Origin of the sequence: Methylosinus sp. RM1 (assembly GCF_011378635.1) — a bacterium.
Lineage (GTDB): Bacteria > Pseudomonadota > Alphaproteobacteria > Rhizobiales > Beijerinckiaceae > Methylosinus > Methylosinus sporium.
The window spans coordinates 108,371-160,965 of the sequence record NZ_WOVC01000007.1 but is presented as its reverse complement, the minus strand read 5'-3'; the positions used below and the strand labels follow the sequence as shown (position 1 = coordinate 160,965).

66 protein-coding genes (2 of these 66 running past the window's edge) are annotated in these 52,595 nt (G+C 65.2%); 18 read left to right on the top strand and 48 right to left on the bottom strand.

Annotation, left to right across the window (positions count from 1 at the left end; all coding sequences use genetic code 11):
• From nusB to nrdR, 5 genes are all read right to left on the bottom strand, one after another.
• A protein-coding gene (gene nusB, locus FMZ75_RS07205; RefSeq protein WP_108916774.1) for a transcription antitermination factor NusB crosses the window boundary here: on the bottom strand, window positions 1-173 show its 5' portion. The gene continues 286 nt to the left of window position 1, outside the view; only the first 173 of its 459 coding nucleotides appear in the window; it begins with the start codon at window positions 171-173; its stop codon lies off the left edge, out of view.
• A complete protein-coding gene (ribH, locus tag FMZ75_RS07200) occupies window positions 170-670 on the bottom strand; it encodes a 6,7-dimethyl-8-ribityllumazine synthase (RefSeq protein ID WP_108916775.1) in 501 nt (166 codons plus the stop codon). Before ribH ends, nusB begins: the two co-directional genes overlap by 4 nt.
• A gap of 235 nt (window positions 671-905) precedes the next feature.
• Window positions 906-1,511: a riboflavin synthase gene (locus tag FMZ75_RS07195; protein ID WP_108916776.1), complete on the bottom strand. Its 606-nt coding sequence runs from the start codon at window positions 1,509-1,511 to the stop codon at window positions 906-908.
• Window position 1,512: 1 nt separating this feature from the next.
• Window positions 1,513-2,652, bottom strand: coding sequence for a bifunctional diaminohydroxyphosphoribosylaminopyrimidine deaminase/5-amino-6-(5-phosphoribosylamino)uracil reductase RibD (ribD, locus tag FMZ75_RS07190; protein ID WP_108916777.1), 1,140 nt, complete (start codon window positions 2,650-2,652; stop codon window positions 1,513-1,515).
• Window positions 2,649-3,158, bottom strand: coding sequence for a transcriptional regulator NrdR (gene nrdR, locus FMZ75_RS07185; protein WP_108916778.1), 510 nt, complete (start codon window positions 3,156-3,158; stop codon window positions 2,649-2,651). The genes ribD and nrdR overlap by 4 nt, the downstream gene beginning before the upstream one ends.
• 174 nt (window positions 3,159-3,332) lie before the next feature.
• Here nrdR and FMZ75_RS07180 point away from each other — a divergent pair, with 174 nt between their 5' ends.
• Window positions 3,333-3,758 (top strand): helix-turn-helix domain-containing protein, encoded by a 426-nt coding sequence (locus tag FMZ75_RS07180; RefSeq protein WP_166141834.1) that lies wholly within the window; start codon window positions 3,333-3,335, stop codon window positions 3,756-3,758.
• A 75-nt stretch (window positions 3,759-3,833) separates the two neighbouring features.
• Here FMZ75_RS07180 and glyA read toward each other — a convergent pair whose 3' ends face one another.
• On the bottom strand, window positions 3,834-5,108 hold the full coding sequence (gene glyA / locus FMZ75_RS07175) for a serine hydroxymethyltransferase (protein WP_166141833.1): 1,275 nt from the start codon (window positions 5,106-5,108) through the stop codon (window positions 3,834-3,836).
• 403 nt (window positions 5,109-5,511) lie between these two features.
• Here glyA and FMZ75_RS07170 point away from each other — a divergent pair, with 403 nt between their 5' ends.
• Together FMZ75_RS07170 and FMZ75_RS07165 are read left to right on the top strand one after the other, a co-directional pair.
• Window positions 5,512-7,257 (top strand): alkaline phosphatase family protein, encoded by a 1,746-nt coding sequence (locus FMZ75_RS07170; RefSeq protein WP_166141832.1) that lies wholly within the window; start codon window positions 5,512-5,514, stop codon window positions 7,255-7,257.
• A gap of 112 nt (window positions 7,258-7,369) precedes the next feature.
• Window positions 7,370-7,750, top strand: a complete 381-nt coding sequence (locus tag FMZ75_RS07165; RefSeq protein ID WP_166141831.1) for a hypothetical protein — start codon at window positions 7,370-7,372, stop codon at window positions 7,748-7,750.
• A gap of 11 nt (window positions 7,751-7,761) precedes the next feature.
• Here the strand turns inward: FMZ75_RS07165 and FMZ75_RS07160 are convergent, their stop codons facing one another.
• The 8 genes from FMZ75_RS07160 to FMZ75_RS07125 all read right to left on the bottom strand — a co-directional run bounded on the left by FMZ75_RS07160 (window position 7,762) and on the right by FMZ75_RS07125 (window position 13,454).
• Window positions 7,762-8,145, bottom strand: coding sequence for a hypothetical protein (locus FMZ75_RS07160; protein ID WP_166141830.1), 384 nt, complete (start codon window positions 8,143-8,145; stop codon window positions 7,762-7,764).
• A gap of 80 nt (window positions 8,146-8,225) precedes the next feature.
• Window positions 8,226-8,585: a DUF5615 family PIN-like protein gene (locus tag FMZ75_RS07155; RefSeq protein ID WP_166141829.1), complete on the bottom strand. Its 360-nt coding sequence runs from the start codon at window positions 8,583-8,585 to the stop codon at window positions 8,226-8,228.
• Window positions 8,586-8,816, bottom strand: a complete 231-nt coding sequence (locus tag FMZ75_RS07150; RefSeq protein WP_166141828.1) for a DUF433 domain-containing protein — start codon at window positions 8,814-8,816, stop codon at window positions 8,586-8,588.
• A gap of 61 nt (window positions 8,817-8,877) precedes the next feature.
• Entirely contained in the window at window positions 8,878-10,476 is a 1,599-nt protein-coding gene (locus FMZ75_RS07145; RefSeq protein ID WP_166141827.1) for a peptide chain release factor 3, read from the bottom strand.
• An 81-nt stretch (window positions 10,477-10,557) separates the two neighbouring features.
• Entirely contained in the window at window positions 10,558-10,869 is a 312-nt protein-coding gene (locus tag FMZ75_RS07140; protein ID WP_370464682.1) for a helix-turn-helix domain-containing protein, read from the bottom strand.
• Window positions 10,866-11,456 carry a DUF3501 family protein gene (locus tag FMZ75_RS07135; RefSeq protein WP_166141826.1) on the bottom strand — a complete coding sequence of 197 codons (591 nt, stop codon included), beginning with the start codon at window positions 11,454-11,456 and terminating at the stop codon, window positions 10,866-10,868. Before FMZ75_RS07135 ends, FMZ75_RS07140 begins: the two co-directional genes overlap by 4 nt.
• Before the next feature lie 29 nt (window positions 11,457-11,485).
• A complete protein-coding gene (locus tag FMZ75_RS07130; RefSeq protein ID WP_166141870.1) occupies window positions 11,486-12,826 on the bottom strand; it encodes a heterodisulfide reductase-related iron-sulfur binding cluster in 1,341 nt (446 codons plus the stop codon).
• Window positions 12,827-13,034: 208 nt separating this feature from the next.
• Window positions 13,035-13,454, bottom strand: coding sequence for a rubrerythrin family protein (locus FMZ75_RS07125; protein ID WP_018264950.1), 420 nt, complete (start codon window positions 13,452-13,454; stop codon window positions 13,035-13,037).
• 255 nt (window positions 13,455-13,709) lie between these two features.
• Here FMZ75_RS07125 and FMZ75_RS07120 point away from each other — a divergent pair, with 255 nt between their 5' ends.
• Together FMZ75_RS07120 and FMZ75_RS07115 are read left to right on the top strand one after the other, a co-directional pair.
• On the top strand, window positions 13,710-14,189 hold the full coding sequence (locus FMZ75_RS07120; RefSeq protein ID WP_166141825.1) for a J domain-containing protein: 480 nt from the start codon (window positions 13,710-13,712) through the stop codon (window positions 14,187-14,189).
• 73 nt (window positions 14,190-14,262) lie between these two features.
• On the top strand, window positions 14,263-14,550 hold the full coding sequence (locus tag FMZ75_RS07115) for a hypothetical protein (protein ID WP_166141824.1): 288 nt from the start codon (window positions 14,263-14,265) through the stop codon (window positions 14,548-14,550).
• 1 nt (window position 14,551) lies between these two features.
• On the opposite strand, the gene der is transcribed toward FMZ75_RS07115, so the two are convergent.
• The 9 genes from der to FMZ75_RS07070 form a co-directional block, all read right to left on the bottom strand.
• Entirely contained in the window at window positions 14,552-15,949 is a 1,398-nt protein-coding gene (der, locus tag FMZ75_RS07110; RefSeq protein ID WP_142862282.1) for a ribosome biogenesis GTPase Der, read from the bottom strand.
• 50 nt (window positions 15,950-15,999) lie between these two features.
• Window positions 16,000-16,725: a tetratricopeptide repeat protein gene (locus tag FMZ75_RS07105; RefSeq protein ID WP_108916790.1), complete on the bottom strand. Its 726-nt coding sequence runs from the start codon at window positions 16,723-16,725 to the stop codon at window positions 16,000-16,002.
• Window positions 16,726-16,987: 262 nt separating this feature from the next.
• Entirely contained in the window at window positions 16,988-17,353 is a 366-nt protein-coding gene (locus tag FMZ75_RS07100) for a 2Fe-2S iron-sulfur cluster-binding protein (RefSeq protein WP_108916791.1), read from the bottom strand.
• Between the two features lie 59 nt (window positions 17,354-17,412).
• Window positions 17,413-18,567 carry a glutathionylspermidine synthase family protein gene (locus tag FMZ75_RS07095; protein WP_166141823.1) on the bottom strand — a complete coding sequence of 385 codons (1,155 nt, stop codon included), beginning with the start codon at window positions 18,565-18,567 and terminating at the stop codon, window positions 17,413-17,415.
• Window positions 18,564-19,010, bottom strand: coding sequence for a hypothetical protein (locus FMZ75_RS07090; RefSeq protein WP_166141822.1), 447 nt, complete (start codon window positions 19,008-19,010; stop codon window positions 18,564-18,566). The genes FMZ75_RS07095 and FMZ75_RS07090 overlap by 4 nt, the downstream gene beginning before the upstream one ends.
• 9 nt (window positions 19,011-19,019) lie before the next feature.
• Entirely contained in the window at window positions 19,020-19,427 is a 408-nt protein-coding gene (locus FMZ75_RS07085) for a DUF350 domain-containing protein (RefSeq protein ID WP_108916794.1), read from the bottom strand.
• A gap of 82 nt (window positions 19,428-19,509) precedes the next feature.
• Window positions 19,510-19,944: a hypothetical protein gene (locus FMZ75_RS07080; RefSeq protein WP_108916795.1), complete on the bottom strand. Its 435-nt coding sequence runs from the start codon at window positions 19,942-19,944 to the stop codon at window positions 19,510-19,512.
• Between the two features lie 171 nt (window positions 19,945-20,115).
• Window positions 20,116-20,577, bottom strand: a complete 462-nt coding sequence (locus FMZ75_RS07075; RefSeq protein WP_166141821.1) for a flavodoxin family protein — start codon at window positions 20,575-20,577, stop codon at window positions 20,116-20,118.
• Between the two features lie 271 nt (window positions 20,578-20,848).
• Window positions 20,849-21,106 carry a hypothetical protein gene (locus FMZ75_RS07070; RefSeq protein WP_142862278.1) on the bottom strand — a complete coding sequence of 86 codons (258 nt, stop codon included), beginning with the start codon at window positions 21,104-21,106 and terminating at the stop codon, window positions 20,849-20,851.
• A 169-nt stretch (window positions 21,107-21,275) separates the two neighbouring features.
• On the opposite strand from FMZ75_RS07070, the gene FMZ75_RS07065 reads away from it, so the two are divergent.
• Window positions 21,276-21,974: a phosphatidylserine decarboxylase gene (locus FMZ75_RS07065; protein ID WP_166141820.1), complete on the top strand. Its 699-nt coding sequence runs from the start codon at window positions 21,276-21,278 to the stop codon at window positions 21,972-21,974.
• A 26-nt stretch (window positions 21,975-22,000) separates the two neighbouring features.
• On the top strand, window positions 22,001-22,840 hold the full coding sequence (pssA, locus tag FMZ75_RS07060; RefSeq protein WP_166141819.1) for a CDP-diacylglycerol--serine O-phosphatidyltransferase: 840 nt from the start codon (window positions 22,001-22,003) through the stop codon (window positions 22,838-22,840).
• A gap of 5 nt (window positions 22,841-22,845) precedes the next feature.
• On the opposite strand, the gene FMZ75_RS07055 is transcribed toward pssA, so the two are convergent.
• Window positions 22,846-23,709 (bottom strand): DMT family transporter, encoded by an 864-nt coding sequence (locus FMZ75_RS07055; protein ID WP_166141818.1) that lies wholly within the window; start codon window positions 23,707-23,709, stop codon window positions 22,846-22,848.
• 174 nt (window positions 23,710-23,883) lie between these two features.
• Between FMZ75_RS07055 and FMZ75_RS07050 the strand changes: the two genes are divergently transcribed.
• The 4 genes from FMZ75_RS07050 to pqqE all read left to right on the top strand — a co-directional run bounded on the left by FMZ75_RS07050 (window position 23,884) and on the right by pqqE (window position 28,648).
• On the top strand, window positions 23,884-25,260 hold the full coding sequence (locus FMZ75_RS07050) for a PLP-dependent aminotransferase family protein (RefSeq protein WP_166141869.1): 1,377 nt from the start codon (window positions 23,884-23,886) through the stop codon (window positions 25,258-25,260).
• 222 nt (window positions 25,261-25,482) lie between these two features.
• Complete coding sequence (gene pqqB / locus FMZ75_RS07045) at window positions 25,483-26,412, top strand: pyrroloquinoline quinone biosynthesis protein PqqB (protein ID WP_166141817.1); 930 nt, start codon at window positions 25,483-25,485, stop codon at window positions 26,410-26,412.
• Window positions 26,409-27,170, top strand: a complete 762-nt coding sequence (gene pqqC / locus FMZ75_RS07040; protein WP_166141816.1) for a pyrroloquinoline-quinone synthase PqqC — start codon at window positions 26,409-26,411, stop codon at window positions 27,168-27,170. Before pqqB ends, pqqC begins: the two co-directional genes overlap by 4 nt.
• Window positions 27,171-27,181: 11 nt before the next feature.
• Window positions 27,182-28,648, top strand: a complete 1,467-nt coding sequence (pqqE, locus tag FMZ75_RS07035; protein ID WP_166141815.1) for a pyrroloquinoline quinone biosynthesis protein PqqE — start codon at window positions 27,182-27,184, stop codon at window positions 28,646-28,648.
• Window positions 28,649-28,654: 6 nt separating this feature from the next.
• On the opposite strand, the gene FMZ75_RS07030 is transcribed toward pqqE, so the two are convergent.
• Window positions 28,655-28,858 carry a hypothetical protein gene (locus FMZ75_RS07030; RefSeq protein ID WP_166141814.1) on the bottom strand — a complete coding sequence of 68 codons (204 nt, stop codon included), beginning with the start codon at window positions 28,856-28,858 and terminating at the stop codon, window positions 28,655-28,657.
• 53 nt (window positions 28,859-28,911) lie between these two features.
• Entirely contained in the window at window positions 28,912-29,406 is a 495-nt protein-coding gene (locus tag FMZ75_RS07025) for a cupin domain-containing protein (RefSeq protein ID WP_142862270.1), read from the bottom strand.
• A 232-nt stretch (window positions 29,407-29,638) separates the two neighbouring features.
• Between FMZ75_RS07025 and FMZ75_RS07020 the strand changes: the two genes are divergently transcribed.
• Window positions 29,639-30,013: a flagellar export protein FliJ gene (locus tag FMZ75_RS07020; RefSeq protein ID WP_108916803.1), complete on the top strand. Its 375-nt coding sequence runs from the start codon at window positions 29,639-29,641 to the stop codon at window positions 30,011-30,013.
• 198 nt (window positions 30,014-30,211) lie between these two features.
• The gene (locus FMZ75_RS07015; protein ID WP_108916804.1) at window positions 30,212-31,189 is read left to right on the top strand and encodes a lysylphosphatidylglycerol synthase domain-containing protein; all 978 of its coding nucleotides are present in this window, start codon (window positions 30,212-30,214) and stop codon (window positions 31,187-31,189) included.
• A gap of 108 nt (window positions 31,190-31,297) precedes the next feature.
• On the opposite strand, the gene FMZ75_RS07010 is transcribed toward FMZ75_RS07015, so the two are convergent.
• The 5 genes from FMZ75_RS07010 to FMZ75_RS06990 form a co-directional block, all read right to left on the bottom strand.
• On the bottom strand, window positions 31,298-31,573 hold the full coding sequence (locus FMZ75_RS07010; protein ID WP_018264629.1) for a DUF1153 domain-containing protein: 276 nt from the start codon (window positions 31,571-31,573) through the stop codon (window positions 31,298-31,300).
• A 250-nt stretch (window positions 31,574-31,823) separates the two neighbouring features.
• Complete coding sequence (locus FMZ75_RS07005) at window positions 31,824-32,207, bottom strand: septal ring lytic transglycosylase RlpA family protein (RefSeq protein ID WP_142862269.1); 384 nt, start codon at window positions 32,205-32,207, stop codon at window positions 31,824-31,826.
• A gap of 210 nt (window positions 32,208-32,417) precedes the next feature.
• Entirely contained in the window at window positions 32,418-32,609 is a 192-nt protein-coding gene (locus FMZ75_RS07000; RefSeq protein WP_142862268.1) for a hypothetical protein, read from the bottom strand.
• Window positions 32,610-32,762: 153 nt separating this feature from the next.
• Window positions 32,763-33,098, bottom strand: a complete 336-nt coding sequence (smbP, locus tag FMZ75_RS06995; protein ID WP_244594633.1) for a small metal-binding protein SmbP — start codon at window positions 33,096-33,098, stop codon at window positions 32,763-32,765.
• Between the two features lie 148 nt (window positions 33,099-33,246).
• Window positions 33,247-33,453 carry a hypothetical protein gene (locus FMZ75_RS06990; RefSeq protein ID WP_142862267.1) on the bottom strand — a complete coding sequence of 69 codons (207 nt, stop codon included), beginning with the start codon at window positions 33,451-33,453 and terminating at the stop codon, window positions 33,247-33,249.
• 315 nt (window positions 33,454-33,768) lie between these two features.
• Between FMZ75_RS06990 and FMZ75_RS06985 the strand changes: the two genes are divergently transcribed.
• Window positions 33,769-33,978, top strand: a complete 210-nt coding sequence (locus FMZ75_RS06985) for a hypothetical protein (RefSeq protein ID WP_108916809.1) — start codon at window positions 33,769-33,771, stop codon at window positions 33,976-33,978.
• Between the two features lie 9 nt (window positions 33,979-33,987).
• Here the strand turns inward: FMZ75_RS06985 and flgI are convergent, their stop codons facing one another.
• The 11 genes from flgI to motA form a co-directional block, all read right to left on the bottom strand.
• A complete protein-coding gene (gene flgI / locus FMZ75_RS06980) occupies window positions 33,988-35,085 on the bottom strand; it encodes a flagellar basal body P-ring protein FlgI (RefSeq protein WP_142862266.1) in 1,098 nt (365 codons plus the stop codon).
• Window positions 35,082-35,546 (bottom strand): flagellar basal body P-ring formation chaperone FlgA, encoded by a 465-nt coding sequence (gene flgA / locus FMZ75_RS06975; protein WP_108916811.1) that lies wholly within the window; start codon window positions 35,544-35,546, stop codon window positions 35,082-35,084. Before flgA ends, flgI begins: the two co-directional genes overlap by 4 nt.
• Complete coding sequence (gene flgG, locus FMZ75_RS06970; protein WP_108916812.1) at window positions 35,543-36,331, bottom strand: flagellar basal-body rod protein FlgG; 789 nt, start codon at window positions 36,329-36,331, stop codon at window positions 35,543-35,545. The genes flgA and flgG overlap by 4 nt, the downstream gene beginning before the upstream one ends.
• A gap of 17 nt (window positions 36,332-36,348) precedes the next feature.
• On the bottom strand, window positions 36,349-36,669 hold the full coding sequence (locus FMZ75_RS06965) for a flagellar hook-basal body complex protein FliE (protein WP_142862265.1): 321 nt from the start codon (window positions 36,667-36,669) through the stop codon (window positions 36,349-36,351).
• Entirely contained in the window at window positions 36,666-37,085 is a 420-nt protein-coding gene (gene flgC, locus FMZ75_RS06960) for a flagellar basal body rod protein FlgC (protein ID WP_142862264.1), read from the bottom strand. The genes FMZ75_RS06965 and flgC overlap by 4 nt, the downstream gene beginning before the upstream one ends.
• A 3-nt stretch (window positions 37,086-37,088) precedes the next feature.
• Window positions 37,089-37,472, bottom strand: a complete 384-nt coding sequence (flgB, locus tag FMZ75_RS06955) for a flagellar basal body rod protein FlgB (RefSeq protein ID WP_142862263.1) — start codon at window positions 37,470-37,472, stop codon at window positions 37,089-37,091.
• 72 nt (window positions 37,473-37,544) lie between these two features.
• Window positions 37,545-38,630 carry a flagellar biosynthesis protein FlhB gene (locus tag FMZ75_RS06950; protein ID WP_166141813.1) on the bottom strand — a complete coding sequence of 362 codons (1,086 nt, stop codon included), beginning with the start codon at window positions 38,628-38,630 and terminating at the stop codon, window positions 37,545-37,547.
• Window positions 38,631-38,643: 13 nt separating this feature from the next.
• The gene (locus FMZ75_RS06945; protein WP_108916817.1) at window positions 38,644-39,669 is read right to left on the bottom strand and encodes a flagellar motor switch protein FliG; all 1,026 of its coding nucleotides are present in this window, start codon (window positions 39,667-39,669) and stop codon (window positions 38,644-38,646) included.
• A gap of 18 nt (window positions 39,670-39,687) precedes the next feature.
• Window positions 39,688-39,990: a flagellar motor switch protein FliN gene (gene fliN / locus FMZ75_RS06940; protein WP_244594639.1), complete on the bottom strand. Its 303-nt coding sequence runs from the start codon at window positions 39,988-39,990 to the stop codon at window positions 39,688-39,690.
• Window positions 39,991-40,114: 124 nt separating this feature from the next.
• Entirely contained in the window at window positions 40,115-41,062 is a 948-nt protein-coding gene (locus tag FMZ75_RS06935) for a flagellar motor switch protein FliM (RefSeq protein WP_142862260.1), read from the bottom strand.
• Window positions 41,063-41,067: 5 nt separating this feature from the next.
• Complete coding sequence (gene motA, locus FMZ75_RS06930) at window positions 41,068-41,937, bottom strand: flagellar motor stator protein MotA (protein WP_108916820.1); 870 nt, start codon at window positions 41,935-41,937, stop codon at window positions 41,068-41,070.
• Window positions 41,938-42,094: 157 nt separating this feature from the next.
• Here motA and flgF point away from each other — a divergent pair, with 157 nt between their 5' ends.
• The 3 genes from flgF (at window position 42,095) to FMZ75_RS06915 (ending at window position 44,657) form a co-directional block, all read left to right on the top strand.
• Window positions 42,095-42,817 carry a flagellar basal-body rod protein FlgF gene (flgF, locus tag FMZ75_RS06925; protein ID WP_108916881.1) on the top strand — a complete coding sequence of 241 codons (723 nt, stop codon included), beginning with the start codon at window positions 42,095-42,097 and terminating at the stop codon, window positions 42,815-42,817.
• On the top strand, window positions 42,814-44,148 hold the full coding sequence (gene fliI / locus FMZ75_RS06920; protein WP_166141812.1) for a flagellar protein export ATPase FliI: 1,335 nt from the start codon (window positions 42,814-42,816) through the stop codon (window positions 44,146-44,148). The genes flgF and fliI overlap by 4 nt, the downstream gene beginning before the upstream one ends.
• An 83-nt stretch (window positions 44,149-44,231) precedes the next feature.
• Window positions 44,232-44,657: a hypothetical protein gene (locus tag FMZ75_RS06915; protein ID WP_142862258.1), complete on the top strand. Its 426-nt coding sequence runs from the start codon at window positions 44,232-44,234 to the stop codon at window positions 44,655-44,657.
• Here the strand turns inward: FMZ75_RS06915 and FMZ75_RS06910 are convergent, their stop codons facing one another.
• Entirely contained in the window at window positions 44,658-45,206 is a 549-nt protein-coding gene (locus FMZ75_RS06910) for a hypothetical protein (RefSeq protein WP_166141811.1), read from the bottom strand.
• A gap of 224 nt (window positions 45,207-45,430) precedes the next feature.
• Here FMZ75_RS06910 and FMZ75_RS06905 point away from each other — a divergent pair, with 224 nt between their 5' ends.
• The gene (locus FMZ75_RS06905; protein WP_244594640.1) at window positions 45,431-46,627 is read left to right on the top strand and encodes a hypothetical protein; all 1,197 of its coding nucleotides are present in this window, start codon (window positions 45,431-45,433) and stop codon (window positions 46,625-46,627) included.
• Between the two features lie 104 nt (window positions 46,628-46,731).
• Here the strand turns inward: FMZ75_RS06905 and FMZ75_RS06900 are convergent, their stop codons facing one another.
• The 5 genes from FMZ75_RS06900 to FMZ75_RS06880 all read right to left on the bottom strand — a co-directional run.
• Complete coding sequence (locus FMZ75_RS06900) at window positions 46,732-47,223, bottom strand: transglycosylase SLT domain-containing protein (protein WP_370464680.1); 492 nt, start codon at window positions 47,221-47,223, stop codon at window positions 46,732-46,734.
• Between the two features lie 46 nt (window positions 47,224-47,269).
• Entirely contained in the window at window positions 47,270-47,980 is a 711-nt protein-coding gene (locus FMZ75_RS21890; protein WP_166141809.1) for a flagellar hook-length control protein FliK, read from the bottom strand.
• A gap of 2,231 nt (window positions 47,981-50,211) precedes the next feature.
• A complete protein-coding gene (locus tag FMZ75_RS06890; RefSeq protein WP_166141808.1) occupies window positions 50,212-51,369 on the bottom strand; it encodes a hypothetical protein in 1,158 nt (385 codons plus the stop codon).
• Entirely contained in the window at window positions 51,366-52,475 is a 1,110-nt protein-coding gene (locus FMZ75_RS06885; RefSeq protein ID WP_166141807.1) for a flagellar motor protein MotB, read from the bottom strand. Before FMZ75_RS06885 ends, FMZ75_RS06890 begins: the two co-directional genes overlap by 4 nt.
• Window positions 52,472-52,595: the final stretch of a hypothetical protein gene (locus FMZ75_RS06880; protein ID WP_166141806.1), read on the bottom strand. It continues 533 nt past the right edge of the window; 124 of the gene's 657 nt are visible here — the last part of the coding sequence; its start codon lies beyond the right edge, outside the window — the gene reads right to left on this strand; the stop codon is at window positions 52,472-52,474. The genes FMZ75_RS06885 and FMZ75_RS06880 overlap by 4 nt, the downstream gene beginning before the upstream one ends.

Below are 52,595 nucleotides of genomic sequence, written 5' to 3'. Positions count from 1 at the left end.
TCGCGGAAGAACTGCAGCTCGGCCGGCTTATATTGGACGCCCTCGATCTCGCGGCCGATCCAATGGACCTCGAATTCGGCATAGATCTCGTTCAGCCCCTTGCCGGCGACCTCCATCTGATAGAGCGCCTGCACGATGGCGAGCCGCGCCGCCGATCTCTCCTCGACGCTCACGAGCGGCCCCCGAGCTTGCGCTTCAAGCGCACCAGGGCGAGCGCCGCCAACGCCGCGTCGCCGCCCTTGTCGGCCCCGCCCTGCTTGGGATCGGCGCGCAGCACGGCCTGCTCCTCATTGTCCACGGTCAGGACGCCATTGCCGAGCGGCAGGCGCCGCGAGACGGAGAGATCGGTGAGAGCGCGCGCGCTCTCATTGGCGACGATCTCGAAATGATACGTGTCGCCGCGAATGACGCAGCCGAGCGCCACCACGCCCTCATATGGCGCGCCGGCGGCCTCCGCCGCGTCCAGCGCGATGGCAGCGCCGGCCGCAAGCTCGAGCGCGCCGGGGACGGTGATGGTGGTGACGTCGCAGCCGAGCTCTTCCAGCGCATGGACCGCGCCCTCGTGCAGAAGCTCGACGATATCTTCGTTGAAATGCGATTCGACGACGAGAATGCGCGCGCCTTCGACAGGCGCGAGATCATCGTCATCGGCGCGGTAGGACCCTGCCATTCACGACTCCATGGGCGGAGGGGCGCACCCCTCCATCACCCTCGCCCGCTGCGGGAGAGGGATGCGGCGAGCGTCCCGCGAACTCTCTATGAAGCGCGCAACCTGCTCCCTCTCCCGCGAAGCGGGGAGGGCTAGGGTGGCGACGCGCGACGCTCTCTAGAAACGAAGCGGCGATGGATACACATTTTTTCGGGCAAAGCCTACAGCTCGTGAGAGGCGCTCGTCTGACGGCGCCCTACTTCCCCGCTTCCGTCAGCCGGGCGGCGTATCTCGCCATCAGATCGACCTCGAGGTTGAGGCGGTCCCCTGCCCTATAGCCGCCCCAGGTCGTCACCGCGAGCGTGTGCGGGATGATGAGAACGGAGAATCGGTCGCCCTCCACCGCATTCACGGTGAGCGAAGTTCCGTCCAGCGCCACAGAGCCCTTCTCGGCGATGAAGCGGGCATATTCATGCGGCGCCTCGATAGAGAAGCGCGACATGCCGTCGAAATCATCGCGGGAGACAATCGTCGCCACCCCGTCGACATGGCCGGTGACGATATGGCCGCCCAATTCATCGCCGATCTTCAGCGAGCGCTCGAGATTTATGCGGCGGCCGACGGCCCATTCGCCGGCCGTGGTGCGCGCCAAAGTCTCGGCGGCGGCGTCCACCTCGAAGACAGTGCGGGCGCCCTCGTGGCGCAGTCCGACCGCCGTCAGGCAAGGGCCGGAGCAGGCGATGGAGGCGCCGAGGGCGATGCTCTCCAGCGGATAGGCGCAGGCGATGGCGATGCGGCGCAATTCGCCGCGCGTCTCCACGGAGAGAATTTCGCCGACGTCGGTGACGAGGCCCGTGAACATTTCAGCCGATCCTCTCGTAGCGGGTCATGCGATCGACGCCGAGCATGGACGTATCGGCGAGGCGATAGCGGCTCTCATCCTCGAGAATGGCGCGCGCCGTCGCGGTGAGAGCGAGCCGGCCCTGACGGCCCAGCGGCCTCAGCCCGGTATGAAGGACGACATCATCGGCGAGCGAGGCGACGAGCAGGCTCTCGGCGACGCGCGGACCGCCCTCGCTGAAGACGCGCGTGATTCCGCGCCGCGCCAGCTCGCCCAGCGCCTCGCTCAGAGCGAGACGTCCGGCGGCGTCCACGCCGGCGCGCGCGACCTCCATTCCGGTGGCGGCGGCGAAATCCTGCGCCTCGGCCTCGGCGACGCCCTCCCCGACGATGACCAGGGTCGGCGTCTCGCGCGCCGTGGCGGCGAGGCGGGAGCTGCGCGACAGGCGCAGCCGCGCGTCCAGCACCACGCGCAGCGGCTTGAAGGCCTCGAGGCCGGGAAGGCGCACGGTGAGCAGCGGATCATCGACCGAGGCGGTGCCATAGCCGATCATGATCGCGCTGTGCAGCGAGCGCTCGATATGGGTGACGCTATCGGCGAGTGCGCCGGTGATGAAGAGGCGCGGGTCGTGCTCGGCCCCGGCGGCGTAGCCATCCGCCGTCTGAGCGAGCTTGAGAGTGACCATGGGCCGGCCCTGCGTCACCCGCAATATATGGCCGAGATGGTCGGCCCGGGCCTGCGCAGCGCGTACGCCGGTCGTCACTTCCACGCCGGCCTCGCGCAGCCGGGCGTGGCCGCGGCCGGCGACGCGATCGTCCGGGTCCTCGAGCGCGGAGACGACGCGGGCGATTCCAGCGGCGATGATCGTGTCCACGCAAGGCGGCGTCGCACCGTGATGGGAGCATGGCTCCAGAGTGGCGTAGAGCGTCGCGCCGCGCGCGGCCTCGCCGGCGGCGGCCACGGCGACCGCCTCGGCGTGCGGGCGCCCGCCGAGCGCCGTATAGCCGCGGGCGATGACGACGCCGTCCTTGACGATGATCGCGCCAACGGCGGGATTAGGCCCGGTGCGGCCGAGATTGCGCCGGCCGATCGCCAGCGCCGCCGCCATGAAGGCGTCGTCTACGACGGTCTGAGACTCGGATTGCGGCTTCGTCGCGGTCATCTCCCGCCCGGCGCGGTTTCGGGGTCCATCACCGTATCCGCGCGCTGCTCCCCCTCGCTATGCGATAATTCGTCGATCAGCGCGTGGAAATCGCCGACCTCGCGAAAATCGCGATAGACGGAGGCGAAACGCACATAGGCCACATCGTCGAGCGTTTTGAGGCCCTGAATCACCAATTCGCCGATCTGCGTGCTCTCGATCTCCGTGTCGCCGGAGCTCTCGAGCTGGCGCACGACGCCATTGACCATGCGCTCGACGCGCTCGGGATCGATGGGCCGCTTGCGCAGCGCGATTTCCAGCGAGCGCATCAGCTTGTCGCGATCGAAAGGTACGCGGCGGCCCGATTTCTTCACCACGATCAGCTCGCGCAGCTGCACGCGCTCGAAAGTGGTGAAACGGCCGCCGCAGCCGGGACAGACGCGCCGACGCCGGATCGAGGAGGAATCCTCGGCCGGACGGGAGTCTTTCACCTGCGTGTCGGGCGAGCCGCAATAGGGACAGCGCATTGGCCCTCTTTTGACGATGAGCCGTCTGCTTAGCCCGTTCCTCGGGACTGTCGCAAGCGTCGGGGATCGATTTTTGGGGAGCGCCGTTGCCGCGGCTCCCTTCTGCCCCGATATTATCGGTTGATACAACCGATATATCGGTCGACGCCGGAAGACCTATAAGAGGAACTAGCGATGAAGGCGCAGTTTATCACCACGCCGAACGGCGAAGAACTGGCGATCCTTCCACGCGCGGATTACGAGGCGCTCGTCGCGGCGGCCGCCGATGCGGAGGAGGACGCCGCCGACGCGGCCATATACGACGCCTGCAAGGCGGCAATGGCGAATGATCCGAATAGCGTTCTACCGGCGGAAGTATCCGCTTTCATGCAGCGCGGCGAACGCCTCGCGACCGCGATCCGCAAATGGCGCGGGCTGACGCAACAGGATGTGGCGGCGAAGCTCGGCATGGCGCAGGGCACGCTCAGCGACATAGAGAACGGCCGTCACCGCACGGCGGTCAACACCGTGCGCGCGCTCGCGAAGATTTACGATGTGCCGGAGGATTGGCTCATGGCGGTGATCGGTCCGCTCGAAGCGCAACCGGGAGCGCTCCACTAAAAGCGAAGCGACCCAGAGCCGGGAACGGCTCTGGGTCGCTCGGATTCGTTCGCTATGACGGGCGGAAAGCCCCGATCAATAGATCGGGAACTTCGCCGTCAGCGCGTGGACCTTCTCCTTCACCGCGGCTTCGGTCGCGGCGTTGTCCGCCTCGCCCTTGGCGGCGAGACCGTCCAGCACCTCGACGATATAGCCGCCGACGAGCTTGAACTCAGCCGTGCCGAAGCCGCGCGAGGTGGCGGCCGGCGAGCCGAGACGGATGCCGGAGGTGACGAAGGGCTTCTCCGGATCGAAGGGGATGCCGTTCTTGTTGCAGGTGATGTGCGAGCGGCCGAGCGCGGCTTCCGCGGCCTTGCCGGTCAGCTTCTTCGGACGCAGATCGACCAGCATCAGATGATTGTCGGTGCCGCCGGAGACGATGGCGAGGCCGGCGTCGACCAGCGTCTGCGCCAGCGTCTGGGCGTTGTCCTTGACCTGCTGCTGATAGGCCTTGAACTCGGGCTTCAGCGCCTCGCCGAAGGCGGCCGCCTTGCCGGCGATGACATGCATCAGCGGGCCGCCCTGCAGGCCCGGGAAGACCGCCGAATTGATCTTCTTGGCGATCTCTTCGTCATTGGTCAGCACCATGCCGCCGCGCGGGCCGCGCAGCGTCTTATGCGTGGTGGTGGTGACGACATGGGCGTGCGGGAAGGGCGACGGATGCAGGCCCGCAGCCACCAGACCGGCAAAATGCGCCATATCGACCATGAAATAGGCGCCGACGCTATCCGCGATCTTGCGGAAGGCCTCGAAGTCCCAAATGCGCGAATAGCCGGAGCCGCCCGCGATGATGATCTTCGGCTTGTGCTCGACGGCGAGCGCGGCGACCTGCTCCATATCGATGCGCTGATCGTCCTTGCGCACCGTATAGGGAACCGGCTTGAACCATTTGCCGGAGAGATTGACCGGCGAGCCATGGGTCAGATGGCCGCCCGCGGCGAGATCGAGGCCCATGAAGGTGTCGCCCGGCGTCGCCAGGGCGAGGAAGACCGACTGATTGGCCTGGCTGCCGGAATTGGGCTGCACATTGGCGAATCCGCAGCCGAACAGCTGCTTGGCGCGCTCGATCGCCAGATTCTCGGCGATGTCGACGAACTGGCAGCCGCCGTAATAGCGCTTGCCCGGATAGCCTTCGGCATATTTGTTGGTGAGGACGGAGCCCTGCGCTTCCAGAACCGCCTTGGACACGATGTTCTCGGAGGCGATGAGCTCGATCTCGTCGCGCTGCCGGCCGAGCTCGAGGCCGATGGCCTTGGCGAGATCAGGATCCGAATCGGCGAGCGAGGCAGTGAAGAAAGCGGATTGGCTCATTTAGCATCCTCTATCGAGACAAGGCGCGGCAAGTGACGGCGGCTCCCGGCTCGCCCGCGCCTTCGGGCGGAGCCGTTCGCGGGAAGCGAGGTTTCGCTCGGGGACGCCGGAAACGGCGATCCCGAAACGGCCTCGAGCTCCCGTTTTCAGCGCAAGATTCTCTCGGCCGATCGAAATCCGCCCGCAGAATGCGCGCTCGCGCATCGGTGTGAGGGTTCGCTTATCACGCTCTCGCAGGGACGAAAAGAGGCGCAACCGACGCGGGGACGGAGTTTGTCGCGGCGCCGGCCAATTCGCTCCCGTTTCCGGCGTGTCGCAGGCGATCGAAGCGTCGCCGCGACTGTCATCGACCGGATATGTTGCTTCGCTAGCGTCCGCCCCGCCAATATTAGGGGGCTACAAAATGTTCCTGAAGCATTCGATAGGCGGCCTCGCGGCCCTCGCCTGCGCGGCCGCCGCGACTCCCGCCAGCTCAGAATCTCTGCGCGAATTCAATCATATCGTCGTCATCTACCAGGAAAACCACAGCTTCGACAATCTGTTCGGCCTGTGGGGCGCGGTGAATGGCGAGCCGGTGCAGGGACTGCCCTTCGCCGACGCCGCGCACACCGAGCAGGTCCGCGCCGACGGGACCACCGCCTATTCCTGCCTGCTGCAGAACGATGTGAATCTCGCCTCGCCGTCGCCGCTGGCGACGAGCTGCACGGACGCGACCGGAGCGACCTCCTTCGTCAGCGCCTTCCAGAACAAGCCCTTCCAGATCGACGACTATATCGCCGCGACCGACAAGACCTGTCCGGCGCCGGGCGTCTCGGCCGTGAACGGCTTGCTGAAGAATGCCGCCGGCGCCCTCACGGGCGGCTGCACGCGCGATCTCGTGCATCGCTATTACAGCGAACAGTTCCAGATCAATGGCGGCAAGCAGAATCGCTATGTGACGGGCAGCGACGCCGCCGGCCTCTCCATGGGCTATTACGACACGACCAAGCTGCCGATCTATGCCGCGCTCCACGAGCATGGCGCGCCGCATTACGTCATCGCCGATCATTTCTTCCAATCGGCCTTCGGCGGCTCCTTCCTCAATCACCAATGGCTCGTCGCCGCGGCGACGCCGGTGTTCGCCAATGCGCTCAATGACGCGAGCGGAAACGACCTCCATTCCGTGGTCGACGCCAATGGCATGGCGGCGAGCACCGCGCTCTATACGAATCTGCTCGGCTCTTCCGCCAAGGACGCGCAGCTGACCGCCTCCTGCAATCCTCCCTCGGGACGTCCGGCGACGCCGGAGAATGTCGCCTGTGGCGATTTCGCGATCAATACGATCCAGCCTTATTATCAGCCCTACGCGCCCGGAACGGCGGATGCGAAGCGCCTGCCGCCGCTGGAAAATGCGACGATCGGCGATCGTCTCTCCGCGCGCGGGATCGACTGGGCCTGGTATTCGGGCGGCTGGTCCAACGCCAATGGCGACATCGGCGCGCCCGGCTGGACCAATGGAAACGGGATCGGCTGCGCCGATCCGAACGCGCTGGCGACGGCAACCTTTCCGAACTGCCCGGACAAGCTGTTCCAGTTCCACCATCAGCCCTTCAACTATTTCAAGGCCTATGCGCCCGGTACGACGGCGCGCCACGATCATCTGCGCGACGAGGCGGAGTTCGTCCAGCTCGCCAAGACCGGCCGGCTCAAGCCCGTCAGCTTCGTGAAGCCGATCGGCGCGGAGAACGAGCATCCCGGCTACGCCAGCGAGGCGGACGGCAGCTCGCATCTCGTCGATCTGATCGCCTCCATCGTCAACGGCCCGGACGGGCGCGAGACGCTCATCATCGTCACCTATGACGAGTTCGGCGGCTCCTGGGACCATGTGCCGCCGCCGCCCTATCAGAGCGAGCATGTGGCCGAAAGAGAGCATCATCACGGCCACGACCACCACGCCGGCGGCGGCGCGCATGATCGCTGGGGTCCCGGCACGCGCATTCCGGCGCTGCTGATCTCCAAGCGCTTCGATCGCTCCGGGGTGGATCATGCGAATTACGACACGACCTCGATCCTGAAACTGATCGAGGAGCGCTACCATCTCGCCCCGCTCGGCTCGCGCGACGCCGAAGTTCGCAGCCTAACGCGGGCGTTGGACGCCGCCGAGCGCTGAGCGCCGCGACCGACAAAGAAACGGCCCCGCGCGAGCGGGGCAGTTTTCGTTGCGGGCCTCGCATTCGGTTCCGAAACTCGCGCCGAACTTTTCACAGCGGCGCGATCATGCGATGAAGCCGGCGGCGCCGGCCCGTTCGCCCGCGCCGCAGAGGGGGCTCGCCAAGATGAATTCCTCCAGCTCCGGTCGGCGCGCGACGCTCGCCTGCGCCGGCTCGCTCTTCGTTCTCCTGTCGGGAGCGGCGGTCGCGCAGGACGCCGATTTCTCGCAATTGCCGATCTATCGGGAGTTTCGCGACCAGCTCGCCGCCCAAGGCTGGAGACCGGACGCCGGTTTCGGCCTCAAGCTCCCCTCCGGCAAGCCGCTCTATCGCTTCCCCGAAGTGCTGTGCGGGCCGAAAATCTGCCATGCGCGCTGGGTCCGCTCGGGAACGGAGAAGATCGTCACGCTGATCCGCGGCGACCTCACCGACGAATATCGCGTCTCGCCCTGAACGCGAGCGGCTCACTGCCGGGCCGGCGCGGCGGCCTGCGTCGCGAGAACGCCCGAGAAGCGCTCGACGAGATCGGCGGCGACCGCCGAGGGAAGCGCGAAGGCGAGGCGATTGCCGTCCGGCGAGACGAGGGTGAGCAGCAGATTGTCGCCGAGCATCTCGCGATGCAGCGCGATCGACTCCACCGGCGTCGCCAGCACGGCCTCGACCTCGCCGCTGGCCGGCTGCCGCTCGGCCAGGCCCTTCTCGCGCAGCGCCAAGGCGGAGCGGGTCAATTCGAGAATATCGGCGGCGGTGAGGACGATTCTAGCCGTCACGCCATCGTCGCCTTTCCGGCTGAGAATGAAATCCTCGCCGATCGGATCGAGATTGAGGCCGGACGACGCCTCGGACATGGGTCGGTGCTCCTTTGCTCTTGTGATCGGGCAGCATAGGCGAAGGCGAAAGAATTGTCTCGCTTCGCCGCGGCGCGTCGTCAGGCCGGGCGCAACGAGCGCATTCGCACGCGGCCGGTCTCGATGACCGAGAAATGGCCCGCCCAGTCGCTGCGTTCTTCGATGCGAGCGAGCAGCGCCTCCCCGATCGAGGCGGCGGGCGGCGTCGGCATTCGAAAGAGCATTATCCCGCAGGACGCCGGAAGCCCCGCGTTCCAGGCGAGTTCGCCGAAGTCCTTGTCGAAGGTCAGAAGAATACGCAGCTCCGTCTCCGCCATGACGAGCACGTCCACGTCCCGCGCGCCCGGCGATCTCTCGCTCACCGAGGAAACATCGTGACCCGCGGCTCGCAAGGCCGACACTGCGTCGCCCGGAAAATTCTCGTCGGCGAGAAATCGCATCTACGCGGCGCTGGGGAAAATTTTTTCCGACCGCAGCGCATCACGCGCATATCCGAGGCAGGCCACGATATCCTCCCGCTCGAGAACGGGATAGTTGCGTCGAATATCGGCTTCGCTCCAGCCGTCGGCCATCAGCCCGATGATGAATTCGACAGAAAGCCGCGTGCCGCGCACGACGGGCTTTCCTGCGAGCACGGCGGGATCGAGAACAATGCGCGCTTCATCGGCCATGGCGGCGCTCCTCGCTATAGAGAAATTATAGACCTTCCCGGGCAAATCGCCACAACGCTCGTCACCCCTTCCCCGCCCCACTCTTCTGATAGTCCTTCACATCCGAGAACACGATGGACGAATGCCGCTCCGCGTCATAGCGCAGCTGGAACTCGCTCGACGACATGAACACGGGCGCGCCGTCTATATCCTCCGCCATGGAGGAGCCGTGCGATTCGATGAAGCTCTTCAGCGCGACCGGGTCCTGAGAGGTGACCCAGCGGCATATGCCGAAGCGCGAGGTCTCGTATTTCGTCTCCAGCCCATATTCGGCCTCGAGCCGCGTCGCCAGCACGTCCAGCTGCAGCGCGCCGACGACGCCGACCAGCGCGCCGGAGCCGTCATTGGGCAGGAAGAGCTGCACCACTCCCTCCTCGGCGAGCTGGCGTAGCGCCTCGCGCAGCTTCTTGGCCTTCATCGCGTCGGAGATGACGATGCGGCGCAGAATTTCCGGCGCGAAGCTCGGCACGCCGCGGAAGGAAATCTCCTCGCCCTCGGTAAGCGTGTCGCCGATGCGCAAAATGCCGTGATTGGGAATGCCCACCACATCGCCCGCATAGGCTTCATCGGCGATGGAGCGGTCGCGCGCGAAGAAGAATTGCGGCGCATTGAGCGAGATGGTCTTGCCGGTGCGCACGATCTTCGCCTTCATGCCGCGCGAGAGCTTGCCCGAGCAGACGCGCATGAAGGCGATGCGGTCACGATGGTTCGGGTCCATATTCGCCTGAATCTTGAAGACGAAGCCGGCCATCTTCGGCTCCTTGGCCTCGACATGGCGCTTGTCGGCGTCCTGCCCGCGCGGCGAGGGCGCATATTCGGCCATTGCGTCGATGAGATCGCGCACGCCGAAATTGCGCAGCGCGCTGCCGAAGAAGACCGGCGTCAAATGCCCCTCGCGAAAGCCCGCGAGCTCGAATTTCTTGCAGCCCTCCTCCGCGAGCATGGCCTCCTCGAGCCAAGCGTCCGCCTCATGCGCCGGCAGCAGCGCGAGCAGCGCCGGGTCGTCGAGGCCGGAGACGGTCATCGGCTCCGTATCGGCGTCGATCTTGCGCACCGATTTCGTCGCGAAGCAGTAGGTGCCGGCGAAGCTGCGGCCCGAGCCGATCGGCCAGGTGACGGGCGCTGTGTCGAGCGCGAGCGTCTTCTCGATCTCGTCGAGGAGCGAAAAGGGATCGCGGCCATCACGGTCCAGCTTGTTGATGAAGGTGACGATCGGGATATCGCGCAGCCGGCACACTTCGAAGAGTTTTCGCGTGCGCGCTTCGATGCCCTTGGCGGCGTCGATCACCATTACCGCCGCGTCCACGGCGGAGAGCGTGCGATAGGTGTCTTCCGAAAAGTCCTCATGGCCCGGCGTGTCGAGCAGGTTGAAGACGCAATCGCCATATTCGAAGGTCATCACCGAGGTGACGACGGAAATGCCGCGCTCGCGCTCTATGCTCATCCAGTCGGAGCGCGTCTGCTGGGCGTTGCGCTTGGCCTTCACCGCGCCGGCGAGCTGAATCGCGCCGCCGAACAGCAGAAGCTTCTCGGTGAGCGTGGTCTTGCCCGCGTCCGGGTGGGAGATGATGGCGAAGGTGCGCCGCCGCGAGACGGGGTCGCTCGGCTGTGGACTGGTCAAGGCTGAGGCTCGCTGGAAAGTGGCGGGTTCGCCACGCCCTTTAAGGGCAATCGGCGGATAAGGCCAGCTTTCCGTGGCGGCTCACGCCGCCAGCTCGCGCAAGACCTCCGGCCGCCGCTCGGCGATCTTATAGAGCGTCACCGCAGCCGCGGAAGGCTTACGCCGGCCCTGCTCCCAATCCTGCAAGGTCCGCACGGACACGCCCAGCAGAGCGGCGAACGCCGCCTGCGACAGGCCGGACGCGAGCCTCGCGCTCGCGAATTGTGGGATTTCTGGATTGTGGACCCGCGCCATAGCGCCAGACTTCATTTCCAGCACCGATGCGAGCAACTCCGCGCCGATGTCGATCGCCTTCGCGCGCTTGGCGGATTTCGGGGAGCCGGAAGCGCTCACGCAAAATCCCCCGCGAGTTCCGCCCGCACCGCCTCCGGCATGACGGCGATATGGCCGTAATTCTGGTGCGTGAAGCCGATCAGCGCGCGTGCGCCGGGCTCCCGGAAGGCCGCGACCTGCGCGTCGGTGAAGGGAAAATGCACGAATTGCACGGCCGAGGCCTTGCCGTCGGCCCGGGTGCGGTCCTGATCGGCCTCGGCGACGCCGACGATGCGCTCGCCGTCCAATTCGATGAAGGCGGTCTCCTCTATCGCGCCCAGCGTATCCAGCACGCGCTTTCTGCGCAGCGGATCGTCGATCTCGATCATGAAAGTGGCCACCAATTCGCGGCCTTTGGGGATCAGCGGCTCATAGGCGGCGATCTCGCTCGGCGCCTGCTCGAGCGTCCCCTTCTCTATGTGGATCATCTCCTGGATCTGCAGCCAGATCGTCTCGAAATCCTCGAAATAAAAGGTCACGAAAGGCCCGACCTCGACGCGGCGATTGCGCTTGCGCGCGGCGATGCGGCGGCGGCTCTCGATGCGAATCTTGGCGTATTCGTCCGGCGGAAGAAGATCGGCGACGGTGATGTGGTGCTTTTGCGCCATTGATCGCTCCAGTTCTGGGGACGCCCGCGTCACTTCACCCCATAGGCAAGCGCGACAATCTCGATCGGATGGGCGAGAAGCTCGGGCTTTTTCGCCTCCGCGTCCAGCCGCTCCATGCCCTGCACGATATGCGGGCCGGAGAGCGGACATTCAGAGACGATATAGGCTTTGCCAGAGGATTGCGCCTGCCGCGCCACGGGCTTGCCGACCTTCAGCGCCGTCTCGAAATTCGCCGTCTTATAGCCCCAGGCGCCGCCATGGCCGGAACAGCGTTCGATGACCGCGACATCCGCCTGCGGGATGAGATTCAATAGCTCGGCGCCCTTCCGCCCAATATTTTGCGCGCGCGAATGGCAGGAGACATGAAAAGCGACGCCGCCCTCGATCGGCGACAGCCCTTGGGCCAGCCCCTCCTTGCGAGCGATTCCGACGACATATTCGCTGAGATCATAGGTGGAGGCGGCGAGGCGCTTCACTTTTGGATCATCGGTGACGATCAGCGGCCATTCGAATTTCAGCATCAGCGCGCAGGAGGGAACCAGCGCGATAATGTCATAGCCCTTGTCGATCCAGGGCTCGAAAGCGGTCGCCACTTGCTTCGCCGAGGCCGCGACCTCGCCGATGAGCCCCTGCTCCAGCAGCGGCATGCCGCAGCAATGCGGATGCAGAATCTCCGTCTCGACGCCATTTTTGGCGAGCACGGCGCGCGCCGCGAGTCCGACGCCGGGATCATTATATTCGCCGAAGCAGGTGGCGTAGATCACCGCCTTGCGGCCGAAGCCCGGCGCCTCTCTGTTCACCTCGACCGGCGTCTCCTTCGCGAGCGCCTCCAAGCTCTGCTTCGAATATTTCGGCAGCACAGCCTCGTGATGCAGGCCGGCGACCTTCTCCAGCGCATTGCGCGCGGCATGATGCGAGCAGTCGGTCGCCCAATTGGCGAGCGGCGCGAGCTTCGTCGCCACTGCGCCATTGCGGTCGGTCTCGGCGAGCTGGCGATCGGCGAAACCGACGCCATTCTTCTTCGCCTCGACAGCGCGATAGCGCAGCATCAGATGCGGAAAGTCGAGATCGAACTCATGCGGCGGCACATAGGGACATTTGGTCAGAAAGCACATGTCGCAGAGCGTGCAGGCGTCCACGATCTTTTTGAAATCCGCGCTGGCGACAGTCTCGATCTCGCCTTTCGCCGACTCGTCGACGAGATCGAACAGGCGTGGAAAGGAATCGCAGAGATTGAAGCAGCGCCGGCAGCCATGGCAAATATCCAGCACGCGGCGCATTTCGGCGTCGAGCTTCGCCTCGTCGTAGAAATCTGGATTTTCCCAATCCAATGGACGCCGGAAGGGCGCCTCGAGCCCGCCTTCTCTCATCGCTTCCATGCCCTGGTCGAATTATTCCGATCGGCTCATGCGTTTGCTCCTCGCTCCGCGCGTGGAGAGGGCCGGGGTGAGGGGCTCGGGGCGTGAGCCACAGATGGAAAACGCCCCGAGCCCCTCATCCGCACCTTCTCCCCGCAGGCGGGGAGAAGGAAGGCGGCGAAGGCCGCGCGAAGGATCGGCCGGAAATCGGGTCGCGCGCTTACTTCAGCTCGTCGAGCGCCTTCTGGAAACGGCCGGCGTGCGAGCGCTCGGCCTTGGCCAGCGTCTCGAACCAATCGGCGATCTCCTCGAAGCCCTCCTCGCGGGCCGATCGCGCGAATCCCGGATACATATCCGTATATTCATGCGTCTCGCCGGCGACGGCGGCCTTCAGATTGTCCTCGGTCTTGCCGATCGGCAGACCGGTCGCAGGGTCGCCCACCACCTCGAGAAATTCGAGATGGCCATGCGCATGGCCCGTCTCGCCCTCGGCGGTGGAGCGAAACACGGTCGCGACGTCATTATGGCCTTCGATATCGGCCTTTTGAGCGAAATAGAGATAACGGCGGTTCGCCTGAGACTCGCCGGCAAACGCATCCTTCAGATTTTGTTCGGTCTTGGTGCCCTTGAGCGTAGCCATGACTAAAGCTCCTCGGATGAACACTGATCGGGGCGCCGCCACTGTCCCGATGGCCAGTCGGAACGCCCTTGTTTAGAATAATTTGAAATTACCGATTGCCAAGCGCCAAAACCGTCTTTGACAGGGGACGAGGCGCCAAATCCATGCTGCAGCGCAAGATTGGCTTCGAAACTGCATAGAACGCGAGATTGTACGAACGCGGCGGGCACTTTCGCACAAAAGCGACGGAGCGCGCCCGACGCATGAGAGCGCGGAATGGCGGAGCAATTGGACTGGGTCGTCTGGAACGGCTCGCTCGGCGTTTCCGACGCGGTGGCGATCGGCCGCGTCGAGATCGTCGACGGCGTCCGCACCGCCTGTCTCGCGCCGCCCTATGATGTGGTGGGGCCGTTCAATCTGGACGAGCTGGAGACGCAGGGCCGCATCGCCTTCGGCGCCTGCTTCGTGATGTCGCGCCAACGCTGGAAGGAGGATCAGGTCGAATTGCGGATAGAAGGCCGCAAGCAGCGCGCCGCCTTCCAGAAGATGTTCAATTTCGACGAGGACGACAATCAGGAGCACCGCGAGACGCTGGAATTGCCTCTGGAAGGCGCGCTGGAGCCGGCCGAGATCAAATCCGCCTTCCGCCGCCTCGCCAAGACCGCCCATCCCGACGCCGGCGGCAGCGCGGAGGACTACCGCCGCATCGCCGAGGCGCGCGACGCGCTGCTGGCGCAGTTCGAAGGGGCGCGCTGAGAGCGCTTTCGCGAAATCGCAAAATCATTGTAGACTACGGAAATTGACAAGGCTTCGACGCAGCGAGCCGAATATGCAGTTCTTCCGACGACACACCCGCATCATTTCCGCCATTCTGCTGGACGAATTCGGCTTGCTGAAGCCCCTTTTTTTCGCTTGTCAGGCGTCCGATGAGCTCGATGGCCAAAACGCCGGCTCTGCCGATCGGATAGAGACCAGCGCCTACGACATGCGGCTGGGCGTCATGGCCCCGATCCCGAAAGCCGAGCAATTCATGAGAGATCAGGCGACAGAATTGATCGTAGAGATGCCGGCGAAGCTGTCGCTCACGCCGAAGAAATCCGACCTGACGCGAGAATGATCTATCTCTTCCCCTTGTCGAATGGATTTTCGCCCGAGCGCGTCGAGATGCGGATCGGCGTGCCCGGCAGATCGAAGGCGCGGCGCAATCCATTCACGAGAAAGCGCTGATAGCTCGCCGGCAATTCATCGAGCTGATTGCCGAACAGGATGAAATGCGGCGGCCGCGCCTTGGCCTGCGTCATATAGCGGATCTTGATGCGCCGGCCGGAGACCGCCGGCGGCGGAGTCTCGTCTATGGCGCTCTCGAGCCAGCGATTGAGCCGCGCCGTCGAGATGCGGCGGTTCCAGACCTCATGCGCCTCGAGAATGGCGTGCATAAGCTTGTCGAGCCCGTAGCCGGTCACGCCCGAGACGGCGACCACCGGCGCGCCCTTGATCTGCGGCAGCAGGCGCTCGGCCTCCTCGCGCAGCTTGGCGAGCCGCGTCCCCGGATCGTCGACCGCATCCCATTTGCCGAGCGCGATCACCACCGCCCTGCCCTCGCGCGCGGCGAGATCGGCGATGGTCAAATCCTGCTTCTCGAACGGAATGGCGGAGTCGAGCAGCAGCACGACGACCTCAGAGAAGCGCACGGCGCGCAGCGCGTCGGCGCCGGCGAGCTTCTCCAGCTTGTCGACGACCTTGGCGCGCTTGCGCAGGCCGGCGGTGTCGAAGAGCTTCATATCGCGGTCGCGCCAGCGGAAGGGCACGGAAATGCTGTCGCGGGTGATGCCCGCCTCCGGCCCGGTGAGCAGCCGGTCCTCGCCGAGCAGGCGATTGATCAGCGTCGATTTGCCGGCATTTGGCCGCCCGACGACGGCGATGCGCAGCGGCTTGGTCGGATCGACCTCGCTGCCGTCCTCATCGGCCGAGACGGCGATGTCGGTCGCCGCCTCTTCATCCTCCTCCCAATCCGCGGTCGCCTCCGGCAGCGCTTCGCGAAGCGCGTCGTAGAACTCGCCGAGGCCCTCGCCATGCTCGGCGGAGAGCGGCACCGGATCGCCGAGGCCGAGCTCATAGGCCTCGACCAGGCCTGCCTCGCCCTTGCGCCCTTCCGACTTATTGGCCGCGAGGATGACCGGCTTGCCGGCGCGGCGCACCAGATCGGCGAAATATTTGTCGTCCGGCGTCACCCCGACGCGCGCGTCGATCATGAAGAGAATGGCGTCGGCGGTCTCGATCGCCGCCTCCGTCTGCGCGCGCATCCGCCCTTCCAGCGTGGCGGAGGCGCCTTCCTCGAGGCCAGCCGTGTCGATGATGGTGAAGCGCAGATCGGCGAGGCGCGCCTCGCCTTCTCGGCGATCACGCGTCACGCCGGGCCGGTCGTCGACGAGCGCGAGCTTCTTGCCGACGAGCCGGTTGAATAAGGTCGACTTGCCGACATTCGGCCGGCCGATGATGGCGAGCGTGAAGGACATTGTGGCCCTTTGGTCCAACGTCGCGGCGACGCCGCCTCGAGAATGCGCGCCTATTTCCCGGCCGGCGCGGCGGGCGCAGGCGCGGCGTCTTGTCCGGCCGCGGGCGCGGCGGCCGGCGGCGGGGCGGCGCCGCGCGCAGCCTCCAGCAGCGCCTTATAGGCCCCGGCGCGCTGGCGCATGGCGTGAGGCGCCTCCTGATCATTGAGGATGAGCTTGAAGACGCGCTCGGCCTCGTTGAAATCGCTGTCCTGCAGCGCGTCGAGCCCCAAGAGCTCCTGCGCCGTAAAGCGGAACGGCCCATTGGCGGTGACGAGCTCGCCGAGGCGATCCGCCATTTTCTGCCGCTCGCCCTGCTCGAGCAGAATGAGGCCGGCGCGCAGCTTGGCCACCTGCTGCGTGAGCTTGTCGACGCCCTTGTCCTCGGAGATGGCGTCGAAGGCGGCGACCGCCTTGGCCTTGTCGCTCTGCGCCAGCTCCTGCGCCGCGCGCAGCCGCGCCAGAGTGGCGTAGCCCCTGGGTGAATCCTTGGCGAGCGCCTCGAAGGCGGCGACGGCCTCGGCGCCCTTGCCTTGCGTCGCGAGCGCGGCCGCCGCGCTGAAGCGGACATTGGCACCCTCGGCGGCCTTTATGCGATTGCTCTCGTAGAAACTATAGGCGCCCGTCGCCACCACGACCAGAAAAGCGCCGACAATCACCGGCGTCTGATAACGCTTCCAGAGGTTGGCCGCCTTGTCCCGGCGGATGTCTTCGTCGACCTCGTGGAAAATGTCGGACATGACCGCTCCTGTCGAGATTGGCGCCGGGGCGTTCCGGCGCGAAGGCCGCTGTTAGCATGGGCAGGCGCACAAGGCCAGTTCCCCCCGCGACGGCCGTTTCGGCGGCGGGCTCGGCCGCGGCCGTGCGGCGGCCCGCCCCGGCTGCTCCGACCAATATGACGCGCCTTCGCCAGAGCGACGAGGACAGGGGCGAGAGGCCAGGGACGAAATAGGCGCGCCATCCGGTCCGATCGGATCGGATGGCGCGCTCATGAGATGCGCGTCACGCGCCGCCGGGCTCTCCGGTGAATTTCACGAGAATATCTTGGTCTCGCACCACATATTGGCAGGCGAGCCGATATTTGGGCGGAATATCGTCGACCACCGCGCGCGCGATCTCCTCGGCCGTGATCTTGCCCATGGATTTCAGTTGCGCTTTCTCCTTCTCGGTGAGCGTCGCGCCCATGGTCTTGTCGTCGAGCGGCGTCACCTCGATGAGGCAGGAGCCGCATTCGCCGTCTTTGCAATCATGTGGAATGGGAATCTTATTCGCCTCGGCGACGGCGAGTATCGTGTGCGTGTCGCCGGCGACCGCATAGACCGTCACATTTTTATGGAGAAGAGGGGTGGAGAAGGTGACGTCGGGCATGGCCGTCCTCCCTTGTTTTTATTATGCGCAAAGAAGCGTAGGCCGCGACTCGGCGAGCGTCAATCGATGATCACATGCGGCAAAAAGCGCGAGCGATCCGTCGTCACCAGCGAAGCATCCTCGCGCACGCCCATGCCCGCCGGCGCGCCGCCGACGAGCCAGCAGCCGAGCACGGGATAACGGCCACCGAAATTCGGCAACAGACATAATTGCTGCCGCACGAAGCCTTCGGCGCCATAGGCCCCATCCGTATGCGCGAGACACGTCTCGCCGTCGAAGAGCGCCACATTGGCGCCCTCGCGCGAATAGAGCGGCTTGCGCGCATATCGCGTCAATGATGCGGCGCGCGCGTCGTCCTCGAAAAAGCAGGGCAGAAGATTGGGATGGCCGGGTGCCGCCTCCCACAGATAAGCGAGAAATCCCTTGCTCGAGGGAATGGCCTTCCACGGCGGCTCGACGAAACGCGTCGCCCCCATCGCCGCCGATTTGCCGAAAGCGTCGGCGAACATCCATTCCCAAGGATAGAGCTTGAACAATCGCTCGACGCGCCGCCCCGAGCGATCGACGAAAATCTCGCCGGAAAGGCCGATGTCGCGCATGTCGATGCGCGCCGTCCAGGAGCCCGCCTGCGCCGCGCAATCGGCGAGATAGACGACATTGCCGCGATCCTCGACGCTCTGCGTCATGCAGGCGAAATGCACGGGAGCGCCGCCCGCGATCTCGCGCCAGCGCGCGATCAGGCGGTCATGCAGCGAATTGAACTGATCCGCTCCTTTCGGCAAATGGCCGCGCGCGATCATCTGCTCGAGCCAGAACCATTGCACGACCGCGGATTCGAACAGGCTCGTCGGCGTGTCGGCGTTATATTCGAGCAGCTTCGGCGGCCCCTCTCCGTCATAGGAGAAATCGAAACGCCCATAGAGCGAGGCGTCGCGGCGCGCATGGCTCTCGGCGATGAGGCTCCATGCGTGACGCGGAACGCGCAAGCGCTCCAGCGCCTGCTCGTCTCTCACCAAGCGCGCGACGACATCCTCGCAGAGCGCGGAAAGATCGGCGGTCGCGGTTTCGATATCCTCCTCGATCTCGCGCATCGAAAAGACATAGCGCGCGCTCTCGTCCCAATAGGGCTCGCCATCCGCCTGCGCATATTGAAAGCCGATCTTTCTCGCCTCCTCGGCGAAGTCCGGCCGCGGCGGCGATGGCTCGCGTCTCACGATCCGCCGCCGCCATGGCCGGCGGCGCCGAAGCCGCCGAAGGAAACGGCATGGCCGGAAGACGCCGCGCCCGCATGTCCCGACGAGCTCTCGCCCGAAGAGGAAAGGCCGCCGGAGCCGCCATGGCTATGCGACTGGCGGCATTCCTCCTGCCGCTCCCAGTCGGCATCCTCGGCGCAGTCGCGTCCATGCGCATATTCGATCGCCGCATAAGTTCCAATCGACAGCGAGCCGGCGGCGATCAGCGCGACGGTGTGCGCATATTCGATCGCCGCATAGGTCCCGATCGACAACGAGCCGACGGCGATCGCCGCAATGGCGATCGTGCGCTTGCGGCTCCCGAAAGGCCCGCTCGGGCCGCCGGGGAGCCCCTCGGGCGCATGAGTGACGATGGGCGGCGCCAGCCCGCGGCGTCCGAATTCCTTGCGCGGCGGCTCGGCCATGGGGGCCTCTCAAGGGCTCATGCAGGCGGCGCTGAGCACGCCCGCCGAAATGGAGACGGCGCCGAGCCAGACCGCCGCGGCGATGGCGTTCTGCTCGATCGCCTGAGAGAGCCCCGGATGCGCGAGCCGCGCGAGAAGATAGGCGACGATCTGCGTGGCGAAGGCGACGAAGCCCCAGATGATGAATTCGAGCCCCGATTGCGTATTGTGCACGGCGCCGGCGAGCGCGATGGCGAAGCCGATGAGGCTGCCGCCGAAGGCGATGGCGGCGGAGGCGTTGTGCGCATTGACGATGAGGTCGAATTCGCAATGCGGCGTGAGCCGCGTGTAGACAACGCAGAAAGCCGCGCAATAAGCGATCGTCCCGAGAAAATAGGCGGCGAAGGACAGGAGGCCGGAGGCGAGGTCTGCTGGCAATGTAATCCTCTCGGAAATGTCTCGCCGCGAGGTTAGCAAAGCGAATGACCGAAAGATAGCCGCGCCGCGATGCGACGCTGCCTCACGAGCCGCCCGAATAGAAGCCGCCGCTCCCCCCGAATCCGCCGTAATGAGCGTGGAAGCCCGACCCGCCTGCACCGCTCCCGCCTCCGCCGCCACCTCCGCCGGCATCGCTGCCGCGCTCGCAATCGCGCCGCGGATCGGCAGAGCAGATTTGGCGATCGATGGTCTGCGCCAGCGTGAAAATTCCGATCGAGATCGCGCCGAGCGCGATCAGCGCGACGGCGAGTGGCCACGCCTGCTCCGACGCGAGATGCAGAGAATCGCCGACAGGCGTCTCCGGCCGCGGCGGCGGCGCCGGGCGCGGTCCGAGGCCGTGGCCATATTTCGCTATGCCTTCGCGTTCGATATGCAGCGATCGCTTGCGCGGGCTCTCCACGCGTCTCGGCCCCAGGCCGTGGCCGAAAGATTCGATGCTCGGCTCTTCCTCCGCCATGGCTCATCGACCGTGGGGGAAAGCGCCGCAAGGAAACGGCGCCGACGCAGCGACGCCGCCGATGACAACTCCCGAACGCAAAGTCGCGCCTTTCGAAAATAGATGCGCGAATATATCGGGAACCCGCGACGAAAGATAGCCGCGCGCCAGAATTGGCGACCACGGGCTCCTTCAAAACACCCCCGCCTCCAGCCCCGCGGCCATCGCCATTGCGAGCTCGCGGGCGGCGTCGACGAATTCCTCCCGCCATTCCCCGCGCAAGATGAGCGGCTCCTGCACGCTGCGCCAGCGCAAGCCGGTCGTGACGCTCTCGACGCTGCGGCGCGCGCCGGCGCCGTCATTGCCGGCGCGGATATAGAGCGCGTAAGGGCGGCCCTGCGTGCGCTCGAGGCAGGGATAATAGCTGCGGTCGAAAAAATCCTTCAGCGCCCCGCTCATATAGCCGAGGTTTTCGGTCGTCCCCAGAATGATGGCGTCCGCCGCCAGCGCATCCAGGGGCGTCGCTTCGAGCGGCGCCCGGACGATCGTCTCCACGCCATCGATCTCGCGCGCCCCGGCCAGCGCGGCGTCGCGCAGAAGCCGCGTATTGCGCGAAGGCGTATGGGCGAGAATCAGAAGGCGCTTGCGGGACATTGGGCGGCAACGCTCTCCCGCGGCCGATGCGGCATGTGCGCCGGCGCACGATGCGGCCGCGCGGGAAATGATAGCGCTTCCAGCCGAAGTCGACGCCGGTTCGGCATTGGAAACGCGTCAAAACAAAAAAGTCTAGCGCATCCTGCGGACGCTGACGCGAGAAAAGCGAGCCGAGGCTCGCTCTTTTGAAACCACGCCCGAGCAGCTGTCCAGCTCTCGCCGGCGCGGCACGCGCAGGTTGCGCGGGAGGGCGCCGCCCTCCCGGCTTCGATCAGTTCAGCGTACGACCGCCGGCGGCCTTGCAGGCGTCCTCGGATTCGACGAAGGACCAGCCCTTGCCTTTGCAGGCGTTCATGCCCTTGCAGGCGTTCTTGGGGCTGTGGCAGTCGCTCTTGCCCTTGCAGGCGTTGGCGCCGATGCATTGCACCTTGCCGGGCGTCGCCGCCATGGCCGTCGTCACGGCGCCGGCGAGCGCGAGAGAGACCGCCGCTATGGCGAGAGCCGTTCCGTTGCGAATATTGTCTTTCATGTTTCCTCCCCGAGGGGTGTCGGCCTCTTTGGGCTTCGACCGCGCCTATCTGTCGTGAATCCGCCGCAGGGGCAAGGGCGCAGACGGCTCGCCCGCGTGACTTTCGCGCCGCAAGATGGCAGAACTCGCCCCGCCTGCGGCGACGGGCCGCATTCGGAGCCTCTCATCCATGTCGATCCTCGAATCGGTCCGCAAATCGCTCGTCCCCATCCATCCGGAAGGCTATATTTTCATAGCGGCCTTCGCCATCGCAGCCCTGCTGCTGCATTGGATCTCCTCGACGCTCGGCTGGGTCGGCTTCATCGCCACCGGCTGGTGCGTCTATTTCTTCCGCGATCCGCAGCGGCTTACGCCTTTGCGCGAGGGGCTGGTGGTGTCGCCGGCCGATGGAATCGTCTGCTCCATCGGCTTCTTCCTGCCGCCGGCCGAGCTCGGCCTCGGCGCGGAGCCGATGCAGCGCGTCTCCATCTTCATGAGCGTCTTCGATGTGCATGTGAACCGCGCGCCCATCACCGGCCGCATCAGCAAAGTCGCCTATAAGCCCGGCATTTTCCTCAACGCCGATCTCGACAAGGCGAGCGAGGACAATGAGCGCAACGGCATCGTCATCGACGCGCCATCGGGCCGCTATGGCGTGGTGCAGATCGCCGGCCTGGTGGCGCGGCGCATCGTCTGCTTCGTGCAGGACGGTCAACCGATCGGCGTCGGCGACCGCTTCGGCCTCATCCGCTTCGGCTCGCGCGTCGACGTCTATATGCCGACGGGGGCCAAGCCCCGCATAGCGGTGGGCTCGCGCGCCATAGCGGGCGAGACCATTCTGGCGGATGTGAACTCCACCGCCGCCCCGCTGAGCTTCAAGGCTGGCTGAACCGTCGCCGCGAGAGAGTCCTTCCGATGAACGAACCTTTTTCCTTCGACGCCGGTCCCGAGGGCCGCGACGCGCAATTATCCGCCTCCGAACGGCGCCGCCTGCGCTTCCGCAACATTCCGATCCGCGTGGTGCTGCCCAATCTGGTCACGCTGCTGGCGCTGTCCATGGGTCTCACCGCCATACGCTACGCAACGGAAGGCAAGTTCGATACGGCCGTCACCGCGGTCATCGCCGCCGCTGTGCTGGACGGGCTCGACGGGCGCCTCGCCCGTGCGCTCAAAGGCACGTCGCGTTTCGGCGCGGAGCTCGACTCGCTCGCCGATTTCGTCGATTTCGGCGTCGCGCCGGCGCTGCTGCTCTACCTTTGGTCGCTGCATGAGATCAAAGGCCTCGGCTGGTTCGCGGCGCTCGTCTTCGCCATCGCCTGCGCGCTGCGCCTCGCCCGCTTCAACGTCACCGTGGACGAGCCGGGCCGGCCCGCCTGGCATTCGGACTTCTTCGTCGGCATGCCGGCGCCGGCCGGCGCGGTCGCGGTTCTGCTGCCGCTCTATCTCAATCTCTCGGTCGTCGACCTGCCCGGGTCCAAGGCGCTGGTGCCGCTGTTCATCGTCTATGTGCTGGGAATCGCCTTTCTGATGGCGAGCCGCATTCCGCATTTCTCCGGCAAGCGCATCGGCCGCATTCCGCGTGAATATGTCATTCTCGTGCTGTTCTGCGTCGGCGTGACGGCGCTGCTGCTCGCCATCTATCCGATGGAGACGCTGGTGCTGGCGAGCCTCGCCTATCTCGCCGCCATCCCCTTCGGCGTGAAGCGCTACAAGGAGCTGGAGCGGCAGGAGGCGGAGAAGGCGCAAGGCGCCTGACGCGGCTATTTTGCGAGGGCCTTCGCCCCCGCCACGGCGGCGACGACGCCGACAGTGACGAAAACGAGAGAGAGCTCCACGGTCTCGCCGAGGAACAGAGCGGCGAGACCGAGTCCGAGCAGCGGCTGGAGCAGCTGCAGCTGCCCGACGGCGGCGATGCCGCCCAGCGCCAGCCCGCGATACCAGAAGACGAAGCCGATCAACATGCTGAACAGCGCCACATAGGCGAGCGCGACCCAGGAGCGCGGCGGCGCGGCGAGCAGCCCCTCCGGCGCGCTGACAGCGGTCCAGACGAGCATCGCCGGCAGCGAGAGCGCCAGCGCCCAGCAGATCACCCGCCAGCCGCCGAGCCGGCGCGACAGCAGCCCTCCTTCGGCATAGCCGAAGCCCGCGACGAAGATCGCGCCGAGCATCAGAAGGTCGCCCGAGGAGATCGCGCCGTCGCCCCGCCTCCAGGCGAAGCCGGCGACGAGCGCGCCGCCGGCGAGCGCGCAGAGCCAAAAGCCCGGCCGCGGCCGCTCGCCGCCGCGCAGCACGCCGAAAGCCGCCGTCGCCAAGGGCAGCAACCCGACGAAGACGAGCGAATGGGCCGAGGTCATGCGCGTCAGCGCCAGCGCGCTGAGCAGCGGAAAGCCGACCACCACGCCCAAAGCCACGCCGACGAGCGAGAGAAGCTCGCTACGGCTCGGCCTGCTCTCGCGGAAGAGGGCCAGCAGGCAGAGCGCGATCAGCCCGGCGATCGACGCCCGCGCGCCCGTCAGAAACAAAGGATCGAAGCCCGCGACGGCGACGCGCGTCGCCGGCAGCGATCCGCTGAAAATCAACACCCCGAGCGCGCCGTTCAGCCAGCCCTCCGTCATCCTATCCATATCGAAACATCCCTTTCCTCATCGGCGAAGGATCGGACAGAACCCCTTGCTCGGCCAGAGACAGATGGATACAATTTTCGTAAACTGTTTCGACAGCATCCGTGAACTGTGCTGGGATGAAAGGCGATACGCTTGACCAAAACATCCTCGCCTCCCCGACGGATCGAGCTGGTGATGTCGACGATCCGCGAGCGGATCGCGGCGCGCCAGCTGACGCCCGGCGCGCGCCTCCCCTCGGTGCGGCAAGCGGCGCGGTCGATCGGCGTCTCCGTCTCCACAGTGGTCGAGGCCTATGAGCGGCTCGCCGCCGAGGGCGTCATAAAATCCCGCCCCGGCTCCGGCTTCTATGTTTCGGCGCCGCTGGCGCCGCTGGCGCTGGGCAAGATCGGCCCGCGCCTCGACCGCGAGGTCGATCCGCTCTGGATGTCGCGTCAATCGCTGGAGGCCGGCGAGGGAATGCTCCGCCCCGGCTGCGGCTGGTTGCCGGCCGAATGGATGCCCGAGGCGGCGCTGCGCCGGGCACTGAAAGCCGTCGCGCGGGGAAGCGCCGCCTCCCTCGCCGATTATTCCGAACCGCTCGGCCTCGCTCCGCTGCGCGGCTTCATCGCCCGCCGCCTCGGCGAGCGGGACATACCCGCCGCGCCCGATCAGATTCTGCTGACCGGCTCGGGAACGCAGGCGATCGACCTCGTCTGCCGTTTTCTGATCGAGCCCGGCGACACTGTGCTGATCGACGATCCCTGCTATTTCAATTTCCGCGCTCTGCTGCAGGCGCATCGCGCCGACATCGTCGGCGTGCCGATGACGCCGAACGGCCCCGATCTCGAGATTTTCGCGCAAAGCCTCGCGCAAAAGCGGCCACGCCTCTATCTCACCAATGCCGCCGTCCATAATCCGACCGGCGCCGCCATCTCCTCGACGACGGCGCATCGGCTGATGGCGCTCGCCGAGCCCGCCGGCCTCATCATCGTCGAGGACGATATTTTCGCCGATTTCGAAACCGCGCCGACCCCTCGCCTCGCCGCTTTCGACGGACTTCGCAACGTCATTCAGATCGGCAGCTTCTCCAAGACCCTCTCCGCCGCGGCGCGTTGCGGCTACATCGCCGCCTGCCCCGATTGGATCGAGCAGATCGCCGATATCGGCCTCGCCACGCAATTCGGCAGCCCGCGCCTCTCGGCCGAGATCGCGCTGGCGCTGCTGAAGGACGGCGGCTATCGCCGCCATCTCGAGGCGCTGCGCGCGCGTCTCGCCGGGGCGAGGACGGCGACGATCCGCCGTCTCGAAGCGCTCGGGATCACGCCCTTCGTCGAGCCCAAGGCCGGCATGTTCGTCTGGGCGCGCCTGCCGGACGAGGCCGACGCCTCGCAGATCGCGCGGCTCTGCCTCGCGGAGGGAATCGTGCTCGCACCCGGCAACGCCTTCAGCCTCGGCCAGACGGCGCGCGATTATCTGCGCTTCAACGTCTCGCAATCGGACGATCCGCGCATCTACGACTCCCTGGCGCGCGCGCTGCAGGCGAGCGCGCCGCCGATGCGGGCCGCCGGCTAGAGCAGGGCGTGCGACCATCTGGCGCTTGCCGTCCCGCCGCCGCCTGGACATAGTGGCGCGCGGCCGAAAATGCCGCCTTCCGACGCGCGAGCGTCGGGAAAAATAAACAAAGATCGGGAGGGGAGCGAAACAGCGCTTCGAACGGAGGCGATTTCGCTCTAGAACGTCGGCTCGAGAGGAGAGACTGCGCCTTTAAAAAACGGCGCTGTCGCGGTTCGCGTCATGTTCATCAAAATACTCGGATCGGGCGCCGGCGGCGGCTTCCCGCAATGGAACTGCAATTGCGCCAATTGCCGCGCCGTGCGCGAGGGCAAGCCCGGCTTTTCGGCGCGCACGCAATCCTCGCTCGCGGTCAGCGCCAATGGCGTCGATTTCGTGCTGCTCAACGCCTCGCCGGATTTGCGCCAGCAGATCGCGCAGGCGCCGCAGCTCTCGCCCAGCCCGCAGGATGGATTGCGCGCGAGCCCGATCAAATCCGTCGTGCTGACCAATGGCGATGTAGACCATGTCGCCGGCCTGCTCAATCTGCGCGAGGCGCAGGCCTTCTCCATCTATTCCTCGGGGCGCATTTTGAATGTGCTCGCCGGCAATCGCATCTTCGATATTCTGGTCCCCGAGCTGGTGACGCGCGTCGAATTTCCCTTCGACGAGGCGATCCCGCTGCATGGCGCCGGCGTCGATCTCGGCCTCGCGGTGAAGGCGTTTCCGGTGCATGGCAAGATCGCGCTCTGGCTCGAGGACAAGAGCGTCGCGGGTTTCGGCACGCAAGTGGGCGACACGCTCGGCGTCGAGATCATCGAGACGGCGACGGGCAAGAGCTGCTTCTACATTCCCGGCTGCGCGAACATCGACGAGCCGCTGAAGGAGCGCCTGCGCGGCGCGAGCCTCGTCTTCTTCGACGGAACTTTGTTCCATGAGAATGAGATGATCGAGCAAGGATTGCTCGGCAAGACCGGCTCACGCATGGGCCATGTCAATATGAGCGGCGATGACGGCTCGATGAAAGCCTTCGAGGACCTTTCCGTCGCGCGCAAGATCTACGTGCATATCAACAACTCCAATCCGACTCTCGACGCATCGTCGAAGGAACGCGCGATCGTGAATGCGGCCGGATGGGAGATCGGCGCGGACGGCATGGAGGTGACGCTATGAACGACTTCTCGACGGCCGAGTGGCACGACGCTCCTCCCTTGTCGAAGGAGGCCTTCGAGGCCGCGATCCGCGCCGTGGGCGAGGAGCGCTATCACGACAAGCATCCGTTCCACAAAATGCTGCATGGCGGAAAGCTGAACAAAGGCCAGGTGCAGGCCTGGGCGCTCAACCGCTATTGCTATCAAGAGGCGGTGCCGCGCAAGGACGCCGCCTTCATGAGCCGCGTCCACGACCGCGAATTGCGGCGCGAGTGGATTCATCGCATCCACGATCACGACGGATTGGGCGAGGAAGGCGGCGGCATAGAGCGCTGGCTCGTGCTCACCGACGGGCTCGGCCTCTCGCGCGAATACGTCACCTCGCGCAAGGGCGCGCTGCCGGCGACCAAATTCGCCGTGGAAGCCTATGTGCGCTTCGTCGTCGAGCAGCCGCTCGTCATAGCGGTGGCGTCATCGCTGACGGAGCTGTTCGCGCCGGCGATCCATCGCGAGCGCATCGCCGGAATGCTCGAGAATTACGATTTCGTCGACGATTCCGTGATGGCCTATTTCAAGCGCCGTCTCGCCCAGGCGCCGCGCGACAGCGATTTCGCATTGTCGTATATTCTCCAGCACGCCTATACGCGGGCGGAGCAGGAAGCCTGCGTCGGCGCCGTGCGCTTCAAATGCGACGTGCTCTGGGCGCAGCTCGACGCGCTCCATCAGGCCTATGTGACCGGCCTCATCCCGCCGGGCGCCTTTGTGCCGGGAGAGAAGTGAAGGACGAGAGAATGAGCGAAGCGCGTTTCGTGGTGACGCCGGAGTCGAAGCCGGCCTTCACGCGCTATTCGCGCCTGCACGAGGATGTCGTGCGGCGGCGCAAGGTGATCCTCGCGCCCGAACGCGCCTATGAGCTCGACCCGATCGGCCTCGCCGTGCTCGACCATGTCGACGGCGTCGCCAGCGTCTCCGAGATTTCGCAGCGTCTCGCGCAGACCTATTCGGCGCCCGTCGATGTGATCCAGACGGATGTGGTCAAGCTGCTGCAAGGCCTCGCCGACAAGCGCCTGCTGCGCGACGGGCCGGACGCATTTTCGCCCCCGCCCCTCTCGCAGACGGCGAAATCCTATGCGCCCTTCGAGCGCGGCCCGGCCGGACTGCTGGCCGAGCTGACGCATCGCTGTCCGCTACAGTGCCCCTATTGCTCCAATCCGCTCGATCTCGAGCGCGCCAATACGGAGCTGACCTCCGGCGAATGGGGCGACGTGTTTCGGCAGGCCGCCTCCATCGGCGCGCTGCAATTGCATCTCTCGGGCGGCGAGCCGACCATTCGCCGCGATCTCGAGGAGATTCTCGCCCACGCCGTCGACGCCGGCCTCTACACAAATCTCGTGACCTCCGCCGTGCTGCTGACGCGCGAGCGTTTGGCGCATCTCGCCGAGATCGGCCTCGATCATGTGCAGGTCTCGGTGCAGGATGTGGTCCCCGAAAGCTCGGACCATATTTCCGGCTATGAGGGCGGCGTCGCCAAGAAGCGCGACGTCGCGCGCTGGGCGCGGGAATTGGGCCTCGGCCTCACCATCAATGCGCCGATCCATCGCCAGAACATCGACCATCTGCCGCAGATCATCGATTTCGCGGTGGAGGTCGGGGCGCAGCGGCTCGAGGTGGCGCATATTCAATATTACGCCTGGGCGGAGGTGAACCGCGCCGCGCTGATCCCGACGCGCGAGAAATTCCTCGCCACCGTCGGCATTGTGGAAGAGGCGAAGAAGCGCCTGCAGGGCGTGCTCAATTTCGACTTCGTGATCCACGATCATTACGCCTCGCGCCCCAAGGCCTGCACGGGCGGCTGGGGCCGCAGCATCATGGTGGTGACGCCCTCCGGCAAGGCCCTGCCCTGCCACGCCGCGCAGACGCTGCCGGGCCTCTCCTTCGACAAGGTGCGCGACCGTCCGCTCGCCGAGATTTGGCGCGATGGCGCGGCCTTCCAGGCCTTTCGCGGCGAGGATTGGATGCAGGAGCCCTGCCGCAGCTGCGACAAGCGCGGGGTCGATTATGGCGGCTGCCGCTGCCAGGCGCTGGCCGTCACCGGCGACGCGGCGGCGACCGATCCGGCCTGCCATCGCTCGGCTCATCACGAGGAATTCGCCGCGCTCGGGCAGAACGAGTCGCTGCTGCCGGCGCCGGCTTTCGTCTATCGCCGCCTCGGCGGGGCGGACCGCAAGGAGAAGGCGCTGGACGAGCAGCCGGCGTGAGCTTCGTCAGACATCGACGAGATCGAGCCGCTTCTCGATCCGGTCGAGGCGAAACTCGATACGGTCGAAGCGGCTCGACAAGGATGCGCCCTGCTGCTCGAGGATTCCCAACCGTGTCTCGATCTCCCGATTGTCCTCATGGAGCGCATCGAGCCGCTCGTTCAGACGACGCAAATAGACCAGGACGACATTGTCGGGTTCTTCGGCCATATCTCGATCCTCTCGCGACGATCATACGCTTTCGGCCAAGGGAGACAACCGCCTCACCTCTGCGCCGGCGCGATCTGATTGCGCGGATCGTCCTTCGGATTGACGTAATCGATCGCCCAAGGCCCCATGCCGTCGATCTGAATCACCGTCTCCTGGTCGAAGAAGGCGTAATGCGCCACGCCCGGCGGCATGATCGAAAAGGCGCCCGGCGGAAGCTCCTCGACGCTGGCGCGATCGGCGGCGGCGCCGAGGCCGAGCCGCATCCGCCCGGAGACGACCGACACTACCTCCGCCTTCGGATGCATATGCGGCGGAATTCGATAGCCCTGCGGCGCCTTCAGCCGCATGACGAACAGCCCCTCTTTCGTCGGATCGCCGAAAAGCACGGCGGCCTCCGCCCCAGCCGGCAGAGACGCCGGCGCTGCCGTAAAGCGCAGATCGTCCGGCATGAGGACCTTGTGCGTTCCGACCTGATCCGCCGCCGTCGACGACGCTGAAAAAAGCGCGGCGACAGTGGCCGCCGCAATGATTGCAAGGGCGCGTCTCATCTTCGCCTCCTCCATTCGCGAACTGGCTGATCGCACACGCGGGCATATAGGGCGCAGTCACCCGACAGCCGAGCGGAATGATTGAAATTACGGCGCTTTTTTGGTGAGCGACGAGAATTCGCGGCGCAGTAACACTCGAGCAACCTCCTTGCGCCATATTTCCGCTCGTCTCGCGGATAAAGCGACCGAGTTCGCATGTATCGTCTAGTAACTTGTGCTGGAGAGTAATGTCATGAAGTCGCGAGATGCCTTGGTTCGGCTGAAACGTTTTCACGCCGAAGAGTGCCGGCGCCGCGTGGCGCAGCTTCAGACGATGATCGCCGAATTCACCCGTATGACCGGCGATCTCGATCGCGAGATCGCTCACGAGGAGCAGCGGGCCAATATCAGCGACCCCAATCATTTCGCCTATCCGACCTATGCGCGCGCCGCGCGCACGCGCCGCGACAATCTTCTGCGCTCCGTCGCCGACCTCCAGGACCAGCTGGTCGAGGCGGAGACTCATATGAAAGATGCGGCCGAGGAGCTGACCAAGGCGCAGGGCCAGGAGGCCCGCGACCGCGGCGGCGACCGAATCATCGACATGGTCGTCGAACGGCGGGTGTGACGGTTTTGCGCCTCGGCCGGGAGAGCGGCGACGCTCGATCGCCCGCAGGGCGTCGAGCCTGCCTCCGGCTCGGCGGCTTCCTCCATCCTCGGAGCGCGGCGGACAAGTCTCAGCCGGCTTTCAGGCTTGCGGTCGCAGCGCGGCCATGCCAGTGAGTGCGCGCGCTCCGCACCGGGAGCGCCGAACTCGCAGCGCCCCATGAAAAAAATTTTGGAATATGTCTGGCCTCTCGTCGGGCTGGCGGCGGTCATCGCCTCTTTCTATCTTCTCTATGGCGAATTTCGTGGCGAATCTGTCGGCGAAGAGGTCTGGGCCGATCTTCGGGCCATTTCGGTCTCACATTGGATCGCGGCCGGCTTCTGCTCTCTGCTCGCCTATGCGGCGCTCGCCTGGTACGACCGCATCGCTCTGCTCCACCTCGGCGTGAAGCACATCTCGATGACCTTCATCTCTCTGTGCTCCTTCACCACTTACGCGCTGTCGCACAATATCGGCGCATCGGTGTTTTCTGGGGCGGTGGTGCGCTACCGGGCCTATTCCACCAAGGGCCTGACCGCTGGCCAGGTGGCTGTGCTGGTGGTGCTGTGCTCCTACACTTTCGGCCTGGGCACAGTGCTGCTCACCGGCCTATTGCTGACCTATCAGCCGAGCCTGCTCGGCCGTCTCTCCGGCATGTTGCCGGACATGCTCACCAATGAGCATACGGCGCTGATCATCGGGCTCTCCTGCCTCGGCGCCGTGGCGCTCTATGTCATCGGCTCGCTGATGCATTTCAAGCCGATCGATCTCGGCAAGATCCATGTGATGTATCCGCGGCCCGAGGTCATGATACGGCAAATGTTCGCCGCGCCTCTGGAACTGATCGGCGCCGCCGGCATTATTTATTTCGCTCTGCCGGAGGGCAGCAGCACGCCCTATATCGTCGTGCTCGGCACTTTCCTCCTGTCCTTCTCGGCCGCGCTCGTCTCCCATGCGCCCGGCGGACTCGGCGTATTCGAGCTCATCTTCATCAAGGCCATGCCGGATGTGCCGCGGCTCAAAGTGCTCACGGCGCTCCTGGTGTTCCGCCTGCTCTATCTCATCATCCCGCTGCTGTTCGCGCTCGTCGTCGTGCTGCTGTTCGAGCGCGGACGTCTCGCCGAGACTTTGCGCGGCCGCGCCGACAGCGAGAGCTGACGTCGGATCGGACGGCGAGAAAAGGCCCTGAAACGACGAAGAGCCGGCCGCCTTCCGAGGCGCGCCGGCTCTTCGTTTTTAATAGAAGCGCCGTTCCGGGCGCCGAAATCACATGCGGTACTGCTGCAGACGGGTGGTCCGCAGACCGGCGAGGCCATGCTGGTCGATCGACATCTGCCAGCTCAGAAACTCGTCCACCGTCAGCGTGTAGCGGGTGCAGGCCTCCTCGAGGGAGAGCAGTCCGCCGCGCACCGCCGCGACCACTTCGGCCTTGCGGCGTATCACCCAGCGCTTGGTCGTGGGCGGCGGCAGATCCGCGACGGTCAAGGGGCTGCCATCGGGGCCGATGACATATTTGACACGCGGACGATGCGTCTCGGTCATTTTGTTACTCGCATACTCTCACGATCACTCGACCCCTCCTCTATAGGCGAGGCGATTTAACATTTGCCTAAGCCAAACTCCTGTGTTTGCGGCCAATTGAGAAGTCCGCGTTTACCATAGCTCGCGGCGGATGCGCGCGAGGGGACGAAAACTCGCTCCCGAGAGGCGCATCATCGCGCCGCTCGCGCGGCGAGCGATCGGGAATCCAAAGCAATAGCGCGTGTCTTCGCTTCGGCTCCGATCACGCGCCCTACTCGCCCGCGACGCGCTCGACCTTCACTCGGGCGAGGCCCGCCGATCGAAAGCCGAGACATTGCGCGGCATGGACCGAGACGTCGATCACTCTTCCGCGCACGAAAGGACCGCGATCATTGATCGTGACGACCACCGAACGGCCATTGCCGAGATTGGTCACGCGCGCCTGCGAGCCGAAGGGAAGGCTGCGATGGGCCGCCGTCAACGCCCCCACACGGCCTCCGCTCGCCGTCCGGCCATGATAGCCGTAGTAAGAGGCCTTACCCACCCAGGATTGTCCTGCCCCGGATTGCCCGGCCCAGGATTCGCACGCCGCCGTCGTCGAACCTGCAACAATCGCCGCTCCGATGATCCATTGTTTCAATGCGCTATCCCCCATGCCGTTTCTCTCCCGACGGCCGGCCGAGCTCGGACGGCGCTATCGAGTAGACCTGCGCTAAGGGCGAGTTGTGATCAAATAGTGGCGAGAGCGCCAGCGCCGGATTTTGCCTAGTTCCACACAAGAAGCCCGAGTAGTCTGCCCGAACTATTTCAAGATAATCTATACTAAATCCTCAAATATAGACTAATGTATTTTGCAATATATTTGTCATCGATCTACTTTTCTGTGACATAAATGGCACAGATTTCGAGAATCTGCAGCGAGGCTGTCAAGCTTTTTCGTGAAGAGGAGGATCGAGCGCAAAGCGACCGGGCCGGGCGAGCGCGAAAATGAGACGATGGCGCTATAGAGGAGCGCGAGCGCGCCGCCATTTTGGATCGGCAGCGTCGCGGCCGGCATGGCCGACGATCTTTCCGCCGCTTCCCTCAGGAAGCGGTTCTGCACGGCAAAGACATGGCGGAAACGCCCCTGCCCGGGCGCCTTCAGCGTTCCACCTCCCTCGAGGGGAGGTGGAACGCGCGCCCGCGCCGAGGGTTCGAAATCAGATCGAACTTACTTGGCGACCTGCTTGAGCTCGGCGTCAGCCGCCTTCACATGATCGCCGGCGGGCGCGAGATGATTTTGGCGAGCCTCCTCGATCGCCGCTTTCAAATGGTCGATCGCAGCCGCGAGATGCGCGTCGGGCTGGAATTTCTGCAGGGACTCGGCCTTTTCGAGCGCGAGATCGGCGTGATAGGCGACCAGCCCGGTGTCCTTCAGCTTGACCTGAGTGATCGCTTCCTCGACGTGATGGGAGGCCCGATCGAGCCGATCGTCGGCACGAGCCAGCGTCGAGGCGAAAAGAGCGCCGCCGAAAGCGAGCGTGAGAGCGGCGGTTCTGAGCTTCATGGTCGTTTCCTCGTGATCCGGCAGCCTGCACATCGTCACTGAGCGTTTCGATTATTCGCGGTCGCCGAGGATCATGTCGCGCATTTAAATGCAAGTCGGGGCGGCTTACTAGCCCATGAGAGGGATTTTCGGCCGCGCCCGCCGCGACTCACCAGAATTTCAACGAGGCGAGCAGACCTTTCTGCGCGGCCCGACGATCCTGTTCCTTGAGCTCTAGGAGGAGTTGCCGCGCGCTGGCGCGCAGGTCGAGCAGCTGCTCGTCCGAAACCTCGAAATCGACGGCCGCCGAGCGCAATTCCCGGCGCGCCGCGTCGAGCTTTTCTTGCAATAGGGCGATCAGAGAATTCTTTGCCATTTTTGTTCTCTCTCACTCGCTTGGGCGAGCCTGAGAGCGGGAGCGGCAAGAGCGCTCGAATTCCCTTTGAGGGGCCTCAATCAGATTCGCCGGTCGGGCCGAGGCCCTCGGTTGGTCGGAACGCCCACGCTCGAGCGTCTCGGCGATTATCTTTGAAGTCGCGCCAATCCGCAATCGCGCCGCGGTCGCTTCGCGGATGGGCCGGAAAGCGAGCCTGCTCGCCGGCGCCATGATCATGCGCATCGACGCCCCTACCGCCGGGAGCCTCTCTCTCCCAGATTAGGCGGGGAAACCATGCGCATAGCGGAGGACCGAATGGGCGATCAGATCGAGCTCTCGCTCACGCTCGAGCGCGTCGACGCGGCGACGCTGCTCGAATGCCTCGAGCGTCAGCTCGAGTCGCTGCAGCGGATCGAGCAGGAGGCCGGCGACGAACTCTACGCCGCCGCGCAACGTGAGAAGGCCGCCATCATACCGGTGATCATGGCGCTGGAGAGCGCCTTGCGAACCAGCCGACCGCATTGAGATTTCACGTCATTGAATGACGAGATCCGCCTGTAGGGCGCCCGCGGTCTTGATCGCCTGCAGGATCGAGATGATGCCGGTCGGCTTGAGGCCGATTTGATTGAGCCCGCGCACCAGCGTGCGCAAGGTCGGCCCCTCCAGCGTCGCGACGCCGCCGACCTCCTCGGTCGCGGTGATGCGCGTCTGGGTCGTGACCGTCGTCCTGCCATTGGAGAAAGGCGCCGGCTGCGAGACCTCCGGCGTCTCATTGATGCGCACGGTGAGGCCGCCATGCGTCAACGCCACCGGCGAAATCTTCACGTCCTGGCCGATCACCACCGTGCCCGTGCGCTCGTCGATGACGACACGCGCGGGCGTGCTCGGCTCGACGCGCAATTCGCCGATTTCTGCGAGCAGCCGCGTCGCGCCGCCGCGCGTCGCCGTCAGCGCGACGCTGCGCTCGTCGCGCTCGCGCGCCAGCCGCTGACGATATTTTCCTTGCGTGTAACGATTGATGGCGTCGGCGATGCGCACCGCGGTCTCGAAATCCGGATTGCGCAGCTCCAGCACCAGCGCGCCATTGTCGCCGGAGGGACGCGGGGCGTCGCGCTCGATCGTCGCGCCATTGGGCACGCGCCCCACTGTCGCGACGCCGTGAGTCAGCGTCTCGTTCTGGCCGCCGACGGCGAAGCCCGAGACTGCGATCGGTCCTTGCGCGATCGCATAGACATTGCCGTCGATGCCGGTGAGCGACGTCAGCAGCAGCGTGCCGCCCATCAGCGAGGTGGCGTCGCCCATCGCCGACACGGTCACATCGATCGTCGAGCCGAAGCCGACGAAGGGCGGCAGCGCCGCCGTCACCATCACCGCGGCGAGATTGCGCGTGCGCAGCGCGCTGTTGCGCACATTGACGCCGAGGCGATCCAGCATGGAGGACACCGATTGCTCGGTGAAAGGCGCATTGCGCAGCGTGTCGCCCGTGCCCTGCAAACCGACCACGAGACCATAGCCGAGCAGCTGATAGTCCCGCACGCCGCGCGGAAAGGTAATGTCCTTGATGCGCACCGAAGCGAGCGCCGGCGCGCTCATCAACACGAGCAGAACCGCCGCGATCAATCTGCGCATCATCCCTCGCTCACGCGTATGGAGCCGTCCGGCTGCACGCGGCCATTGACGACGAGCCCGCTGTCCTGATTGCGCACGCGGATGAGATCGCCGACCGAGCCGGCCTGCAGCGCGGAGCCATAAGCGATGATGACCATGCCGCCTTCGTCGAAGACGATCTTCACCGAGGCGTTGATCGTCACGACCTTGGGGGCGTCGACCGCGATCGTCGGAATCGGCCGGTCCGGCAGCAGCGTGCGCCGCGCCACTTTGCCGATGAGCGCGCCTTTCGTCTCCGCGACCGAGCCGTCCGCGCCTGCGCCGAAGCCGAAAGCCCGTTCGCCGAGCATGGAGTCGCGAATGACGTCGCCGGGATAGATGACGGCGAGCGGCACGGGGAGCATACGCTCCTGCGCGCCGACCGGCGCGTGGCCGCAAAGGGCCGCGGCCAGCGCGAAAGCGACGAGACGCGGAAGGCGCATCATCTGATTCCTTTCGAGACCGTGCCCTCCATCTCGTCCACCGCCTGGATCACCTTGGAGCTGAGCTCGAAGGCGCGCTGCGCGGAGATGAGATTGACGAGCTCCTTGACCGGATCGACATTCGAGCTCTCGAGATAATATTGGCTGAGCGTGCCGAAGCCAGGATCACCCGGCACGCCGACGACCGGCGCGCCGGAGGCGACCGTCTGCCGGAAAAGATTGCCGCCCAGCGCCTCGAGACCGGATTCATTGGCGAAATTCGCGATCGTCAGCTGGCCGAGCTGCTGCGGCGTCGTCTGACCGCCGATCGTCGCCGAGACGATGCCCGATTGATTGATGGTGATCGCCGTGGCGTTGTTGGGAACCACGATAGTCGGCGTCACCAGATAGCCGTCGCCCGTCACCAATTGCCCATTGGCGTTGGTGCTGAAAGAGCCGGCGCGCGTATAGACCGTCTCGCTGTCCGGGCCGACGATCTGAAACCAGCCGCGGCCTTGCAATGCGAGATCGAGCTGATTGCCCGTCTGCGTGAGCGACCCTTGCGTCTGCAAGCTGCGGATCGCCGCGAGGCGCACGCCGAGGCCGGTCTGCGAGCCTTCCGGGATCGTCGCGTCGCGGCCGCGGTTGGACACGCCCTGCAAGCGGTCCGCCTGATAGAGCAGATCGGTGAATTCCGCGCGCGAGCGCTTGAACGCCGTCGTATTGATATTGGCGATATTGTTGGAGAGAACTTCGATATTCTGCTGCTGGGCGTTCATGCCCGTTGCCGCGATGGCGAGCGCTCGCATGACTTACCGTTCCTTTTTCAAATCGCCATACGGCTGATTTCCTGATAGGCGCCTACCGCCTTGTCGCGCATGGCGATCGCCGTCTGCAGAGCGCGCTCGGCCGACATGATCTCGTCCACCACCTGCTGCACCGAAGCCTTGCCCTGCACGCCGGCGATGGAGGCCGCTTCGCTCGACTTCACTTTGTCGACGACATCCGTCGTGACCTGCTCGAGCACTTGGGTGAAAGACGCGCCGTCGACCGACGACGCCGCCGCGCCCTTTGTCGCTCCGCTCAAGGCGGACACGCCCACATTGGAGGCGACCGAGGCGACGATTCCGGGAACGAGTCCGATCATTGGCTTCCCTTCAGCAGATCGATCGTCATGGTGAGCAGATCGCGCGTCTGCTTCATGACCTGGAGATTGGCCTCATAAGCGCGATTGGCTTCGCGCATATCGGCGACTTCCGTGAGAATATTCACATTCGGAAATTTGACGTTGCCGTTTTTGTCGGCGGCCGGATTGCCGGGATCGTGCTCCACGCGAAACGGCGTGCGATCGACGCCGACGGCGCCGATGTGGACGAGCTCCGCGCCGGTCGCGCGATCGAGCTCATTGGCGAAAGTGACCGTCTTGCGCACATAAGGATTGGAGCCGGCGGTCGCGCCCGTGGACCGCGCATTGGCCATGTTCTCCGCGACGACGCGCAGACGGGAGGATTGCGCCTCGAGGCCCGCCCCGGAAATTTTCATGGAGGCTTTGAGCGCATCCATCTCTTACCCCTTCAACGTCGACATCCACATTCCGTGGAAAGATTTCAATATGCTGGTGCTGAGCGAAAAGGCGCCTCGAATTTCGCCCGCCTTCATCATCTCCTGCTCGAGGCTGACCGAATTGCCCGAGAGGCTCGTCTCCCAATTCCCGCTCTCCTTGGGCGAGGAGGCGTGCGGATCGAAAGCCGCAGTCTGAATATGCAGACCATTGGTGCCCGCGAGCTCCAATGCGCTACGATCCAGAACCTTGGAGAAGGGCGCGACATCGACGGCCTTGTAGCCGGGCGTGTTGGCGTTGGCGATATTTTGAGCGACGGCCGACTGACGCGCGGAGAGCCAGCTCCGCTGCTTTTCGACGAGATCGAAGAGATAGACCGGCTCGACCATGATGCCCCGCGCAGATTTGGTAACGGAAAATTATCCGTTCGGTCTTGCGTCAGGCTGGACTTGCGACGGCGATCAGCGAGACGCAGCACGCGAGGCCTGGCCAGTGTTGTGCAGAAAGTGAATGAGCTCCGCGATCGGACGATAGAATTCCGTCGGAATCATCTTGTCGACCTCGACATGATCGTACATCGCACGCGTCAGCGGCGGGCGTTCGAGCACCGGAACGCCATTCGCCTCGGCGAGCTCCCTGATCTTGAGCGCAATGAGATCGGTTCCCTTGGCGACGACGCGCGGCGCGCCGCCCTCCTCGCGCACGTAGCGCAGCGCAATGGCGTAATGCGTCGGATTGGCGATGACGAAAGTCGCTTGCGGAACCGCCGCCATCATGCGCCTGCGCGAACGATCGAGCGCGATGGAGCGCAGGCGCGCCTTCATCATCGGATCGCCTTCCGACTGCTTGAACTCTTCCTTGATCTCCTGGCGGCTCATGCGCATGTCGCGGCGCCATTTCGTGCGGCTCCAGGCGAAATCGGCCATCGCCAGCAGGACCACCGGAATGCAGACGACGCTCGTCAGCCGAATAACCAGCTTCAGCAGCAGTCCGGGCGTCTGGCCCGGCTCGACGCGCATCGAATCGATGATGAGGCCGCGGTCGACATTGAGCGAAAATATCACGGCGCCGGCGATGATGACGATCTTGGCGACGGATTTCGCGAGTTCGACGAGGCCGGTGACGCTGAAGATTCGCTTCATGCCCTCCTGTGGCGAGATGCGCGACACATCCGGCTCGATGCGCTTGAAGACGAGCCGCGGCGAGCCCTGGACAAAGGCGGCGACGAGCGCCGAGACGATGAACATTCCGAGAATCGGCGCGAGAAATCCCGCAGTCTCCAGCACGACCGTCTGCGACTGCACGTAAGCGTCGGCGGCGTTGGCGAGCGAGAATTGTCCGACATTGCCGAGCATCAGCCCCAGCGAGCCGACCAGACGCGAGCCGATCGTCTGCACGACGAAAGCGGCGCAAAGCAGAAAAGTGAGAAAGAGCGTGGCGATCGACAAGTCGCGGGAGACGGGCGTCTTGCCCTCTTCCAAAGCGTCGAGAATTTTCTTCTCTGTCGCCTCTTCTGTTCGTGATTCCTTGTCTTCCGTATCGCTCATCGCTCAGAGGCCGTCATTCGGCGGCCTCCTCGGACGATGCGCTCGAAAGATCGATCTTGCCTTGCTCGGCCAGCCGCAGAACCGTGTCGGCGATGATTCGGCGGGCTTCCATTATGTCGCGACGCGGCGGCGTCGCCCCGCTCCCCAGCTCGGCCTCCACCATGCGCCGCGTGCGCGCCGACAGCGCTGCGAGCACGAAGTCACGAACATCCACCTCGGCGCCGCGTAGCGCCATGATGACGCGATCGGCGGGAATGGCGTCGAACAAGATCATGCGCGCGCGGACATTGAGCTTGGTGATGTCCTCGAAATTGAACAACATGCCCTTCAGCGCTTCGGCGTCGCGCGGGCGCCGCTCGGACAGGCTGCGCAACAAGCCTTCGGCGTGCTCGCGCTCCATTTTATTGATGATGGCCGCGAGCTTGGCGTTCTTCGCCGCAGAAGCCGTGAGCTCTGAATTTTGTAGAAGATCCTCCTGCAAGGTCGTCTCGACCAGACGCAGCGCCTCGTCGGTCACCGCCTTGGAGGAGAGCATCCGACGCATGACGTCGTCACGGAAATCGGCGGGAAGAACCGAGAGCGCCTTGGCTGCGCGCGTCGGATCGATCCGCGACAAGGCCAAGGCCGCCGTCTGCGGATGCTCCTTGGAGAGATAATCGATAAAGGCCGCTTCCGGCGCGGCGCCGACTCGATCCCAGACCGCGCCGTTGGAGCTGCCGAGCACATCCGACATGATTTCGGCGATCTGCTCGGGCGGGATCACGCCCGCGAGCAGCTTCTCCGCCTCGCCCGCCGTGCCGCGAAGCTCAGAGCCGCCGCTCTCCAACTGCGCCATGAAATCGTCGATGAGCGGCTCTATGGCGCTCGCCGGGACCGCGCCGAGGCCGGCGGCGAATTTCGTGATCTGACGCAGTTCGTTCTGGTCGAAATGCTTCAGAACGCGCTGCGCCACATCCTTGTCCACCGACAGCAACAGCGCCGCGACTTTCTCCGGGCCATTGAGCGTGCGGCCCGCATCGGCCGCAATCAGACTGGTCATCGCGGGCTCCCGCCTCCGTCACATGCGCCGCGCGCCGCTCCCAGGCTCGATGAGCTCGGTGAGCGAGACCCCGAAGCGCGTATTGTCGTCCTCGACGACCACCACCTCGCCGCGCGCGATGAGACGTCCGTTGACGACGACATCGACCGGCTCGCCGATCTTCTGATCGAGCGGCACGACGGCGCCGCGCCCGAGCTTGAGAAGATTCGAGACCGGCATGGTCACAGAGCCGATCACCACCTGCATGACGACGGGAATGCGGAGGATAGACTCGAATCTGCGCGGGTCGATCTCCGACTCGCGCACCCGCTCCTCCATCATCAAATCCTCGCCGATCGCGCGCGAGCCGCCGATCAGCCGCTCGAGCTCCTCGCTCTTCGAGCTCTCCAAATCGAACTCACCCATGTCGATCTCTCCATTGTCGAGGCGGCCGTCGCATCGAAGCTCAGCCGCGCAGGACGTCGTCGATGAATTCCTGCTGCTGATCGACGAAATCGTCGATGCGGATCGTATAAGAGCCGTCCTTCTGGCCGATCTCGCACCAGAACAGCGACTGCCCTTCACACATCAGCGCGACGAGGCCCGTCGGCGACACGGGCAGCTCGATGACCTGCCCGATCTCGAAACGCGCCACATCGGCGAGGGTGATATCGGTCTTTTCCATCACCGCGCTCAGCGTCACCTCGGTCTGGGTGACGCGCTCCTTCATCTGCTTCGCCCAAAGCGGATCGGCGCCCGAGGGCGCAGAGGTCGACGCCTCCTGCGACAATGCGCGCCGCAAGGGATCGAGCGCGGCCTGCGGCAGGGCGACGAACAGCGCGCCTTCCGTTCCAAAGCCGCGCAAGCGGCAACGGCAGACGACGCAAAAGCCGCTTTTGCGCGCGCCCCCTGCGGGCTCGGGACGATTCTCCGCAGATTCGAGCGCGAAATTCACCCCGACCAATGAAGCGAAAGCCGCCTGAAGCGAATTCGTCACCCGCGCAAAGGCCAGTCCGCCGACGCGCGTCTCGATCGCAGTGAGCTCGCGCTCCGCCTCGTAAGCCGGCTCGGAGCCATCCGAGCCGAACAATCCTTCGAGCAGCGTGAAGACGAAGCGACGGTCCGCGCCGATCGTCGCCTTGGCGTCCGAGTCGGCGGCAACGACATAGGCCGCGGCGAGCGCCACGCGCTCGCATTCGATCGCGATGTCGCTCGCCCGCACGACCGTCACGGTCTCGACGGCGAATTGCATCGCGCCTTCGGCGAGACCGCGCATCGACTCCTGCACTTGCGTCGCCATCGCGTCGAACACCGCGCGCAGAAGCGGCATACGATCGAGCGATGGGCCGCCGCCCGAGAGCAGACGCTCCTTCACTCCCTGCGAGGCGAAATCGACGGCGCCATTCATGCTCATGCCTATCACGCCGCCTCGGCGGCGCCGCCCGAAAGCGTCTCGTTCTCGACCTCGTCGATCGAAGGACGCTCGTGAGAGGGAATGGATTTACGTCCGTGCTCGACAGCGACTTGCGGCATGGCGCCGTTCATGAAGGCGAGCAGCGTCTGCTTGACGATGACATAGAGGTGGCATTCCTTGCTGCGCGCCACCTTCACCTTGAAGGCGAGCGGCGTGACAATGCCGTAGGACACGAAAATTCCGGCGAATGTGCCGACCATGGCGGCGCCGATGAGGCCGCCGAGCAGCTCCGGCGATTGATCCAGCGCGCCCATCGCCTTGATGACGCCGAGCACCGCCGCGACGATGCCGAGCGCCGGCAGGCCGTCGCCGACCGAGGTGAGCGCATGATAGGGCTTCAGCCGATCATAGCGGATGGCGGCGATCTCCTCGTCCATCAGCGCCTCGATCTCGAAGGTGCGGACATTGCCGATGATGAAGAGCCGGCAATAGTCGCAGATGAAGGTGGTCATCTCCTTATTGGCGAGCACCTTCGGAAAAGCGGTGAAAATCTTCGATTCGGCCGGATTGTCGACATGCGCCTCGACCTCGTTGCGCGGCTTGCTGCGCAATTCGCGCATCAGCGCGTGCAGAAGACCGAGGATGTCGAGGAAGTCGCGATGCTTGGGGCCCTTGTCGAGGATGGCCTGGCCGAGCGCCTTGCCGGTGTCCATGATGACCTTGGTCGGATTGGCGACGACGAAAGTGCCGAGCGAGGAGCCCATGATGATCACGAACTCCCAAGGCTGCCACAGCACGATCAAATGGCCGCCGAGCGCGGCGAAGCCTCCGAACATGCATCCCATCGTGATGATCAGCCCGACGAAGAATCCCATGACGCCGTCTCTCCCGATGGAAATTCGATTAACGAATTAGTCATCCTCGCTTGCGCGAAGCTGACATTTTCTTTCAGCCTCACGCAAGCAAAACCGGTCAGCTTGCGTGACGAGCGGCGGGAATCGCGCCGCGACGCTGCGCACGGATATCGGCAACATGCAATCGGCTTTTTACGTCTCGCTTTCGGCGCAGGTTTCGGTCGACAAGCGGCTGGAGACGCTCGCCAACAACATCGCCAATGCGGCGACTCCCGGCTACCGCGCCGAGGGCGTGAGCTTTCAGCAGGTCGTTTCCCAAACGGATACGAGCAAGATCGCTTACGTGTCGTCCGGCAAGGATTTCATCTCGCGTGCGGCGGGCGAGCTCACCAAGACGGGCGACCCTTACGACATGGGCATAGTAGGCAAAGGCTTCTTCGGCATTCGCACGCCGGACGGAACCGCCTACACGCGCGACGGTCGTATGCGCATGAACGAGACCGGCGATCTGCAGACGGTCTCTGGCTTTCCGATTCTCGACGCCGGCAATTCGCCCATCGTGCTCGACCCGACCGCCGGGCCGCCGATGATCTCGCGCGACGGCATGATCACGCAGAGCGGCCGCCAAATCGGCGCCGTCGGCCTCTTCGCCATAGACGAGACCGCAGAGCTCACGCGCGGGCCCAACGCGAGTATCATTCCTTCCAAGCCGGCGACCGCTGTGCTGGATTTCGTGCGCAATGGCGTGCAGCAAGGCTTCATCGAGGGCTCCAATGTCAATCCGATTCACGAAATGGCCAAGCTGATCGCCACGTCGCGCGCCTTCGACAGCGTGAGCTCGATGAACGACATGCTCGACAGCTCGCAACGTGAAGCCATTCGCACGCTCGGCGGCTCATGACGTCGCTGCAGCGTCTCCGTGAGGCGGTCGAGCGCCATCAGCGCCGCGCCGAGCCTATACGCGTCTTCGGGCTCGTGACCGAGGTGACGCCGTCGTATTGCCGCATTAGCGGCCTGTCCGAATTCGTCGAGCTCGGCGAATGCGTGCGCATAGGGGCGCCGAAGGATGGCGCGCTGGGCCAGGTCGTGCGCGTCGGCAAAGAGGGAGCGATCGTCAAATCCTTCGACAATCGCGTGCGCATCGGCCTCAATTCGTCCGCCTATCGCGCCGGCCCCATCGCCGTCGCGCCCAATCTCGACTGGTCGGGACGCGTGCTCGACGCATTCGCCCGACCGATCGACGAGCACGGCCCCCTGTCCATGGGCGATTCGGCCTTCGACGTCGACGCCGCCGCGCCCAGGGCGATGCGCCGTGCCCGGGTGAACGTCGGCGTGCGCACCGGCGTCAAGGCGGTCGATTGCTTCACGCCGATCTGCGCCGGACAGCGCATCGGCATTTTCGCCGGCTCGGGCGTCGGCAAATCGACCCTGCTCGCCATGCTGGCGCGCGCGCCGGGCTTCGACAATGTGGTCATTTGCCTCGTCGGCGAACGCGGCCGCGAGGTGCGCGAATTTCTCGACGAAGTGCTCGGCGGACAGGCGAGCGAGGCCATCGTCGTCGTCGCTACCGGCGACGAAAGCCCGATGATGCGCCGTCTCGCGCCGCTCACCGCGACGACGATCGCGGAATATTTCCGCGACATGGGACGCAATGTGCTGCTCATCGTCGATTCGGTGACGCGCTTCGCGCACGCCTCGCGCGAGGTGGCGCTGGCGGCTGGCGAGCCGCCGGTGGCGCATGGCTACACGCCGAGCATATTCGCCGATATTCCGCGGCTGCTCGAGCGCGCCGGCCCCGGCGAGGAAGGGAGTGGATCGATCACCGGCGTCTATTCCGTTCTCGTCGACGGCGACAATCACAATGATCCGATCGCCGACTGCGTGCGCGGCACGCTCGATGGCCATATCGTGCTCGACCGTGCCATCGCCGAACAGGGCCGCTACCCGGCGATCGATCTCAAAGCCTCGATATCGCGCCTCGCGCATCACGCCTGGAAGCCGGAGCAGCGGCATCTCGTTCAAAAGCTGCGCGCGCTGGTGTCTCGCTACGAGGATACGCGCGATCTGCGAATGCTCGGCGGCTATCAGCGCGGAGCCGACGCCGAGCTCGACCAGGCGGTCCAGCTCGTTCCAAAACTCTATGACGCGCTGATGCAGTCGCCGCAATCGCCGCCCAGCGTCGACCCCTTCCGCGAGGTCGCCGACAGGCTGCAGGGCGCGGCGCACGGCTGAGCGGGAAAAGCCCACGGCGCTCGGTCAACCAAACTTTCACTCCTTCGCAGTCATGATCCCGGCCCTGCCTGCGGCTCGGAACCATGACGGATTTCACGACCATTCTCGACTGCCTGGAAAAAGCGTCCCGGTCGAAGGAGCGCGACGCCGGGCCTCTACGTCCGCCGCCCATCGGGGCGATTCTCCGCGAGGAGGCGCGGCCCTCGCCGCCGTCCGCTGCGGATCGCGCGGCCCGCGTCTGCCGCGCCTATGGCGTCGATCGCGCTGAACTGCGGGAAGCGCCGTCACAGCCCAAACCCGCTCGGCTACCCGAGCGCGAGGACGTTCTCGCCGAGCTCCTGCGCGCCGAAGGCTCGCCCGCAAAGCTCGGCGCGCTGCGGCGACGGCTCGCCTGGGCCTGTCATCCCGATCGGCAGGAGAAGTCTCGCGCCCGGCAGGCCGAACGAATGCTCGCGGAGTTCAATGCGCAAATCGATCAGGCGATCGCGCGCGCCGCCGCGAGACGTTGATCAATCGCCGACGATGACGCCGCCGGCGGTGACGAGCGCCCATTTTTCTCCGCGGCGCTCGAGCGCGGCGACGCGGCCGAGCCCATCGACGACATCGCCCGGCGAAACTTTGACGATCGCGGTCGGAGTCTGCAGCAAAGCGACGCCGGAACGCACGCTGAGCAGCGAGAAGCCGGGAACGCCGGTCTCCGATTGCGGCTCGCCGATCGAGCCGACCGGCGTGTAGTCGACCGGCCCCCGCTGATCGGCGAGCTGGGTCTGGATTCGCTTTGCGGCGATGACCGTCGGGCGGCTGTAGATCGCGAGATGCTCGAGGCCCGCGAATTGTGGCCGACGCTCCACATCCGAGATCATATAAGCGGCGAAGGCCGTCGAAACGACGGCGAGACCGACGCCCGTCGTGCGCAGCGCGAGCTCCCCGAACTCGCGCGCGGGGCGCGGCGGCGACGCGCGGCGCTCGGCGACGAAAGGCGCCGACGCGACCTTCGGCTTCCTGCTCGGCGGCCTGCGGCGGGTCGAATCAAAGCGAGATATAGGAGCGTCAGCCATGCGATCCTCCCTCGAATCGATGAACTGGATATGGATAGCTCAAAAACGCGCGAAGTTGAATCGCCTCGCGAAAATTCGACAAGCTTCGGGAAATGTTGGGCCGCTAGCTATCGCATCCGACGCGAGACGCGCGTCGACGGCGTAAATTCGTCGCCGCAGAGCGAGACGGCGAATGATGCGGCCGAGTTCCGTTCGACAGTCCGGAGCGGGCAGACGGTGAATTGATGCGTATCGACCAATCGTCGGATCCCATGGACGCGCTGCCGATCGGCTTGGCGAAGCTCACGAGGCTCGCTTTCGCCGGCGTCGATTTGAGCCGCGTCGCCGGCCGCCTGCTCGGCATGTGCGAGCAATATCCCGACCACGCCGGCGCGCTGATGGATCTCGCCGTCATCGATCAGCTCGAAGGAAATCTCGCGATCGGACTGAAGCGGCAGGCGATGGCGCTCACCAAGCAGCGCGTGTTCCGCAGCACCTGCTGCGGCGCCAATCCGCGGCTGCGCGTTCTCGCCTTCGTCGCCGCCTCCGACATCGGCGCCAACACACCGCTGGAGTTTCTGCTGGAAGGCTCCGACATCTCTCTGACGATGGTCTATGTGATGCCCGGTCGCGAGCTGCCGAGCGCGCTGCCCGATCACGATCTCGCTTTCGTCGCGATCGCCGCCACGAGCCCGAACCGTCGCCTGCTCGCCGAACTCGAAGATTTGCTCGCCCATTGGCCGACGCCGGTCGTCAATCTGCCCGGCCGCGTTTCAATGCTCGAGCCCGTCGAGCTCGCCGCCAATCTCACGGAAGCCGGCCTGCGCACGCCGATTTTGCGCCGCGTCCCACGCGACGAGCTGTGCGCAGTCGCGGAGTCGTGCGCCGCCGAGTTGCGCTATCCGATCGTCATCCGCGCCGTCGAACAGCGCAATGAGCGTGGCGCGGAAAAGGTCGACACGCCGATCGGGCTCGGCCTCTATCTCGGCAAGCGATCGGATCGCTTCTATCTCGTTTCGCCTTTCGTCGACTGTCGCGGACAGGACGGCCTCTTTCGGAAGATCCGGCTGCTGTTCATCGATCGTCGTCCCTACGCTTGTCACCTCGCGGTGTCGGAGGGCTGGAACGGCTCTTATGTCGACGCCCGAATGGAAGCGGACATGCGGCGGCGACGGGAAGAAGAACATTTCTTCGCGACCTTCGACACGGATTTCGTGACGCGCCATTCGGCCACGCTCGAAGCGCTGGTCGAATGCGTCGGCCTCACCTATTTCGGAGTGGATTGCGCGGAGACGAAGAGCGGCGAGTTGGTCGTCTTCAAGGTCGACCATACGCTACTGGTCCACGATATGGACCCGGTCGACGTCTTTCCCTACAAGCCGCCGCAGATGCGCAAGATATTCGACGCCTTCGCCTCCTATCTGCATCGCGCCGCAGGCTAGCGGCCACGGCCGAAACGCGCGGCGAAACGAGAGATTGGAGACTCTCCGCGCTTAAATGTGAGCCGGAAAGATCGAAAGCCGACGGACGCCGAGCGCGAATGCGCTCAGCGTGACGCCGACTCGCGGCGTGGACGACAAAAATCGCGCGAGGCGTCGGTCCAAGCGCCGAAACCGCTGGCGACCATATTCGCGATCACTGCGCATACGTAGCTCTTTTGCGCCGGCGCATTTTTGGGGCCGGCGTGATAGCGGGCGACGGCCGCGGTCCAGCTCCCTTCGCTCTTGTGGAGATTTCGAAGGAAGCGCGCCGCGTAATCGACATTGGCGCGCGGATCGAACATCGCCTCCACGCTCGCAAATCGAGCGCCATGGTAGTGATGGTTCACCTGCATACAGCCGATGTCGATGAGCACGGCGCCCGACCGCCGCGCCGCGAGAAAGCGCATCATCGCCTCGCGGAAATCCGCGCTGAACACCGCTCGCCCTTCGACATTCATCGCGAAAGCGTTGAGCCCGTCTTTCTGGCCGGTTTCGGTGAGCGCCACCGCATAGAGCACGGCGAGAGGAACCGCATTCTCATTGGAGGCGCGGATCATCTCCCTTTCGCAAATATTGGAGGCCGGTCGGCTGTCGGCGCGCGCGTCACAGATAGACGTCGTCGCCGCGACGAGCAGCGACGCGCCGAGGCTCCCCATTCGGCGTCGAATCGTTCGCCTCGCCGCTGGCGCTCTGCCTGCGATCTCCGCCCTGTCCGCCATGGCCCACTCCCTGTCGATCGACGCTCTGCTCGTCGCGTCCGGCGCCTGTTCCGCTCGATTGCGCAAAGGCGGCCCCGCTATCCGACGCCGCTTGCGCAGCTCCGCCGACCGCGACGTTCTGACCGATCTGAATCGTGCAGGAATCGACCGTGCAGCCAGACGACTGCATCGCCTCGACGAGTCGATCGCGCGTCGCATCGAGCCGATGCAGCGCCTCTGGCGATTCGACGCTGATGCGCATATCGATTCCCGAATGCGCGAGCTTCATTTTGACCGTAACCGCGCCCAGAGAAGCGGGCTCGAGCTCGATCGTCAGAATTTTCGGCGCGCCGACATGACGCTGCGCTTCGACAATGGGAGCCGCGCTTGCGGCCGCTGTCGCGGGCGCAGACGCAGGCGAAGCGGAAGCGAGAAGGCTGCGCGCCTGCGGGACGAGCAATTCTGCGAAAGCGGTCGGGAGCTGCGTCGACGGGGCGAAGATTGCGAGCGTTCCGATCGGTTCCGGCGCCGAGACATTCGATGTGTCGGGCTGCGCGGGCGAGACGCTCGTCGGCGCCTGGACGTAATTCCCCACATCGTGAGCCGCGGATCTCACATCGACGTTCGACCCGCGCCGGTCGCTCGTCTCAGCGAAAAAGCGCCGCTCGGACTGGCGGCCACAGTCCGACGACGGGTCCGCTCCGGGAGCGCCGATGGGCGGCGCAATGCCGGCTAGGGACGGTGAGACCGGCTGCGCGGCGTCCGACGACTTCGACCTCGAATCATTGCCCGAAGCGCGGTCGGTCGACGATGACGTAGCCACACGATCATTGCTCGGCGCGACGCTCATCGCACCAACAGATGCATCGGTCGCGAGAGACCCGCCATGGATTTCGACAGATGACGCCGGCCGCGATTCCAAAGCCGAACGAATCGACGGAGTTTGCATGAGCCGCGATGCGGCGGAACCGAGCGCCCGACCGTCATCGACCTGCGCCGACGATCGCCATTCCGGCCGCGCCGGCGAATCGGACAAAGGCGCCTCGGAAAGGCCCAGCTCGTCGATCTCTGTCACAGCGGATGCAGATCGCGCGATCCGCGAAGAACGATCGCCGATCACGCTCGCAGAGGTCGCGCGCGGCGAAGGCGATATCCCGATTTGCGTCGAACGTTGATTCACGGCGACGGAGCCGAGCGAAGCAAGAATGGCGCGGTCCGCCACGCCAATCGAATCGATAGGCGTCGAGAAGGCGCGATCGTCGCCCGTCGGAACGGCGAATGCCGATGCCGCAGCGTAGAATCGTGGAGACGCCGCTTCGGATTGCGAGGCGAGGCCCTCGAATCTCGTTTGCCGGGTGGCGGGCGACGTCATGGCTTCACCATCCGTCGCCGTCTGCGCCGATCGAGGCGCGGCGGTTGTGCTCGCGGCGACCATCGGCTCGCTCGACCAGAAAGCGGCCGCTGGCGGCGGCTGCGCGGCCGGATCGGCCTGCGCCGTATCGAGCGGCGTCTCGACCGAAGGTCGATTGTTTTGCGACGTCGCGATGCGGCGCGAATCACGTACAGAGGCAGCGCTCGCGCTATCGTCTTTGGCGGCCTGCGACGGCAGAGGCGTGCTCTCGAACGGCAATGCTGGGAGGTCTTGCCTCCGCGCCGGCTCCAAAGGAGTCATCCGCGACGCGACTCGCGAATCTTGCGACGAGATCGAAGCTCGATCGGACAAGGCGTCGACGTCGCGAGCCGCAGCGATCGCGCCGTTCGACGCTCGCGGCGTCAGGCTGTCCGTTGTTCGCGCCGGCGCGGACGCGCCATTGAACGACTCCGACGGCGCGGACGCGTCATCGAAGGGCTGCAAGGCCGTGACGCTTTGCAAATGGCGCGACGACGCGCGCGTATCGGCGCCCCACGCGACGACGTCGGGCGCATGAGCGAAGGTCTCGTCCATCGACGTTTCCATCGCAGCGGACAGCGAGGCCGCGATCCTTCCCGGCGACGCGCTGGCGATCGCTTCTCGATCCGCTGCTCCAACGTCGATGGCGTACGGATACTCTGTGGCTCGCACGGATCGCTCGTAGGAATGCGGAGTCGGGCCAATCGCCATCGTCACATTTGGGCCGACAGCGGCATCAATGGACGCCGTCGCCATGAACGATTTGCGCTCGAGCGTCGCGGCGCTCCGATGTGTCGGTGTCGGCGTCGCCGCCTCGGCCGATGCGCCGCGCAGATCCGTCCTCGTGATGAGATCGGCTCGATCATCGCCGGCGGAAAGAGCATCCCCTCCTCTCGCGGTCGCGACATTCGTCGTCGCCGACGCCGTCCTGACAGGCGCATCATTTCCCGTGCGCCTGTCGGCCGTGTCAGCAATGCGATTGGGCGCTATCGCTCCGACAGACGTAAATGCGGTAGATGCGCCACTCTCTGCGCCGCTGGCCATGAGAGTGGATTCGCTCGCGTCGGCGCGGGTCGGCGCAACCTCGTCGGTCGAGGATTCGGCGTCGGATCGCGCCGGAGCCGATCGCGAGCTCGAAGGCGACCAATCGATATCGAAAGGCGGAACCGTCGCGAAAGCTTGCATTTGCAGTGGCGCATTGCTCGCCGTGTCAGTGGCGACGGCTTCCGACGCGGGCCGACGATCGGGACGATCGTCGGCGCTCTCGGTCGTCGCGCCATTGGAATCGGCCTTCGCCATACGAGCGGCGGGAGCATTTCGCTCGTCGAGATCGGATAGAAGCGACGCGAAATGACTCGCATCGGCGCCATCGGCGTCGCGTGGGGCCGGCGAAGCGGCGTCGGCATGGCGGCCGAGCAGACGTCCCGTCGGCAAATTGGGGAATAGAGCGTCGAAGCTCATCGGCGCGTCGCCCGCTGGAGCAGCGCATCGGCGTCGCTCAATGCCTGTTGCGCGCCGCGTTCGATCGTCGATTCGGGACGCACCGCCTCGAGGGCCGGCGCTGTCGGCGCGGCGGAGGAAACGCCCTCCGACTCGCCTCGAAGCCGGCTGATCGCGGCGGTCACGATATCGCGGACCTCGACGTCGGCCGCTGGCAGCATTTTCGGATCTATTTTTTCGAACTCCACTTCCGCTGTCTCGAAATCGCCAGCGAGACCGGCGAGCGCAGCGCGGTAGAGCTCGACGCGCGCACGCCCGACCGGAGAATCGGCGAGCGGTCCTGCATATTGCGTCTCGGTCGTCGCCAGCGCGACGCGGCCGCTCAGAATAGCTTGACGCGCGACTCCCATATGGGTCTCGAAGCGCAAAGCAGGCGAGGCTCCTTTCAGCAACGCTCGAAACTCTCCCAAGCGGGAATTGTCGCCGATCGCGGCTGCGCGCAAGGTCGCGGCGCGCATCTCGTCCCAATAATTGCGGGCGAACGGCGACTTCGCATATTGCGCGCCATAGCGGCGTCCGAGCACCAGAAATTTCACCGGGTCCTTGGCCGCGTCGACAATCGACATCTCGCGACGCAACGCCGCTTCTTCGACGAGCGAGCTCGGCATCAGCAGACGCGAAAGATCGAACAGATCGCGCGCCTTTGCTCTGTCCGTCGCGATCAACAATCCGCCCTGGATCAAAGCGAGATGCGCGGCGAGCGTGTCGCCGAGCGAGCGTGCGTCGATCGGCGTTAGTAGCTTGGCGGCCTCCGCGTTACGTCCTTCTGCATAGGCGACCGCGCCGGCGACCAGCGGCGTGTCGGCGGCAGGAACGAGCTGCGCATCGAGGACCTTGCGGATCGTCCGGGACGGCCCTCCGCAAAAGAGAAAAATGGCCGCGGCGGCAGAATTGCTTCTTTCCTTCCAAGATTCGGCGTCGAGAGAGGAGACGAGCTGCTCGATCCGCTCGATCTGCGCGGGAATCGCGCCGCGAGCGCCGGCGGCGCCCTGCACCATCGACCCTTGCAGCGCGTTGAGCACACGCACCTGCTCGGTGAGCTCGCCTGCATCGGCGCAGAATGAGAGACCAAGAATCAAGCCGGCGGCGAGAGCTGCGCGCGCAGAGGTCCTCAACGATCGCTCCTGCGCAGCAAAATTTCGATACGGCGATTGACCGCCGCGAGCGGCTCTTTGGGGGTCTTCGGCCGACGGTCGGCGTAGCCCGCGATCTTCACCACGCGCTTTTCCGGGAGCCCGCCCCGCACGAGCATGTAATAAGCCATATTGGCGCGATCGGAAGAGAGTCGCCAATTATCATAGGCGGCCGATTTATACGATCGCCCGTCCGTATGTCCGCGCAGCTCGATTTCGCCGCTCTGCTTGGCCAAGAGCTGGCCGATCTTTCCGATGATGCGCACAGCCTGCGGCCGGGGCTCGACCGAGCCCACCGCGAACATGGAAAAATTGGCGTCGTCGGTGAGGCTGATGAGCACCCCCTCCTGAGTCTCGGTCACTTCGACATGCGGCATGTCGCGCAGAGCGGCGGCCTCGGCCTTGACGACCTTTTCGACCGCGGCCCTCATGCCCGCCGCAGCGGCTTCGCCCTTCTTGTCATCGACGGACGGCGGCGCTGCGAGCGCCGCGCGTTGCGAAAGCGCCGAGGATTTGGAGCCGCCGCGCGGAGTCGAAGCAGCGGGCTTCGGGCGCGGCGCCTCCACAGGCTCGGCGGATATCGATTTATCGGGCGATCCATTGTCCTCGATGCGCTCTTCTACATAGCCGACGCCATGCGCGCTGCGATCGAAAGGATCGCCGAAGGACGAAGCTTGTGGTGATTTGCGGTCGATCTCATCGAGCGTCGACATCGGGTCATAGAGGAGCGCAGCCTCTCGCTGCGGACTGCCCTTCTCCGCGGGACCGGGGGGCGCGGAAGCGATCGCGCCCTGGTCGGGCGCAGTGCTGGACTGCTGGCTCTTGCCCTGGCCGGCCTCGGCCGGATCCCGCAATCCCTTATGCGCCGGATTAGAGTCGATGAGCTGCACGGGATTGAAATATTGAACGATCGCCGCCTTGGTTTCCTTCGAGGTCGAATTGATGAGCCACATAACCAGAAAGAAGGCCATCATTGCGGTCATGAAATCGGCGAAGGCGAGCTTCCAGACGCCGCCGTGATGACCTTCTTCCTCCTCCCCGTGCTTCTTGCGGATGAAGATGATCTCGCTTTCCTCGTGATCGCTCATGCGGCGTCGTCCCCTTCGCGCAGCTGCGCCATCCAGTCGCCGAGGCGGGTTTCGATCGTCGTCGCATCGAGGCGCGCGCGCACGTCGACGCCTGTGACGTCGTCGATCTTGGTGGCGATA

What these genes read in the sequence shown, in the direction of transcription:
- FMZ75_RS06990 (WP_142862267.1), bottom strand. Translation starts at nt 33,453, where the DNA reads ATGGCAAAGAATTCTCTGATCGCCCTATTGCAAGAAAAGCTCGACGCG.
- fliI (WP_166141812.1), top strand. Translation starts at nt 42,814, where the DNA reads ATGACGTCGCTGCAGCGTCTCCGTGAGGCGGTCGAGCGCCATCAGCGC.
- FMZ75_RS07055 (WP_166141818.1), bottom strand. Translation starts at nt 23,709, where the DNA reads ATGGATAGGATGACGGAGGGCTGGCTGAACGGCGCGCTCGGGGTGTTG.
- der (WP_142862282.1), bottom strand. Translation starts at nt 15,949, where the DNA reads ATGTCCTTCACGCTCGCCATCATCGGCCGGCCGAATGTCGGCAAGTCG.
- pqqE (WP_166141815.1), top strand. Translation starts at nt 27,182, where the DNA reads ATGAGCGAAGCGCGTTTCGTGGTGACGCCGGAGTCGAAGCCGGCCTTC.
- FMZ75_RS07155 (WP_166141829.1), bottom strand. Translation starts at nt 8,585, where the DNA reads ATGCGATTTCTCGCCGACGAGAATTTTCCGGGCGACGCAGTGTCGGCC.
- FMZ75_RS07090 (WP_166141822.1), bottom strand. Translation starts at nt 19,010, where the DNA reads ATGGCCGAGCCGCCGCGCAAGGAATTCGGACGCCGCGGGCTGGCGCCG.
- FMZ75_RS07115 (WP_166141824.1), top strand. Translation starts at nt 14,263, where the DNA reads ATGCAGTTCTTCCGACGACACACCCGCATCATTTCCGCCATTCTGCTG.
- FMZ75_RS07025 (WP_142862270.1), bottom strand. Translation starts at nt 29,406, where the DNA reads ATGAGACGCGCCCTTGCAATCATTGCGGCGGCCACTGTCGCCGCGCTT.
- FMZ75_RS06905 (WP_244594640.1), top strand. Translation starts at nt 45,431, where the DNA reads ATGCGTATCGACCAATCGTCGGATCCCATGGACGCGCTGCCGATCGGC.
- ribD (WP_108916777.1), bottom strand. Translation starts at nt 2,652, where the DNA reads ATGACCGCGACGAAGCCGCAATCCGAGTCTCAGACCGTCGTAGACGAC.
- FMZ75_RS07050 (WP_166141869.1), top strand. Translation starts at nt 23,884, where the DNA reads ATGTCGACGATCCGCGAGCGGATCGCGGCGCGCCAGCTGACGCCCGGC.
- FMZ75_RS07100 (WP_108916791.1), bottom strand. Translation starts at nt 17,353, where the DNA reads ATGCCCGACGTCACCTTCTCCACCCCTCTTCTCCATAAAAATGTGACG.
- FMZ75_RS07120 (WP_166141825.1), top strand. Translation starts at nt 13,710, where the DNA reads ATGGCGGAGCAATTGGACTGGGTCGTCTGGAACGGCTCGCTCGGCGTT.
- flgI (WP_142862266.1), bottom strand. Translation starts at nt 35,085, where the DNA reads ATGATGCGCAGATTGATCGCGGCGGTTCTGCTCGTGTTGATGAGCGCG.
- FMZ75_RS07105 (WP_108916790.1), bottom strand. Translation starts at nt 16,725, where the DNA reads ATGTCCGACATTTTCCACGAGGTCGACGAAGACATCCGCCGGGACAAG.
- FMZ75_RS07080 (WP_108916795.1), bottom strand. Translation starts at nt 19,944, where the DNA reads ATGGCGGAGGAAGAGCCGAGCATCGAATCTTTCGGCCACGGCCTGGGG.
- FMZ75_RS07000 (WP_142862268.1), bottom strand. Translation starts at nt 32,609, where the DNA reads ATGCCGGCCGCGACGCTGCCGATCCAAAATGGCGGCGCGCTCGCGCTC.
- FMZ75_RS06950 (WP_166141813.1), bottom strand. Translation starts at nt 38,630, where the DNA reads ATGAGCGATACGGAAGACAAGGAATCACGAACAGAAGAGGCGACAGAG.
- FMZ75_RS06915 (WP_142862258.1), top strand. Translation starts at nt 44,232, where the DNA reads ATGACGGATTTCACGACCATTCTCGACTGCCTGGAAAAAGCGTCCCGG.
- pqqC (WP_166141816.1), top strand. Translation starts at nt 26,409, where the DNA reads ATGAACGACTTCTCGACGGCCGAGTGGCACGACGCTCCTCCCTTGTCG.
- FMZ75_RS07065 (WP_166141820.1), top strand. Translation starts at nt 21,276, where the DNA reads ATGTCGATCCTCGAATCGGTCCGCAAATCGCTCGTCCCCATCCATCCG.
- flgB (WP_142862263.1), bottom strand. Translation starts at nt 37,472, where the DNA reads ATGGTCGAGCCGGTCTATCTCTTCGATCTCGTCGAAAAGCAGCGGAGC.
- FMZ75_RS07020 (WP_108916803.1), top strand. Translation starts at nt 29,639, where the DNA reads ATGAAGTCGCGAGATGCCTTGGTTCGGCTGAAACGTTTTCACGCCGAA.
- FMZ75_RS07005 (WP_142862269.1), bottom strand. Translation starts at nt 32,207, where the DNA reads ATGGGGGATAGCGCATTGAAACAATGGATCATCGGAGCGGCGATTGTT.
- flgA (WP_108916811.1), bottom strand. Translation starts at nt 35,546, where the DNA reads ATGATGCGCCTTCCGCGTCTCGTCGCTTTCGCGCTGGCCGCGGCCCTT.
- FMZ75_RS07015 (WP_108916804.1), top strand. Translation starts at nt 30,212, where the DNA reads ATGAAAAAAATTTTGGAATATGTCTGGCCTCTCGTCGGGCTGGCGGCG.
- FMZ75_RS07030 (WP_166141814.1), bottom strand. Translation starts at nt 28,858, where the DNA reads ATGGCCGAAGAACCCGACAATGTCGTCCTGGTCTATTTGCGTCGTCTG.
- smbP (WP_244594633.1), bottom strand. Translation starts at nt 33,098, where the DNA reads ATGAAGCTCAGAACCGCCGCTCTCACGCTCGCTTTCGGCGGCGCTCTT.
- FMZ75_RS07075 (WP_166141821.1), bottom strand. Translation starts at nt 20,577, where the DNA reads ATGTCCCGCAAGCGCCTTCTGATTCTCGCCCATACGCCTTCGCGCAAT.
- FMZ75_RS06900 (WP_370464680.1), bottom strand. Translation starts at nt 47,223, where the DNA reads ATGATCCGCGCCTCCAATGAGAATGCGGTTCCTCTCGCCGTGCTCTAT.
- FMZ75_RS06985 (WP_108916809.1), top strand. Translation starts at nt 33,769, where the DNA reads ATGGGCGATCAGATCGAGCTCTCGCTCACGCTCGAGCGCGTCGACGCG.
- FMZ75_RS07125 (WP_018264950.1), bottom strand. Translation starts at nt 13,454, where the DNA reads ATGGCTACGCTCAAGGGCACCAAGACCGAACAAAATCTGAAGGATGCG.
- FMZ75_RS06935 (WP_142862260.1), bottom strand. Translation starts at nt 41,062, where the DNA reads ATGAGCATGAATGGCGCCGTCGATTTCGCCTCGCAGGGAGTGAAGGAG.
- motA (WP_108916820.1), bottom strand. Translation starts at nt 41,937, where the DNA reads ATGGGATTCTTCGTCGGGCTGATCATCACGATGGGATGCATGTTCGGA.
- pssA (WP_166141819.1), top strand. Translation starts at nt 22,001, where the DNA reads ATGAACGAACCTTTTTCCTTCGACGCCGGTCCCGAGGGCCGCGACGCG.
- FMZ75_RS07010 (WP_018264629.1), bottom strand. Translation starts at nt 31,573, where the DNA reads ATGACCGAGACGCATCGTCCGCGTGTCAAATATGTCATCGGCCCCGAT.
- FMZ75_RS07130 (WP_166141870.1), bottom strand. Translation starts at nt 12,826, where the DNA reads ATGAGAGAAGGCGGGCTCGAGGCGCCCTTCCGGCGTCCATTGGATTGG.
- fliN (WP_244594639.1), bottom strand. Translation starts at nt 39,990, where the DNA reads ATGATGGAGGAGCGGGTGCGCGAGTCGGAGATCGACCCGCGCAGATTC.
- FMZ75_RS07135 (WP_166141826.1), bottom strand. Translation starts at nt 11,456, where the DNA reads ATGGCGCAAAAGCACCACATCACCGTCGCCGATCTTCTTCCGCCGGAC.
- FMZ75_RS07195 (WP_108916776.1), bottom strand. Translation starts at nt 1,511, where the DNA reads ATGTTCACGGGCCTCGTCACCGACGTCGGCGAAATTCTCTCCGTGGAG.
- flgC (WP_142862264.1), bottom strand. Translation starts at nt 37,085, where the DNA reads ATGGATGCGCTCAAAGCCTCCATGAAAATTTCCGGGGCGGGCCTCGAG.
- nrdR (WP_108916778.1), bottom strand. Translation starts at nt 3,158, where the DNA reads ATGCGCTGTCCCTATTGCGGCTCGCCCGACACGCAGGTGAAAGACTCC.
- FMZ75_RS06965 (WP_142862265.1), bottom strand. Translation starts at nt 36,669, where the DNA reads ATGATCGGACTCGTTCCCGGAATCGTCGCCTCGGTCGCCTCCAATGTG.
- ribH (WP_108916775.1), bottom strand. Translation starts at nt 670, where the DNA reads ATGGCAGGGTCCTACCGCGCCGATGACGATGATCTCGCGCCTGTCGAA.
- FMZ75_RS07070 (WP_142862278.1), bottom strand. Translation starts at nt 21,106, where the DNA reads ATGAAAGACAATATTCGCAACGGAACGGCTCTCGCCATAGCGGCGGTC.
- FMZ75_RS07180 (WP_166141834.1), top strand. Translation starts at nt 3,333, where the DNA reads ATGAAGGCGCAGTTTATCACCACGCCGAACGGCGAAGAACTGGCGATC.
- FMZ75_RS07165 (WP_166141831.1), top strand. Translation starts at nt 7,370, where the DNA reads ATGAAGCCGGCGGCGCCGGCCCGTTCGCCCGCGCCGCAGAGGGGGCTC.
- FMZ75_RS07150 (WP_166141828.1), bottom strand. Translation starts at nt 8,816, where the DNA reads ATGGCCGATGAAGCGCGCATTGTTCTCGATCCCGCCGTGCTCGCAGGA.
- FMZ75_RS06910 (WP_166141811.1), bottom strand. Translation starts at nt 45,206, where the DNA reads ATGGCTGACGCTCCTATATCTCGCTTTGATTCGACCCGCCGCAGGCCG.
- FMZ75_RS07170 (WP_166141832.1), top strand. Translation starts at nt 5,512, where the DNA reads ATGTTCCTGAAGCATTCGATAGGCGGCCTCGCGGCCCTCGCCTGCGCG.
- FMZ75_RS07160 (WP_166141830.1), bottom strand. Translation starts at nt 8,145, where the DNA reads ATGTCCGAGGCGTCGTCCGGCCTCAATCTCGATCCGATCGGCGAGGAT.
- pqqB (WP_166141817.1), top strand. Translation starts at nt 25,483, where the DNA reads ATGTTCATCAAAATACTCGGATCGGGCGCCGGCGGCGGCTTCCCGCAA.
- flgG (WP_108916812.1), bottom strand. Translation starts at nt 36,331, where the DNA reads ATGCGAGCGCTCGCCATCGCGGCAACGGGCATGAACGCCCAGCAGCAG.
- flgF (WP_108916881.1), top strand. Translation starts at nt 42,095, where the DNA reads ATGCAATCGGCTTTTTACGTCTCGCTTTCGGCGCAGGTTTCGGTCGAC.
- FMZ75_RS06885 (WP_166141807.1), bottom strand. Translation starts at nt 52,475, where the DNA reads ATGAGCGATCACGAGGAAAGCGAGATCATCTTCATCCGCAAGAAGCAC.
- glyA (WP_166141833.1), bottom strand. Translation starts at nt 5,108, where the DNA reads ATGAGCCAATCCGCTTTCTTCACTGCCTCGCTCGCCGATTCGGATCCT.
- FMZ75_RS06945 (WP_108916817.1), bottom strand. Translation starts at nt 39,669, where the DNA reads ATGACCAGTCTGATTGCGGCCGATGCGGGCCGCACGCTCAATGGCCCG.